The sequence below is a fragment of the Jannaschia aquimarina genome, from assembly GCF_000877395.1.
Classification (GTDB): domain Bacteria; phylum Pseudomonadota; class Alphaproteobacteria; order Rhodobacterales; family Rhodobacteraceae; genus Jannaschia; species Jannaschia aquimarina.
On sequence record NZ_JYFE01000074.1, the window covers coordinates 109424 to 153892 of the forward strand.

The 44469-nt window shown below is 66.9% G+C and carries 49 protein-coding genes, 1 tRNA gene and 1 pseudogene; 22 read left to right on the forward strand and 29 right to left on the reverse strand.

The genetic code is table 11. From position 1 onward, the window contains the following. The first annotated feature begins 114 nt into the window (after positions 1–114). The 3 genes from ileS to jaqu_RS18890 are packed head-to-tail and all read left to right on the forward strand — an operon-like array spanning position 115 to position 3742. On the forward strand, positions 115–3066 hold the full coding sequence (gene ileS / locus jaqu_RS18880) for an isoleucine--tRNA ligase (RefSeq protein ID WP_043920561.1): 2952 nt from the start codon (positions 115–117) through the stop codon (positions 3064–3066). Continuing rightward, positions 3063–3518 carry a macro domain-containing protein gene (locus jaqu_RS18885; RefSeq protein ID WP_043920562.1) on the forward strand — a complete coding sequence of 152 codons (456 nt, stop codon included), beginning with the start codon at positions 3063–3065 and terminating at the stop codon, positions 3516–3518. The genes ileS and jaqu_RS18885 overlap by 4 nt, the downstream gene beginning before the upstream one ends. Beyond that, a complete protein-coding gene (locus jaqu_RS18890; protein ID WP_043920563.1) occupies positions 3506–3742 on the forward strand; it encodes a DUF3253 domain-containing protein in 237 nt (78 codons plus the stop codon). Before jaqu_RS18885 ends, jaqu_RS18890 begins: the two co-directional genes overlap by 13 nt. Positions 3743–3788: 46 nt before the next feature. Here the strand turns inward: jaqu_RS18890 and jaqu_RS18895 are convergent, their stop codons facing one another. The 9 genes from jaqu_RS18895 to coxB all read right to left on the reverse strand — a co-directional run bounded on the left by jaqu_RS18895 (position 3789) and on the right by coxB (position 11271). Further along, positions 3789–4367 (reverse strand): GNAT family N-acetyltransferase, encoded by a 579-nt coding sequence (locus jaqu_RS18895; RefSeq protein ID WP_043920564.1) that lies wholly within the window; start codon positions 4365–4367, stop codon positions 3789–3791. Further along, on the reverse strand, positions 4367–5626 hold the full coding sequence (locus jaqu_RS18900) for a M16 family metallopeptidase (protein WP_043920565.1): 1260 nt from the start codon (positions 5624–5626) through the stop codon (positions 4367–4369). The genes jaqu_RS18895 and jaqu_RS18900 overlap by 1 nt, the downstream gene beginning before the upstream one ends. Beyond that, complete coding sequence (gene thrC / locus jaqu_RS18905) at positions 5623–7020, reverse strand: threonine synthase (RefSeq protein ID WP_043920566.1); 1398 nt, start codon at positions 7018–7020, stop codon at positions 5623–5625. Before thrC ends, jaqu_RS18900 begins: the two co-directional genes overlap by 4 nt. An 11-nt stretch (positions 7021–7031) precedes the next feature. After that, positions 7032–7691: an SURF1 family protein gene (locus jaqu_RS18910; RefSeq protein WP_043920567.1), complete on the reverse strand. Its 660-nt coding sequence runs from the start codon at positions 7689–7691 to the stop codon at positions 7032–7034. A gap of 99 nt (positions 7692–7790) precedes the next feature. After that, positions 7791–8594 carry a cytochrome c oxidase subunit 3 gene (locus jaqu_RS18915; protein WP_043920568.1) on the reverse strand — a complete coding sequence of 268 codons (804 nt, stop codon included), beginning with the start codon at positions 8592–8594 and terminating at the stop codon, positions 7791–7793. 12 nt (positions 8595–8606) lie between these two features. Beyond that, positions 8607–9200, reverse strand: a complete 594-nt coding sequence (locus tag jaqu_RS18920) for a cytochrome c oxidase assembly protein (protein WP_084630051.1) — start codon at positions 9198–9200, stop codon at positions 8607–8609. After that, positions 9197–9391, reverse strand: coding sequence for a hypothetical protein (locus jaqu_RS18925; protein ID WP_236687902.1), 195 nt, complete (start codon positions 9389–9391; stop codon positions 9197–9199). The genes jaqu_RS18920 and jaqu_RS18925 overlap by 4 nt, the downstream gene beginning before the upstream one ends. After that, the gene (gene cyoE / locus jaqu_RS18930; protein ID WP_043920570.1) at positions 9391–10341 is read right to left on the reverse strand and encodes a heme o synthase; all 951 of its coding nucleotides are present in this window, start codon (positions 10339–10341) and stop codon (positions 9391–9393) included. The genes jaqu_RS18925 and cyoE overlap by 1 nt, the downstream gene beginning before the upstream one ends. 12 nt (positions 10342–10353) lie before the next feature. Further along, positions 10354–11271 (reverse strand): cytochrome c oxidase subunit II, encoded by a 918-nt coding sequence (gene coxB / locus jaqu_RS18935; protein WP_043920571.1) that lies wholly within the window; start codon positions 11269–11271, stop codon positions 10354–10356. A gap of 354 nt (positions 11272–11625) precedes the next feature. On the opposite strand from coxB, the gene jaqu_RS18940 reads away from it, so the two are divergent. From jaqu_RS18940 to jaqu_RS18960, 5 genes are all read left to right on the forward strand, one after another. After that, a complete protein-coding gene (locus jaqu_RS18940) occupies positions 11626–11841 on the forward strand; it encodes a hypothetical protein (protein WP_043920572.1) in 216 nt (71 codons plus the stop codon). Positions 11842–11942: 101 nt separating this feature from the next. Next, a complete protein-coding gene (locus jaqu_RS18945; protein WP_043920573.1) occupies positions 11943–13364 on the forward strand; it encodes a TldD/PmbA family protein in 1422 nt (473 codons plus the stop codon). Positions 13365–13443: 79 nt separating this feature from the next. Beyond that, the gene (gene dprA / locus jaqu_RS18950) at positions 13444–14622 is read left to right on the forward strand and encodes a DNA-processing protein DprA (RefSeq protein ID WP_043920574.1); all 1179 of its coding nucleotides are present in this window, start codon (positions 13444–13446) and stop codon (positions 14620–14622) included. A 477-nt stretch (positions 14623–15099) separates the two neighbouring features. Then, the gene (locus tag jaqu_RS18955) at positions 15100–16008 is read left to right on the forward strand and encodes an EamA family transporter (RefSeq protein ID WP_043920575.1); all 909 of its coding nucleotides are present in this window, start codon (positions 15100–15102) and stop codon (positions 16006–16008) included. Continuing rightward, complete coding sequence (locus jaqu_RS18960) at positions 16005–16871, forward strand: MBL fold metallo-hydrolase (RefSeq protein ID WP_043920576.1); 867 nt, start codon at positions 16005–16007, stop codon at positions 16869–16871. Before jaqu_RS18955 ends, jaqu_RS18960 begins: the two co-directional genes overlap by 4 nt. Here jaqu_RS18960 and jaqu_RS18965 read toward each other — a convergent pair. The 8 genes from jaqu_RS18965 to jaqu_RS19000 all read right to left on the reverse strand — a co-directional run bounded on the left by jaqu_RS18965 (position 16860) and on the right by jaqu_RS19000 (position 24498). Beyond that, the gene (locus jaqu_RS18965; protein WP_043920577.1) at positions 16860–17453 is read right to left on the reverse strand and encodes a nucleoside/nucleotide kinase family protein; all 594 of its coding nucleotides are present in this window, start codon (positions 17451–17453) and stop codon (positions 16860–16862) included. The two genes, jaqu_RS18960 and jaqu_RS18965, sit on opposite strands and share 12 nt — an antisense overlap. After that, on the reverse strand, positions 17450–18217 hold the full coding sequence (locus jaqu_RS18970; protein ID WP_043920578.1) for an ATP-binding cassette domain-containing protein: 768 nt from the start codon (positions 18215–18217) through the stop codon (positions 17450–17452). Before jaqu_RS18970 ends, jaqu_RS18965 begins: the two co-directional genes overlap by 4 nt. Further along, positions 18214–19362 (reverse strand): ABC transporter permease, encoded by a 1149-nt coding sequence (locus jaqu_RS18975; RefSeq protein WP_043920625.1) that lies wholly within the window; start codon positions 19360–19362, stop codon positions 18214–18216. The genes jaqu_RS18970 and jaqu_RS18975 overlap by 4 nt, the downstream gene beginning before the upstream one ends. A 180-nt stretch (positions 19363–19542) precedes the next feature. After that, positions 19543–20574 carry a sugar ABC transporter substrate-binding protein gene (locus tag jaqu_RS18980; RefSeq protein ID WP_043920579.1) on the reverse strand — a complete coding sequence of 344 codons (1032 nt, stop codon included), beginning with the start codon at positions 20572–20574 and terminating at the stop codon, positions 19543–19545. Between the two features lie 67 nt (positions 20575–20641). Then, a complete protein-coding gene (locus jaqu_RS18985) occupies positions 20642–21337 on the reverse strand; it encodes a D-lyxose/D-mannose family sugar isomerase (protein ID WP_043920580.1) in 696 nt (231 codons plus the stop codon). Between the two features lie 12 nt (positions 21338–21349). Beyond that, positions 21350–23032: a chloride channel protein gene (locus jaqu_RS18990; RefSeq protein WP_392387225.1), complete on the reverse strand. Its 1683-nt coding sequence runs from the start codon at positions 23030–23032 to the stop codon at positions 21350–21352. Positions 23033–23131: 99 nt separating this feature from the next. After that, positions 23132–23836 carry a GNAT family N-acetyltransferase gene (locus jaqu_RS18995; RefSeq protein WP_043920582.1) on the reverse strand — a complete coding sequence of 235 codons (705 nt, stop codon included), beginning with the start codon at positions 23834–23836 and terminating at the stop codon, positions 23132–23134. Positions 23837–23862: 26 nt separating this feature from the next. Continuing rightward, positions 23863–24498, reverse strand: coding sequence for a DUF3047 domain-containing protein (locus jaqu_RS19000; RefSeq protein ID WP_043920583.1), 636 nt, complete (start codon positions 24496–24498; stop codon positions 23863–23865). Between the two features lie 203 nt (positions 24499–24701). On the opposite strand from jaqu_RS19000, the gene jaqu_RS19005 reads away from it, so the two are divergent. Genes jaqu_RS19005 through jaqu_RS19025 form a run of 5 tightly spaced genes read left to right on the forward strand, consistent with a single transcriptional unit; the run spans position 24702 to position 27738 of the window. Beyond that, the gene (locus jaqu_RS19005; RefSeq protein WP_043920584.1) at positions 24702–25208 is read left to right on the forward strand and encodes a type III secretion system chaperone family protein; all 507 of its coding nucleotides are present in this window, start codon (positions 24702–24704) and stop codon (positions 25206–25208) included. Then, on the forward strand, positions 25195–25989 hold the full coding sequence (proC, locus tag jaqu_RS19010) for a pyrroline-5-carboxylate reductase (RefSeq protein ID WP_043920585.1): 795 nt from the start codon (positions 25195–25197) through the stop codon (positions 25987–25989). Before jaqu_RS19005 ends, proC begins: the two co-directional genes overlap by 14 nt. Further along, positions 25986–26318 (forward strand): tRNA-binding protein, encoded by a 333-nt coding sequence (locus jaqu_RS19015; RefSeq protein ID WP_043920586.1) that lies wholly within the window; start codon positions 25986–25988, stop codon positions 26316–26318. The genes proC and jaqu_RS19015 overlap by 4 nt, the downstream gene beginning before the upstream one ends. Further along, a complete protein-coding gene (locus jaqu_RS19020) occupies positions 26315–27256 on the forward strand; it encodes a 2-hydroxyacid dehydrogenase (protein WP_043920587.1) in 942 nt (313 codons plus the stop codon). Before jaqu_RS19015 ends, jaqu_RS19020 begins: the two co-directional genes overlap by 4 nt. Then, positions 27253–27738 (forward strand): methylated-DNA--[protein]-cysteine S-methyltransferase, encoded by a 486-nt coding sequence (locus jaqu_RS19025; RefSeq protein ID WP_043920588.1) that lies wholly within the window; start codon positions 27253–27255, stop codon positions 27736–27738. Before jaqu_RS19020 ends, jaqu_RS19025 begins: the two co-directional genes overlap by 4 nt. Here the strand turns inward: jaqu_RS19025 and jaqu_RS19030 are convergent. The 10 genes from jaqu_RS19030 to jaqu_RS19075 form a co-directional block, all read right to left on the reverse strand. Next, complete coding sequence (locus jaqu_RS19030; RefSeq protein ID WP_201774383.1) at positions 27686–28159, reverse strand: PPC domain-containing DNA-binding protein; 474 nt, start codon at positions 28157–28159, stop codon at positions 27686–27688. The two genes, jaqu_RS19025 and jaqu_RS19030, sit on opposite strands and share 53 nt — an antisense overlap. Positions 28160–28165: 6 nt before the next feature. After that, the gene (locus jaqu_RS19035; RefSeq protein ID WP_043920590.1) at positions 28166–29623 is read right to left on the reverse strand and encodes an NAD-dependent succinate-semialdehyde dehydrogenase; all 1458 of its coding nucleotides are present in this window, start codon (positions 29621–29623) and stop codon (positions 28166–28168) included. 4 nt (positions 29624–29627) lie between these two features. Next, complete coding sequence (locus tag jaqu_RS19040; protein ID WP_043920591.1) at positions 29628–30581, reverse strand: aldose epimerase family protein; 954 nt, start codon at positions 30579–30581, stop codon at positions 29628–29630. Between the two features lie 60 nt (positions 30582–30641). Continuing rightward, complete coding sequence (locus jaqu_RS19045) at positions 30642–32453, reverse strand: M3 family oligoendopeptidase (protein ID WP_043920592.1); 1812 nt, start codon at positions 32451–32453, stop codon at positions 30642–30644. Positions 32454–32517: 64 nt separating this feature from the next. Continuing rightward, positions 32518–33501 (reverse strand): Gfo/Idh/MocA family protein, encoded by a 984-nt coding sequence (locus tag jaqu_RS19050; protein ID WP_043920593.1) that lies wholly within the window; start codon positions 33499–33501, stop codon positions 32518–32520. Between the two features lie 175 nt (positions 33502–33676). After that, positions 33677–34708, reverse strand: a complete 1032-nt coding sequence (locus tag jaqu_RS19055; protein WP_043920594.1) for a sodium:calcium antiporter — start codon at positions 34706–34708, stop codon at positions 33677–33679. 61 nt (positions 34709–34769) lie between these two features. After that, positions 34770–35039 carry a DksA/TraR family C4-type zinc finger protein gene (locus tag jaqu_RS19060; protein WP_043920595.1) on the reverse strand — a complete coding sequence of 90 codons (270 nt, stop codon included), beginning with the start codon at positions 35037–35039 and terminating at the stop codon, positions 34770–34772. Positions 35040–35076: 37 nt separating this feature from the next. After that, positions 35077–35445: a DUF1428 domain-containing protein gene (locus jaqu_RS19065; RefSeq protein ID WP_043920596.1), complete on the reverse strand. Its 369-nt coding sequence runs from the start codon at positions 35443–35445 to the stop codon at positions 35077–35079. A 248-nt stretch (positions 35446–35693) separates the two neighbouring features. Next, on the reverse strand, positions 35694–36590 hold the full coding sequence (gene rpoH, locus jaqu_RS19070) for an RNA polymerase sigma factor RpoH (protein ID WP_043920597.1): 897 nt from the start codon (positions 36588–36590) through the stop codon (positions 35694–35696). A gap of 242 nt (positions 36591–36832) precedes the next feature. Beyond that, positions 36833–37828, reverse strand: a complete 996-nt coding sequence (locus tag jaqu_RS19075; protein WP_043920598.1) for an RluA family pseudouridine synthase — start codon at positions 37826–37828, stop codon at positions 36833–36835. Here jaqu_RS19075 and jaqu_RS19080 point away from each other — a divergent pair. Next, a complete protein-coding gene (locus jaqu_RS19080) occupies positions 37818–38114 on the forward strand; it encodes a DUF6476 family protein (RefSeq protein WP_052501079.1) in 297 nt (98 codons plus the stop codon). The genes jaqu_RS19075 and jaqu_RS19080 overlap by 11 nt on opposite strands. Positions 38115–38171: 57 nt before the next feature. Next, positions 38172–39758 (forward strand): mechanosensitive ion channel family protein, encoded by a 1587-nt coding sequence (locus jaqu_RS19085; protein ID WP_052501077.1) that lies wholly within the window; start codon positions 38172–38174, stop codon positions 39756–39758. Between the two features lie 7 nt (positions 39759–39765). Here jaqu_RS19085 and jaqu_RS19090 read toward each other — a convergent pair. Together jaqu_RS19090 and jaqu_RS19095 are read right to left on the reverse strand one after the other, a co-directional pair. Next, positions 39766–39842: transfer RNA gene (locus jaqu_RS19090), tRNA-His, on the reverse strand. Positions 39843–40051: 209 nt separating this feature from the next. Continuing rightward, entirely contained in the window at positions 40052–40567 is a 516-nt protein-coding gene (locus jaqu_RS19095) for a GNAT family N-acetyltransferase (RefSeq protein WP_043920600.1), read from the reverse strand. Between the two features lie 47 nt (positions 40568–40614). Here jaqu_RS19095 and jaqu_RS19100 point away from each other — a divergent pair, with 47 nt between their 5' ends. The 7 genes and pseudogenes from jaqu_RS19100 to jaqu_RS19130 form a co-directional block, all read left to right on the forward strand. Next, a complete protein-coding gene (locus jaqu_RS19100; RefSeq protein ID WP_043920601.1) occupies positions 40615–40800 on the forward strand; it encodes a DUF6324 family protein in 186 nt (61 codons plus the stop codon). Between the two features lie 351 nt (positions 40801–41151). Continuing rightward, positions 41152–41784 (forward strand): hypothetical protein, encoded by a 633-nt coding sequence (locus jaqu_RS19105; RefSeq protein WP_043920602.1) that lies wholly within the window; start codon positions 41152–41154, stop codon positions 41782–41784. After that, the gene (gene ybgC / locus jaqu_RS19110) at positions 41781–42176 is read left to right on the forward strand and encodes a tol-pal system-associated acyl-CoA thioesterase (RefSeq protein ID WP_043920603.1); all 396 of its coding nucleotides are present in this window, start codon (positions 41781–41783) and stop codon (positions 42174–42176) included. Before jaqu_RS19105 ends, ybgC begins: the two co-directional genes overlap by 4 nt. A gap of 24 nt (positions 42177–42200) precedes the next feature. Then, complete coding sequence (locus jaqu_RS19115) at positions 42201–42809, forward strand: type VI secretion system-associated protein TagO (protein ID WP_043920604.1); 609 nt, start codon at positions 42201–42203, stop codon at positions 42807–42809. Positions 42810–43057: 248 nt separating this feature from the next. After that, the gene (gene tolQ / locus jaqu_RS19120; RefSeq protein WP_043920605.1) at positions 43058–43756 is read left to right on the forward strand and encodes a protein TolQ; all 699 of its coding nucleotides are present in this window, start codon (positions 43058–43060) and stop codon (positions 43754–43756) included. Continuing rightward, complete coding sequence (gene tolR, locus jaqu_RS19125; RefSeq protein ID WP_043920606.1) at positions 43756–44241, forward strand: protein TolR; 486 nt, start codon at positions 43756–43758, stop codon at positions 44239–44241. The genes tolQ and tolR overlap by 1 nt, the downstream gene beginning before the upstream one ends. Position 44242: 1 nt before the next feature. After that, positions 44243–44469, forward strand: a pseudogene (locus tag jaqu_RS19130) (hypothetical protein); the annotation flags it as partial.

The following is a 44469-nucleotide window of genomic DNA, read 5'->3' on the forward strand; positions in this document are numbered from 1 at the left end:
ACATATCGCGAATTCTCCGCCCGGCGCCCTGACGGTTCCGTCGGGGTGGCCGGGCCACAAGGCGCCGGAGATCCGCGCCGACCGCATCGCCAGCATCTCGACGAAAGACGCGCCATGACCACCGACGCTCCCGACAATGCTCCTGACTACAAGGACACGCTCAACCTGCCGCAGACGGACTTCCCGATGCGTGCCGGCCTGCCCAAGCGCGAACCCGCCTGGCTGGCCCGCTGGCAAGAGATGGGCATCTACGACCGCCTCCGCGAGAAGGAGGGGCGGGAGCGGTTCGTCCTCCATGACGGGCCGCCCTATGCGAACGGCAATCTCCATATCGGCCACGCGCTGAACAAGACGCTGAAGGACATCGTGGTCCGCAGCCACCAGATGATGGGCTACGACAGTCCCTACGTCCCCGGCTGGGACTGCCACGGCCTGCCCATCGAGTGGAAGATCGAGGAGAAGTACCGCAAGAAGGGCCGCGACAAGGACGCCGTCGACGTGGTCGAGTTCCGCCGGGAATGCCGGGAATTCGCCGATCACTGGGTCGGCGTGCAGCGGGACGAGTTCCAGCGGCTGGGCATCACCGGCAACTGGGCCGATCCCTACCTGACCATGGCGCATCACGCCGAGGCGGTGATCGCGGGGGAGTTCCTCAAGTTCGTCGAGAACGGGCTGGTCTATCAGGGCTCGAAGCCGGTGATGTGGTCGCCGGTCGAGAAGACCGCGCTGGCCGAGGCCGAGGTCGAGTACCACGACCGGCAGGTGGACGCGGTGTGGGTGGCTTTCAACATTGTCCGGCCGGTTGGAACCGCGAATGATAACGGCGTGGTGTACGAGGACATTCGTTGGACAGGTAACGCTAAGGTTGTCATCTGGACAACCACGCCCTGGACCCTTCCTTCGAACCACGCGATCTGCTTCGGCCCCGACATCAAATATGGAATCTACGAGGTTACCGGTACGCCTGACGAATGCTGGGTCAACGTTGGAGACGTCTTCGTCATCGCTGACAAGCTGGCAAGCGATGCGCTAAGTGCTATGCGGCTTGATACGGACATGTGGCGTTACCGTTCGGATGTTCCGCAAGAGCAACTCGCACAGATTGTATGCGCCCACCCCCTGCGCGGGGCCGAGGGCGCAGACGGCGAGTGGGACTTCGACGTGCCCCTCCTCCCCGGCGACCACGTCACCGACGACGCCGGCACGGGCTTCGTCCACACCGCGCCCAGCCACGGGGACGACGACTACCAGATCGGGCTCAAGCACGGCCTGCCCATGACCCACAATGTCGAGGTGGACGGGTCCTTCCGCGAGGGTCTGCCCTTCTTCGGCGGGCAATACATCCTCAGCCGCGACGGCAAGAAGCCCGGCGGCGCCAACAAGGCCGTCATCGACAAGCTGGTCGAGATGGGCGCCCTGCTCGCCCGCAAGCGGATCACGATCAGCGACGCCCATTCCTGGCGTTCCAAGGCGCCGGTGATCCGCCTGAACCGCCCGCAATGGTTCGCCGCCATCGACCGCGAGGTCGGCGACGGGCAGGACACCTATGGCGACACGATCCGGAAGCGTGCGCTGACCTCGATCGACAAGCTGGTGGAATGGACGCCCAAGACCGGGCGCAACCGTCTCTATTCCATGATCGAGGCGCGGCCCGACTGGGTTCTGTCGCGTCAGCGCGCCTGGGGCGTCCCGCTCGCCATGTTCACCAAGGCGGGCGCCAAGCCGGACGATCCGGACTTCATCCTGAACGACCCGGCCGTGAACGCCCGCATCCTCGACGCCTTCGAGGCCGAGGGCGCGGATGCCTGGTATCAGCCCGGCGCCAAGGCCCGCTTCCTCGGCAACGATCACGATCCCGACGCCTATGAGCAGGTGTTCGACATCCTCGACGTCTGGTTCGACTCGGGCTCCACCCACGCCTTCGTCCTGCGCGACCGCGAGGACGGGACCGAGGACGGCATCGCCGACGTCTATCTGGAGGGCACCGACCAGCATCGCGGCTGGTTCCATTCCTCGATGCTGCAGGGCTGCGGCACCAAGGGACGCGCGCCCTACAAGGCCGTCGTCACCCACGGCTTCACGATGGACGAGAAGGGCATGAAGATGTCCAAGTCCATCGGCAACACCATCGCGCCGCAGGATATCGTGGGCCAGTACGGGGCCGACATCCTGCGCCTGTGGGTCGCGCAGGTGGACTATACCGCCGATCACCGCATCGGGCCCGAGATCCTGAAGGGCGTGGCCGACAGCTACCGCCGCCTGCGGAACACGCTGCGCTTCATCCTCGGCAACGTCGCCCATCTCGACGGGGTCGAACCCGCCGATCCGCTGGAGATGCCGGAGCTTGAACGATGGGTCCTGCACCGCCTGTCCGAACTGGACGAGGTCGTCCGGGACGGCTACCGGCGGTTCGACTTCTCCGGCGTGTGGACCGCGATCTTCCAGTTCGCGACCGTGGACCTGTCGGCGTTCTACTTCGACATCCGCAAGGACGCGCTCTATTGCGATGGCGACAGCCTGCGCCGCCGCTCGGCCCTGACGGTGCTGGACATCCTGCACCGCCGCCTCACGGCGTGGCTTGCGCCGATCCTGCCCTTCACCATGGAGGAAGTCTGGCTGGAACGCTTCCCCGGCGACGGCAGCTCGATCCACCTCGAGGACTTCCCCGAGCCGCGGCCCGGCTGGCGCGACGGGGCGCTGGCCGAAAAGTGGGCGAAGGTGCGTGCCGTGCGCCGGGTCGTGACCGGCGCGCTGGAAGTGGCGCGGCGGGACAAGGTGATCGGCGCCTCGCTGGAGGCGGCCCCCATCGTCCATATCGACGGCACCACCAAGGCGCTGCTGGACGACCTGCCCTTCGACGACATCTGCATCGTGTCCGGCATCACGGTGACCGATGCCCCCGCCCCCGACGACGCGTTCCGGGGCGAAGGGTCGGACGGCGTGGCCGTGGTCTTCGCCCATGCCGAGGGCGGCAAGTGCCTGCGCTGCTGGAAGGTGCTGCCCGATGTGGGCCATCACGGCCATGACGGCGTCTGCGGGCGCTGCGACGGGGCATTGGGGGGATGAAGGTGCGGGAGGGCGACCTCCTGCATCTCGCCGAAGACGGCGCGTTCGACGTGATCGTCCATGGTTGTAATTGTTTTCACACGATGGGGGCCGGGATCGCGCGGGCGATCGCCGCGCGCTTTCCCGCCGCATTGGAGGCCGACCGCGCCACACCACATGCCGCCCGCTCGAAGCTGGGGACCTATAGCCATGCCGACGTCACGGTAGCGGCCGGACCGCTGACGATCGTGAATGCCTATACCCAGTACCGCTGGGGCGGTCGGGGTCGACAGGCGGATTACGAGGCCATCGACGGCGCGTTCGCAGCGATCGCGCGGGACTTCGCGACCCGGCGGATCGGCTACCCCCTGATCGGCGCGGGGCTCGCGGGCGGCGATTGGGACGTGATCGAGGGCATCATCCGGCGACGGCTGGACGGCCTCGACCACACGCTCGTCCGATGGACGGGCTGACCGACGCCCGGATCGCCGCTGTGATCCGCACGCTCGCCGACCAGCGGGCCGGGCGGAGCTTCTGCCCATCCGAGGCCGCCCGCGCCCTGACCGACGACTGGCGTCCGGTGATGCCGGACGTGCGCCGGGTCGCCGCGGGGCTGGCCGACATCAAAGCCACCCAGAAGGGTCAGGAGGTCGATCCGCTGACCGCGCGGGGACCGATCCGATTGGCGCGGCGCTAGGGACCGGGCCCGCGAGCCGTCCGTCCCGTCCGGGTGAACGTGCGCCCTACCCGACCCGCCCGCGACGATCGGAGCGCAGCATCGCGTAGAGCACGTGGTTCCGCCACCGCCCTGCAATCTGGAGATAGGCCTGGGCCACTCCTTCGTACTTGAAGCCGCATCGCTCCAAGAGGGCGCGGCTGGCGACGTTCTCTTCGAGGCAGGCGGCTTCGAGCCGCGACAGGTCCAGCCGCCGGAAGGCGTGATGCGTCAGCGCCTCGATCGCCTCGCGCATGTAACCGTGACGGGCATGGGGCTCTCCGATCCAGTAGCCCAGCGTACCCTGCTGCGCGGGTCCGCGCCGGATGTTGTCCAGCGTGATCGCGCCGAGCAGGTCGCCCCCGTCCTTCTGCGTCAGGAACAGCGCCAGTGCGTTGCCCTGCACCTGGCTGCGCTGTGCCCAGTAGACGCGGTTGGTGAATGCCTTGCGGCTGAGATGATCGTGGGCCCAGGCGGGTTCCCATGGCTGCAGGAACGCAGCCGATCCTTCGCGCAAGGCGACCCAGGCCCGGTAATCGCCATGCTGGGGGAGACGCAGGATCATCCGATCCGTCTCGATCCTCGGACGACGAAAGCGGCCGAGCATCACGCCGCCAGCCTCTCCCGCAGGGCGCCAACGGTGGGGGCCGCCTCGACCGGTCCATAGAGCGCGAGCGCCGGCTCCGTCCCCAGAAGCGCACCGGCATGGTCCCGCAGAACGCGGGCGTCGACGGCGTCGATCTTCTCGATCATTTCCGCAAGGGGCGGCACCCGGTCCCAGATGGCGACGACGCGGGCCAGACGCTCGGCCCGGCTGGACGGGCTTTCCAAGCCCATCAACATGCCGGCCTTCATCTGCGCCCGGGCACGCGCGACTTCCACCTCGGTCATGTCGTCGGCGGCGCGGCGCAACTCGTCCACCACCAGCGCGCCAAGCCCGGCCACATCCTCGGCGCCCGTGCCCGCATAGACGGTCAGGAGGCCGGTATCGGAATAGGCGCCCACCTGCGCAAAGATCGTGTAGCAGAGGCCGCGCTTCTCGCGCGCTTCCTGAAACAGCCGGGAGGACATGCCGCCGCCCATCGCGCCGGCGAAGACCTGCGCGGCGTAGATGCCGTCTTCGCGATAGCCCGGTTGCGCGAAGCCCAGGGCGAGATGCGCCTGTTCCAGATCCTTGACCGTGCGGTGCTCTCCCCCAACGAAGCGGGCCGGGTCGGGCGCCGGAACGGGGCGTGGGGTCAGATGGCCCAACAGATCTTCGGCCATGCGGCAGATATCGTCGTGATCCACCGCGCCCGCCGCCGACAGGATCATCGAATGGGGCGCGTAGTGGCGCGCGGTGAAGGCCTGGAAATCGGCGCGCTGGAACGCGCGGACCCGATCCGACGGACCCAGGATCGTGCGGCCCATGGGTTGCTCCGGGTAGGCCGCTTCCTGGAGCCAGTCGAAGATGATGTCATCGGGCGTGTCGAGCGCCTGTCCGATTTCCTGAAGGATGACGCCCCGCTCGGTCTCGATCTCGCCCTCGTCGAAGGCCGGGTTGAGCACGATGTCCGAGATGAGGTCCAGCGCCAGCGGCACGTCGTCCCGCAGCACGCGGGCGTAATAGGCTGTCACCTCGCGGGAGGTATAGGCGTTGATGTAGCCGCCCACATCCTCGATCTCTTCGGCGATCCGCAGTGCGCTGCGCCGGGCCGTCCCCTTGAAGGCCATGTGTTCGAGGAAATGCGCGATGCCGTTCTGCTCGACGCTCTCGTGCCGGCCACCTGCACCGACCCAGATCCCGATGGAGGCGGATTCGAGACCCGGCATGGCCTCGGTCACGACGCGGACGCCGTTGGGCAGGCGGTGAAGGCGTGGCGTCATGCGGCCCGTGCCCCCGCCCGTTTCTCGTCGATGAGTGCTTCGACCGCCGCCAAATCGTTCTCGACGCGGGTGATGCGTTCCCTGCGGTCCATCAGATCTTCCATGCGGGCGGGCAATGGCGGGCGGATGCCGGTGGCGGCCTCTACCGCATCCGGGAACTTGGCGGGATGAGCGGTGGCCAGCGTCACCATGGGCGCCTCGCCCATCGCCTCTTCCGCGACCTTCACGCCCACGGCGGAATGGGGGCAGAGCAACTCTCCGGTCGTCTCCAGCGTCCGGCGGATCGCGGCACTGGTCTCGTCCTCCGACGCACGGCCGGACTGGTAGGTTTCACGCAGAGCCTGAAGCGCGCCCTGGCTTATGGCGAAGCCGCCCGCCTTCAACTCGTCCATGAGCTGCGCCACGGCCGCACCGTCCCCGTCATAGGCAAGATGCAGCGCCCGTTCGAAATTGGAGCTGACCTGAATGTCCATCGACGGAGAGATCGACGGCGCCACCTCTCCGACCCGGTAGTCGCCGCTCGTCAGGGCGCGGTGCAGGATATCGTTCTGGTTCGTCGCCACGATCAGGCGCCCGATGGGCAGGCCCATCCGCTTGGCGATGTGGCCCGCGAAGATGTCTCCGAAATTGCCGGTGGGCACGCAGAAATCGACCGTCCGGTGCGGCGCGCCCAACGCGGTGGCGGCCGTGAAGTAGTAGACGACCTGCGCGAGCACGCGGGCGAAGTTGATCGAGTTCACCCCCGCCAACCCCACCCGGTCCCGGAAGGCGAAGTCGTTGAACATGTCCTTCACGCGCGCCTGGCAATCGTCGAAATGCCCCGTCAGTGCGAGCGCGTGGACATTTGCCGCCTCGGGCGTGGTCATCTGACGGCGCTGCACTTCGGAGACGCGACCGTGCGGATAGAGGATGAACACGTCGACCGCATCGAGCCCGGCGAAGGCCTCGATCGCGGCGGACCCGGTATCGCCGGACGTCGCGCCGACGATCGTCACCTTGTCGCCACGGCGGGTCAGGACATGCTCGAACATGCGGCCGATGAGCTGCATGGCGAAGTCCTTGAACGCCAGCGTCGGGCCGTGGAACAGCTCCAGCAGGTGATGGTTCGGACCAAGCTGCACCAGGGGCGCGCGGGCGGCGTGGCCGAAGCCCGCATAGGCGTCGCGAACGAGGCCGGCCAATGTCGCCTCGTCGAACGTATCCGCCACGAACGGCGCCATCACCCGGACCGCGACTTCTTCATAGGGACGCCCCGCGAGCGCGGCGATCTCGTCCGCCGACAGGGTCGGGACCGTCTCGGGCACGTAAAGGCCGCCGTCGCGGGCGAGCCCGGTCAGCATCGTGTCCTCGAAGCCCAAGGCGGGGGCCTGGCCCCTTGTCGAGATATAGCGCATCTGGGTCCCTCTCACCCGGTCCGGCGGGTCATACGCCAGAGGTAGAAGGCTGTCATCCCCGCCCAGACCAATGCGAGGCCGAACCATTGGATCGCGTAGCCCAGATGGTTGTTCGGGATCCCGGCAGTGCCGACCGGCAGCGGCGTGGGCTGAACGGCAGGTGACACTTCGCGCGCGACGACCAGGATCGGATCCGCGAGCAGGACCTCCGACAGAAGCCCGACGTCGCGGGCAAACCACTGGTCCCCATCGGGAGCCGGCGTCGAAGAGTTCGTTTCGTCTGGCCAATCCAGGTTGCCGGTGATTTCGAGCGGTCCGTCGGGCAGGGTCACGACTGCGCCCGCCCCCACGAAGCCGAAATCGACCATTACGCGCCGTCCTTCGGTCAGGACCGGGGCGACGATCCGCTCTCCCGCGCCGCCACCGCGCCACGTCCCGAAGACCCTTACCGGATATCCCTCCACAGAGCCGGTCAACGTGACGGCAAGGTAGGCATCCTCCTGCGGGTCGGGTGCCTCGGGCAACGGGACAGGGTCGGCGGCGATCCGCGCCTCGATCTCGGCGATCAGGCCCTCTTTCCAGTCGAGGCGCTGCACCTGCCAGACGCCGAACGACGCAAGGACGGCGGTGCCAAGTACCCCGAACAGCAGCGGAACGATCATCCTGCGCATCTCATGCCCCCGAAATGGAGAACGGCGCGGGTGTCCCCGCGCCGCGCCAAACGGCCTCGATGCGGGCCTGCGACCCGCATCAAGGCGAGTTGCGACCGCTTACCCGCCCCAGATGTAGACGGCGGCGAAGAGGAACAGCCAGACGACATCGACGAAGTGCCAGTACCAGGCCGCCGCTTCGAAGCCGACATGCTTCTCGGCGGTGAAGTGACCGGCCTGGAGCCGGAACAGGCACACGGCGAGGAAGATCGTGCCGATGATGACATGCGCGCCGTGGAAACCCGTCGCCATGAAGAAGTTCGCGCCGTAGATGTTGCCCGAGAAGCCGAAGGCGGCGTGGCTGTACTCGTAGGCCTGGAACAGCGTGAAGATGAAGCCCAGCGCAACGGTGAGGATCAGGCCCCACTTGACGTCCTGACGGTTGTTTTCATGGACGAGGGCGTGGTGTGCCCATGTCAGCGTCGCTCCCGACAGAAGCAGGATCAGCGTGTTGATCAGGGGCAGGTGCCACGGATCGAAGGTCTCGATCCCGGCTGGGGGCCAGACGCCATCCACTGCCGGGGAAGCCGGGCCCATCGGGTAGAGCGCGTGCTTGAAGAACGACCAGAACCATGCCGCGAAGAACATGACCTCGGACATGATGAAGAAGATGAAGCCGTATTTCAGGCCGATCCGGACCACCGGCGTGTGATCCCCCGCGTTGGATTCGCGGATGACGTCCGCCCACCAGGCGAACATGACGCCGATGACGCCCACGAAGCCGGCGGCGAAGAGCCAGGGACCGGACCCCTTCATCCACAGGACCGCGCCGATCAGCATGAAGAAGCCTGCCACCGAGCCCAGGAAAGGCCAGATGCTTGGCGGCAGGATATGGTAGTCGTGGTTCTTGGCGCCGGAAGCCATGGATCGTCCCTCTCAATTCGTCTGGTTCGTGGCAGGCGCGTCCAGCGCCGCGTAGTCTTCGGGCATGTCGGTCACGTGGAACGTGTAGGACAACGTGATCTCGGGCATGTGCATCGTCTCGGGGTCGTCCACGATCTCGGGGTCGACATAGAAGGTCACCGGCATCGAGATCGTCTGGCCCGGCTCCAACACCTGAAGCTCGAAGCAGAAGCAGTCGATCTTGACGAAATGCGGGCCCGCCGGAAATGGCGCCACATTGTAGCTGGCCGATCCGGCGACGGGTTCGTCGGTCGGGTTATGCGCCTCGTAGAAGGCGAGGTAGGTCTTGCCGATCTGGACTTCCATAGAGGTCTGCTCGGGACGGAACTGCCACGGCATCCCGCGTTCGCGCGAGGCATCGAAACGAACGGTGACGGTCTGGTCCAGGATGGTGTCCGACCCCGCATCGGCCTGCTGGGTCGTGCCGCCATAGCCGGTGACGCGGCAGAAAAGATCGTAAAGCGGCACGGACGCATAGCCCAGCGACCCCATCGCGACGACCGTGGCGAGTGTCGAGGCCACGACACGGCCATTGTCGGAAAGCGAACGGTACCAGCTGCGGATCATTGCGATGCTCCTTCCGTCTGACCTTCGATCATCTGCGGGCGCAGGACGTGGTCGAACCCTTCCTGCAGGCCGCCCGTGCGCACCTTGACCACCGTCACCGCGAAGACGACCGCGATGAAGCCGATCAGCACCACGAGCAGACCCAGATTTCGGCCCCGGCGGCGGACATGCATCTCGCTGTCGCGGTGCATCACCATCCCCCCAATCCGAAGGACAGCAGACCCGCCTCGACGGCGAGGACCGCGAAATGCGCGAGCATGTAGACCAGCGACCACTTGAACAGCGCCTTCTCGGCGGCGTGCCCATCGGCCTCGGATGCGGCATCGTCGCGGCGCCACACCACGATGGCCCGCTGCATCCAGACCGCGTTCAGCACCAGCGCCACGGCCAGCGTGAGCGGACCGCCCACCGGGCTAAGCGCCAGGAACAGCGAAGCGGGAACCGTCAGCACCGCCCAGAGCAGCGCCTGACGCCGCGTCTCATCCCGCCCGCGCGTGACCGTCAGCATCGGGATCCCCGCGCGGTGGTAGTCGAGCTTGACGAAGAGCGCGAGGGCCCAGAAATGCGTCGGCTGCCATGCGAAGAGCAGCGCGAACATCGCCACCGCCTCCCAACCCAGACCGCCTGTCGCGGCGGCCCAGCCGATCACGGGAGGCAGGGCGCCCGCCGCGCCGCCGACGACCGTGTTCCAATGCGTCGTCCGCTTGAGCCAGATCGAGTAGATGACCGCGTAAAAGAAGATCGTGAAGGCCAGCAGGCCCGCCGCGACCCAATTCGCCACAAGGCCCAGCATCACCACCGAGATCCCGGACAGGCCGAGCCCCAGCGCAAGTGCATCGTCCCGCGCCACACGACCGTCCGGGATCGGGCGGCCGGATGTCCGCTTCATCACCGCGTCGATGTCGTGATCCACCCACATGTTCAGCGCGCCGGAGGCTCCTGCCCCCAAGGCGATGAACAGGATCGAGACCGCTGCCAGAACGGGGTGCATCGCGCCAGGCGCGACCACCAGTCCGACGAAAGCCGTGAAGACGCAGAGCGACATCAGCCGCGGCTTCAGAAGCGCGACGTAGTCGCCGAAGGCGGGCTCCGTCTCCGGAACCGCGCTGTCGGGGATGCTATGCAGGCTGAGGTCGGTCATGGCGCCTGCGGCTTACCAGACGATCATGTCGCCGGTCTTCATCGCCTCGACCCAAGCGTCGTACTTTTCCTGCGAGACGACCTTGACCGTGATCGGCATGTAGGCGTGGGCGATGCCGCAGAGTTCGGAACACTGGCCGAAATAGACGCCTTCCTGCTCGGCGCGGAACCAGAGCTGCGCGAGGCGGCCGGGGATCCCGTCCTGCTTCACGCCGAAGGACGGAATCGTCCATGAGTGGATGACGTCGCCGGCCGTGACCTGCATCACCACCGTGGCGCCGACGGGCACGACGACCGAGGTGTCGGTGGCGAGGCGGAAAAGATCGTCCGAGTAGCCCGCCGCTTGAAGCTGCGCGCTGGTCGAGGGCGACATGGCGTTGTCGACGAATTCGAGCTCCTCCTGCTCTTCGGTCAGGAGGTCGACAGTCGCCGCGCCCGGCGCACCGATCATGTAGGACGTGAACTCCTCGATCCCTTCCTCGGGATACTCGTAGGCCCAGTACCACTGGTAGCCGGTCACCTTCACGACCACGTCGCCTTCGGGGATCCGCTGCTGGTCGAAGAGCACGGGCAGGGAGAAGCCGCCAATCACCACGAGGATGAAGATCGGCACCACCGTCCACGTCACTTCCAGCGGGGAATTGTGCGTGAATTGCGCGGGATTGGAATTGGCCTTCCGGCTGTAGCGCACGATGCACCACAGCAAGAGGCCCATCACGAAGATCGTGATGAAGGTGATGATCACCAGCAGGAAGCCGTCGAGCCATTGCAGCTCTGCTGCGAGCGAGGTCGCGGCGGGCTGGAAGCCCGTGCCGCCCGCTTGCGGCGCCCCAATCACGGGCAGGTCGCCCAGGATCTCTGCGCCGGTCTGCTGCGCGAGGGCCGGGGCGGCGAAAGCCGCGGCGGCGGCGGAAAGGAGAAGCTTCTTCATCGCGTCATCCGTCTGGTCGGTCTGTCCGGGTCGCTGGCCCTAGACCACAAGGAGAGGCCGGTATGCAAGGGGATGCCACCGGGGTCGGGACCCCATGCCGCACCTCCCACGGTCCGGGTGGTCGCAGGCCTCCGCAATGAAACTGTATCGTCATCCGCTCCGAAGGCCGGACATCCGTCTTCCGTCTTGACCGAAGAAGGTCCGATGCGGTCACTCGCATGCGGTTTCTCACGTTACCGGATGAGCGATCTTGACCCCGAACTCACGGATCTGCGGACGGATGACCGCTGTCCTCGCTGCCGAAATACCAGGGCGAATCCAGGGAAGCCCGTTTCGCTGCGCGGAGCCGATCCGATGACGCGGATCGCGGGACACGGCGTCATCGTCATTCTTCTGACGCTGGTGACGCAGGTCGGCGGGCTGGCCTGGCTCATGGCGCGCGACCCCCGCGTCGGAAAAGTCTTCCTCCACCCGCATCTCGTGGCGCGCCTGGATGCGGCGGATCCCAAGATCCGCTTCCAGGGATGCCGGGCCGCACGGCACGACGACAATATCCATTTGCAGCTCTGACTTCTCGTCGATTGGACCCACCTTCCAAAGGAGTTGCCGCCCAGACCATTCACCTCGCCCGCCTGCTGCCCTATCTCTCGATCAACCCCATCGGAGATCCCATGACCGACGCCCCCTTCCGCCCCTTCGACACCCATCTCGACCGCGAGGCTGCACTTGGCGTTCTGCGCGGCGCGACCGACGGCGCCGATGACGGCGAGTTGTTCCTCGAACGCCGCCGCTCCGAGGCGCTGGTCTACGATGACGGACGGGTGAGGACGGCCTCCTACGATGCGTCCGAAGGGTTCGGCCTGCGCGCGGTGAAGGGCGAGGCAGCGGGATACGCGCATTCGACCGAGGTCTCCGAGCAGGCGCTGACGCGCGCGGCCGAAACGGCGCGGCTGGCCGTGGGCGACGGGGGTGGGACATGGGCCGATGCGCCGCAGCCGACCAACCGGCGCCTCTATGGCGACGCGGACCCGATCGCCGGCGCGCCCTTCGCCGTGAAAGTCGAAACACTGCGCGAGATCGACGCCTTCCTGCGCGATCTGGATCCGCGTGTTGTGCAGGTCACGGCGTCCCTTGCCGCGTCCCTGCAGGAGGTGACCATTCTGAGACCGGAAGGAACCGAAGTCTCGGATATCCGCCCAATGGTCCGGCTCAATGTCTCCGTCATCGTGGAGCGGGACGGGCGGCGCGAATCGGGCAGCGCGGGGGGTGGCGGACGGATCCCTTTGACCGGCCTGCTGGAGCGGTCGCATTGGGAAGGGACGGCGCGCGAAGCCTTGCGGGTCGCGACGGTGAACCTCGATGCCGTGCCCGCCCCGGCGGGCGTCATGGATGTGGTCCTCGGCCCCGGCTGGCCCGGCATCCTGCTGCATGAAGCCGTGGGGCACGGGCTGGAAGGTGACTTCAACCGCAAGGGCCAGAGCGCCTTCGCCGGTCTGATGGGCCAGCGCGTCGCGGCCCCCGGCGTCACGGTGCTGGACGACGGCACGATCCCCGACCGGCGCGGCAGCATCACCGTGGACGACGAAGGCACCCCCTCGGGCAAGACGACGCTGATCGAAGACGGGATCCTGGTCGGCTACATGCAGGACCGTCAGTCGGCCCGGCTGACCGGAGTGACCCCGACCGGCAACGGTCGCCGAGAGAACCACGCCCACGCCCCGATGACGCGGATGACGAATACCTACATGCTGGGCGGCGACGCGGAGCCGGGCGCCATCCTCGCCGACCTCAAGGACGGCATCTACGCCGTGGGCTTCGGCGGCGGGCAGGTGGACATCACTAATGGCAAGTTCGTCTTCAGTTGCACCGAGGCCTACCGCGTGAAGGACGGCGTCGTCGGCGCACCGGTCAAGGGCGCGACCCTGATTGGGGACGGGGCGACGGCCATGACCAAGGTTCGCGCGATCGGCAACGACATGGCGCTCGATCCCGGCATGGGGAACTGCGGCAAGCAGGGACAGTGGGTGCCCGTGGGCGTAGGCCAGCCGACCCTGATGATCGGCGGTCTGACAGTGGGCGGCAGCGCGGCCTGACGTCGCCTGCATGGCTCTGCGCCCGTGGGACCCGCCGGCGTTAACCGGATCGCAACACTTCCACGCAAGACGTCGCGGGATGGAGTATCCCGAGCCGATCCGCGAACTTCTGCCAGAGGGGTTGGCCGAAACCCCGCTGCCGCTCTTCGACGCGCCACCGAGCCAGGAAGAGATGTTCGCCCGGCTGCGCCTCGCCCGGTCCAGGCGCGTCGGGCCGGTGACCTATCGCCGCCTGATCGTCGAACACGGCTCGGCCACAGTGGCCCTGCGGGCTCTGCCCGAAATCGCGCGCGAGGCTGGTATCGACGATGAGGTGGTCGCCCCCGAAGGCGCCATCCGGGCCGAGATCCGGGCCGCGAAGAAGGCCGGCGCGCGCATGATGGCGCTGGGTATGCCGGGCTATCCCGCGCCGCTTGACGATCTGGCGGGCGCGCCGCCCATCCTCTGGGCGCAGGGCAACGGTGAGTTGCTCGCACATCCTGCGGTCGCCGTTGTCGGCACGCGGAACGCCTCGTCCCTGGCGCTGCGCATGGCCCGCGCGCTGGGTCGCGACCTGGCGGAGGCGGGCGTGACGGTCGTTTCCGGGCTGGCCCGCGGCGTCGATGCGGCGGCGCATCAGACGGCGTTGCCACGGACCGTCGCCGTCCATGCCGGCGGGCTGGATCGCCCCTACCCGCCCGAGAATGCTTCCCTTGCCGCCCGGATCGCCACCGAAGGGTGCGCCCTCTCTGAACGGCCTTTTGGTCTGTCACCGCAAGCCCGCGACTTTCCGCGCCGCAACCGCATCGTGTCGGGTCTCGCGCAGGTGGTGGTGGTGGTGGAGGCCGCGGCCCGGTCCGGCAGCATGATCACTGCACGCGATGCCCTCGATCAGGGGCGCGAGGTCATGGCCGTCCCCGGTCATCCGATGGACGGGCGGGCGTCGGGCTGCAACTTGCTGCTGCGCGACGGGGCGTCCCTGGCGCGTGGCGCGGACGACGTGCTGGCCGTACTGGAGACGCTTCGCTCGGATCGGCCGGAACCTGAGCCCGCTGCCGCACCGCCCTCGACGCAAGACGGGCCGCGTCCGGCGTCCCGCGGCGACGACGACCTCAGAGAGCGCGTCCTCTCCCTCCTGTCGCCCATTCCGGTGGCCGAGGATCAGGTCTGCCGCGATGCCGGAGCCAGCACGGCCGCCTTGTCCCCGCTCCTATCGGAACTGGAATTGGAGGGCTTGATCGCAAGACGACCGGGCGGAGGGCTGGTCCGGATCGTCTGATCCGCGCGGGCCGGACTGGCACACGGCGCTTTCGGGGCAGGCTCCCAAGTCGGTCGGACCGTCCGGTGGTCGTCGGCCGATCCGGCTGCCCGTCCGCTTTACAGCGGAGCATCGCGCGGATGGGGGCCGCTATCGCCCCCTCTCGCTTTTCAGAGCCCGTTGACCTGCCGCACTCCCACGCGACCCGACCGGGCGGCGACGGCGTGTGCCCGGCCCTCTCGCTGCCACCACTCACTTTCATCGTCCTCCGGGACATCGCGGGGCGGCCCCGAAACCGGCGGATGAGGGAGGCGATCGCCTCCGCCAAGGCGTCACCTCATCTTGAACGAAACGGACGGAACCGTAAGCCCCACAAGACCAGCCGAAAGGACAGTGCCCGTTTGACTCGCCCGACCTGCTTGGACAGAAGACCGGGGCAGTCTCCGAAGGACGTCCCCTGACCCGCTCCCCCCTCTCAAGTCCGGTCCCGCAACTCTGATGGAGACGTGGGTTGCGATCACCATCGGCGCAGCGTTCCTGCAGAATGTCCGCTCCACCCTCCAGAAGCACCTCAAGGGCCGGATGGGCACCACGGGCGCGACCTTCGTGCGCTTCGGCTACGGCGTGCCCTTTGCCGCGATCTATGCCGCGATCCTGTTCACCGCGACGGGCGGCAGCGTGCCGGACGTCCCTGCCGCGTTCCTGCCCTGGCTGGCCCTTGGCGCCGTGACGCAGATCGGAGGGACGTTCCTGCTGGTGCATCTCTTCTCGTTCCGGAACTTCACCGTCGGGAATGCGTATTCCCGGACCGAGACGGCCCAGACCGCGATCTTCACCTTTCTCCTTTTCGGGGTCGGCTTCTCCTGGACGGCGATCGCGTCGATCCTGATTTCCGTCGCGGGCGTCATGGCGATCTCTGTCGCGCGGACGGCGGTGACGCCGCGCGCGCTGATCACATCGCTCGTCACGCCCGTGGCGCTGATGGGCATGGGGGCCGGCACGCTCTTTGGGTTGGCATCGGTCGGCTACCAGACGGCGGCGCGCAGCGTTCAGGCGGAGTCGTTCCTCGCGCAGGCGGTCGTGACCTTGTTGGCCGCGATCACGCTCCAGACGGTCCTGATGCTGGGATGGATGATCGCCCGGAATCGGGCGGAACTGGTCCGCGTCGGGCAAGCCTGGCGTCCGGGCCTCGCCGTCGGCTTCGTGGGCGCGACGGCGACGTTTGGCTGGTTCGCCGCCTTCACCTTGCAGCAGGCCGCGCTGGTGAAGGTCGTGGCACAGATAGAGATGCTCTTCGCCTTCGCCTCGTCCGTGTTCTTCTTCCGCGAGTCGATCAACAGACTCGAGGTCGTCGGCTGCGCGCTGATCGTGATCGGCGTGATCGTACTTCTGCTGGGGGGTGGATGATGGAGAACTGGGTGGCCCTGCTCGGCGTGAAGGGTGGGCCCGCGATCCGTCCCGGATCCTCTATGCCGACGTCGATCCTGGTGAAACTGGGCGGCCGCACGATCCTGGTGGATGCGGGTCTCGGCGCTGCCCGAGCGGTTTGCGCACAGGGGGTCGCTCTGGGTGATCTCGACCTTATCGTGATCACGCACCTGCATTCAGATCATTACCTGGAGCTCGGCCCGCTGATGCATACGGCCTGGACCGGGGGGCTGACCCGACCGATCCCGGTGATCGGCCCGGCGGGCCTGCAGGACTATTGGCGGCATTTCCTTGCGTCCATGTCCTTCGACGTCGACCTGCGCATCGCCGACGAGGGGCGTGTGCCCCTGGCCCCTGTGGCCGACATACACGAGATCGAGGCCGGTCCGATCTGGTCGGAGGGCGTGCGGATCGAGGCGATCCGCAACCACCACCCGCCCATCGCCGAAAGCTTCGCCCTGCGGATCTGCGGCGCGGAACGGACGGTCGTCCTGTCCGGAGACACGGCGCCCTTCGATGGATGGGCCGCGTTCTGCGAGGGAGCGGACCTCCTGGTTCACGAAGCCATGTTGTCGGGCGGCGTCGACCTGTTGATCGAGCGGCTGTCCCACGCCGACCCGCGCCTGCGCGACCACATCCTGCGGTCCCATACGGAGGCCGGCGAGGTCGGCCGCCTTGCGCACCGCGCGGGTGTGAAGGCGCTCGCGCTCAACCATTTCGTCCCCGACGGACTGCCGGGAACGGGACCGGAGGCGTGGACCGAAGCTGTTCGGGCGCATTGGGACGGCCCGCTTTTCCTGGGGAGGGACGGTCTGCGGATCGACCTCGACTCAATCGGCTGAGCCGATCACGAGATCCGCGGGCCGCGAACCCTCCAGCACGAGCCGGGCATTCGGCAGGTCGTTGCCGTCGATTTTCGACGCGCGGGCCTCGGCCGAGAGTCCGGACCAGCGCCGCTCCAGCCGGGCACGCAGGATGTCTTCGGGGACCTTCAGCATGACCGAGAGGTCCCAGTTCAGATCCCGCCAACCCGGCGCATCGAGCAGCAACCAGTTCCCCTCGACCACGACGTGCCGTGCCGAGCCGGGGATACGCACAGCCCCCGCGATCGCGATCTCGCGGCCGCGGTCGAAGAGGGGGGCGATCACCTCTTGCCCGCTGCGCAGAGCGGCCATCAGCCTGGCGAACCCTTCGACGTCGAAGGTCTCGGGCGCGCCCTTGCGGGGCAACAGGCCAGCAGGTTCCAGAAGCCGGTCATCCAGATGAAAGCCGTCCATGGCGACCAGCGCGCCCTCGCCGCCCAACTCCGCCACGACCTCTTCGGCCAGGGTGGACTTGCCCGAAGCGGGCGGCCCCACGATCGCCGTCAACGTCCGCGTGCCGGGCAACGCCCGGATCCGGTCTGCCAGGTCTGACGGGGTCACGCGGCCTCCGGCTCCTTGGCGCCGGTCATGAAAGCCACGGCGTCGGACATCGTGTAGTCCTTCGGGTCGATGACCGTCAGCCGCTTGCCGAGCCGGTGGATGTGGATGCGGTCCGCCACTTCGAAGACGTGCGGCATGTTGTGCGAGATAAGGATGATCGGGATCCCCCGCGAGCGCACGTCCTGTATCAGGTCCAGCACCCGCCGGCTTTCCTTGACGCCCAGCGCGGCCGTCGGCTCGTCCAGGATGATGACCTTCGATCCGAAAGCGGCCGCGCGCGCCACCGCGACGCCTTGGCGCTGGCCGCCCGACAGGGTCTCGACCGGCTGGTCGATGTTCTGGATCGTCATCAATCCCAGCTCGCTGAGCTTGGCGCGGCTGAACTCGCGCATCCTGCCCTTGTCCAGACGACGGAACCACTTGCCGCGCCAGCCCGGTTTGCGCAATTCGCGTCCCATGAACATGTTGTCCGCGATCGACAGGGCGGGCGACATCGCAAGCGTCTGATAGACCGTCTCGATCCCGTGTTCGCGGGCATCGTTCGGCGAAGAGAACCGGACGTCTCTCCCCTCGAGCCGGATCTTCCCCGCATCGGGCTGGACCGCACCCGACAGCGCCTTGATCAGGGTCGACTTGCCCGCCCCGTTATCGCCGATGACGGCGAGGACCTCGCCGGGATAGAGCTCGAACTCGCACCGGTCGAGCGCGACCACCTTCCCGTAGCGTTTGGTCAGGCCGGTGGCCGAGAGGATCGGTTCGGTCATGCGCTCACCTTTCTGATCCACTGGTCGACGGCGACGGCCCCGATGATCAGCATGCCGATCAGCAGGTAGGTCCATTGGGCATTCGCGCCCGCCATCCGCAGGCCAAGCTCGAAGACGCCGACGATCAGCGCACCGAAGAACGCGCCCCAGATGGACCCCCTGCCCCCGAAGAGCGAGATCCCCCCGATCACCACGGCGGTGATCGACTGGATATTGCCTACCACCCCGGTCGAGGCCGAAGGCGAGACCGATCCGAAACGCCCGATCATAATCCAGCCCGCGATGGCGCAGATCGCGCCCGCCAGGATGTAGACGCTCATCAGTGTGCGCTTGACATTGACCCCGGCCAATTCCGCCGCCTCCGGGTCGTCGCCCACCGCGTAGACATGGCGCCCCCATGCGGTCGAGCGGAGCGCGTAGGCCAGGATCGCGACCAGCGCGATCATCACGAGGACGCCGTAGGTGATGTTCGTGGCCCACAGGAAGTCGAGGACGGCGCTGTCGGTCTCGGCCGGTCGTCGCCGCTCCCATTCGATGCCGCGGCTGGCCTCGATCCAGTTGACGAGCTGCTCGTTGGGCTTCGCGCCGAGCCATTGGAGCATCGGCGCCTCGTCCTGGATCGCGCGCGAACGGATCGTCTCGTTGCGGGAATAGAGGTAGTTCGTCGCCAGCACGATCTGCCACATGCCCAGCGTCACGATGAAGGGCGGCAGCTTGACCCGGCTGACCAGCCACCCCGATATCGCGCCGATGGCCGAGCCGACGGCCAGACCGGCCATGATGCCGACCGTCGGCGGCAGGCCGTAGCGAAAGGTCACCTGACCGATGACCACCGACGAGAAGACGGCGATGGCCCCGACGCTCAGGTCGATGCCGGCGGTCAGAATGATCAGCGACTGCGCCGCCGCGAGGACGCCGACAATCTGCACCTGCTGCATGATCAGGGGCAACTGCTCGGGGAAGCGCGCGCCCAGATACCAGGTGAACCCGATGATCGCGGCAGTCAGCACGATCAGCGGAACGAGCGCGGGCGTCACGTGAAGGGTGTGCTGGATCCGCCCGAGGATGCCGCGGTTCTCCTCGAAGGCGGCAACGGCCTCTTCGCGGCGGTCGCGAACCGTGCTTTCGTGATCGGCGCTCGTCATGGCGTCCCCTTCCATGCGCGGGCCGGGGCGGAGGTCCGCCCCGGCGAGTGTCGGATCAGCCTTGCCGCAGGACCAGGGATCCCGGGCGCTCGGCAAGACCAACGTGCCGGGCTCTCATCTTGATCTCCCCGATCGGTCCAACGGACCGACCGCCGGGGCCCTCGGCCCCGGACGGGGAAATCACCCCCAGCACAGCTCCTGGCCTTCCTCGACCGAGATGCTCTCCACCCCTTCGGCGGGCTGATCGGTCACGAGGGCCACGCCCGTGTCGAAGAAGTTCTTGCCTTCCGTCGGTGCGGGAAGCGTGCCGTCCTTCGCGAACTGGGCGATGGCCTCGATGCCGAGCGACGCCATCAGTAGCGGATATTGCTGCGATGTCGCGCCGATCACCCCGTCGGCCACGTTCTGGACGCCCGGACAGCCACCATCGACCGAGACGATCATGACGTCGTTCTCGCGGCCCACGGCGACCAGCGCCTCGTAGGCGCCCGCGGCTGCGGGTTCGTTGATCGTGTAGACCACGTTGATGTCCGGATCCTGCGCAAGGCAGTTTTCCATCGCGGTGCGGCCGCCTTCCTCGTTGCCCGCCGTCACCTCGTTGCAGATGATGCGCGCATCGTCCTCGTCGCCCCAGCGGTTGGGATCGCCGAGTTCGATACCGAAGCCCTGCAGGAAGCCCTGGTCGCGCAGGACGCCGACCGTCGGCTGGCTGATGGCGAGATCCAGCATGGCGATCTTGGCGTCCGCCGCCGCATCGCCCAGTGTCGCGGCCGCCCACTGGCCGATCAGTTCTCCGGCGACGAAGTTGTCGGTCGCGAAGGTCATGTCGGCTGCGTCGATGGGGTTGAGCGGCGTATCGAGCGCGATCACCAGAATGCCGGCATCACGCGCCTGCTGCACCGGATCGACGATCGCGGCCGTGTCGGAGGCCGTGATCAGGATGCCCGACGCGCCATTCGCGATGCACGTCTCGATGGCGCGGACCTGGCTTTCATGGTCGCCGTCGATCTGGCCGGCATAGGAGGTCAGCTCGACCCCCAGCTCCGCGGCCTTCTCTTCTGCGCCTTCGCGCATCTTCACGAAGAACGGGTTCGTGTCGGTCTTGGTGATCAGGCACGCGCTGGTGCCTTCGGGTGCGGCATGAGCATCGGCCCAGGCCGTCCCGGTCATGGCGACGACAGCCATCGCGGTGCCGCAAAGCAGCTTCTTCATGGTCTTCCTCCCTTTGCCCGCGATTTGGCGCGGGTCCCGGTCAGAAGACCTTCGGGCGTCCCTTACGTCAACCCGATGCGGCGAGCCACGTCGCGTAGTCGCTGACAAGCAGATGGGTCGGGGGCTCGTCCTCTTCGATGTCGGCAAAGCGGCCGATGGGTTCGCGGAACACGTTGTCGGTTTCGTCGTCGTTCACGGTGCTGACCTCGCCGATCAGCACATCGCCCCCTTCGCCCCAGAAGGCGTGCCAATCGCCCGGCATCAGCGTCACGCTCTCGCCCGGCGCAAGGCGCAACTTCTCTCCCGGCGCGAAGTCCCGAGCGATCCCGTCGCACATGACGCGTCCGCCCCGGTCTTCGGCAAAGCCGCCCGACTCGTCGGAGCCGTAGAGTTCCACCACCAGCGTCGCGCCACCGCGGTTGATGATGTCCTCTGCCTTGATGACATGCGTATGCATCGGGCTGAGCTGATCCTGGCGCGAGATCAGCAGCTTCTCGGCGTAGCACATCCCTCCGCCGCGGCGCAGATCCTCCAGCCGACCGTTGCGGAGAGTGAACAGGAACAGGCCCATCTCGTCGAACCGCCCCGCACCGTAATCGGTGATATCCCATCCGCAGCGCGCGTCGATCACCGCACGCGCGGTGTCCGCCCGCGCCCTGAACTCATCCGGAGACCAACCCGCGAATGGGGGCAGGACAAAGCCGTGGCGGCGGATCATCTCGTCCGCCTCGGCCATGATCCGGTTGATGCGAGAGCGTTTCATTCGATCCTCCGATCAGGCATGTTCCTCTGCGGCCGTCTCCGCCAGCGCACGATTGAAGACCCGCAGCGCGTCGACGTAAAGCACGACGCCGACGATTTCGGGCGGACCTTCGTCTTTCAGCCGGACGACGGCAAGGAAGTCGGAATTCGACCTCTCGAAAAGAGGGATCGCCTTTTCCAGCGTGTCGGACGGATCGACGAACAGCGCCTCGTTGACCGCGCGGCGGATCCGATCCTCCTTCGGGGCCTTCGGATGCTCGGGCGCCTTGAGGACCGACGACACGCGGATCGTCGCCAGAAGGTAGCGCTGCGGCCCTGCGGCCAGATGGATGCCGCGGCGCTTGAGTTGCTCGAGAAAGAAGCTGCGGGCGACCAGCCGGCTCGACAGGGCAGTCGCCGAACCGACGGCAACCATCACCGCGATCCCGGTCTGCCAGTCTCCGGTCATCTCGAACACGATCAACGTGGTGGAGATCGGCGCCCCCAGCACGGCGGCGGCGACGGCCCCCATTCCCGCCAGCGCGTAGACCGTCTCGGATCCGGACATGTCGGGAAAGATCCCCGTCGCGAGCAGACCGAAGGCCAGACCCGTCAGAGCGCCGATCATCAGCGCGGGCGAGAAGATGCCCCCGCCCATCCGTCCGCCCATCGTGACCGCCACGGCAAAGACCTTGATCGCCGCGAATACCATGGCCTCGTGCAGGATCAGGTTGCCGGACAGGGCCGCCGACGTGGTCTCGTATCCCACGCCGATGATGTGCGGGAAGAAGATCGCCAGCGCGCCAAGCATCAGGCCCGATACGGCCGGGCGCGCCATCGCGGGGATCACGAACCGGCGCTGGACGGCGGTCCCGAAATCCTCGGCGACGAAGACCGAGCGCATCAGGACGACCGCGACCAGCCCGCTCGTCAGGCCCAGGATCGCGAAGGCCGGGAGCTCGGCATAGAAGGCCATCGTTCCGTCCGCTGGCAGACGGAACTCGGTCACGTCGCCGAAATGGATCCTGCTGACGACCGAGCCCGAGACGGCAGCGATCGTGATCGGGGCGAAGGCATGCACGGCGAAGTGGCGCAGCACGACCTCCAGCGCAAAGAGAGCCCCCGCCAGGGGCGCGTTGAAGCTGGCTGCCACGCCCGCCGCGACAGCGCAGCCCAGCAACTCGCGGCCGGTGACGCCGTCGGCATTGATCTTGTTCGACACCCAGCCCGCGATCAGCCCGACCATGTGGACGACCGGTCCCTCCCGCCCGGTCGAGCCGCCGGTAGACAGCGTCGTCAGTGAGGCGAAGATCGAGGCGAGGCCCGCCCGCCTCTCGACCCGGCCTTCGCGCAGGGCGGCGCCCTCGATCACCTCTGCAACGCCGCGCACACGGCCATCGGGCGTGAAGCGCGTCAGGATGAACCCGACCAGCAGGCCGCCCGCGGCGGGCAGGAGCAGGATCCACCACCACGGCAGGTTGACGACGAAGCTGTGCAGCATCCTCGGATCATCCGTTCCGTAGAGGAACGTCTGCAGGGTCGAAATCGAGAGCATGAAGCCGACGGCCAGATAACCGGAGGCGATCCCGATCCCGAGTGCGATGAACCAGAACTGAAGCTGGCTCGGCCCCTTGTCGCGGATCACGTCCCACGTCGCGCGCAAGCGCGCGGGGAGAAGGCCCGGCGGGCGATCCGTCTGTGCGGGACGATCTGTCACCCGGGCGATGCTAGGCGCGCAAACGGTCCGGAACAAGCGAGCCCGCTCGCCAACCGCTACCGAACCGTAACAGGCCGCAAGAGGCGGGATCCGGGCCGATCAGACCTTCGGCATTCCCTCCGCCGTCGATCCGCGATCCAAGTTCCGGACGATCTGTGCGATCATGTCAGACAATGCACGTCTCTGGCGCCCGTGCGGATCGAAATTGCCGGGGTCGAGCCACGCCTCGAAGGCCGGGCGGAGGAACGGCCATTCCCGGTCGAGGATCGAGAACCAGGCGGTATCCCGGTTCCTGCCTTTCACGACCATGTGCTGGCGGAACACCCCCTCGAATGCGAACCCGTATCGAAGCGCCGCCCGCCGCGAAGGTGCATTCATGGCGTTGCACTTCCATTCGAGCCGCCGGAACCCGCCGTCGAAGGCCGTCTTTGCGAAAAGAAAGACCGCCTCGGTCGCCGCAGGCGTGCGTTGCAGGGCAGGCGCGAAACACAGATGTCCGATCTCGATCACGCCGTTCGCCCGATCCAGCCGGAGAAGGGACCCGACCCCGCTCCACCCATCGGCGGATCCGATGGCATAGAACACCGGATCCGAGGAGGCCGCCTGCCGCTCTATGTGTTCCCGGTACTCGGACAGAGCGCCGAACGGACCATCGGGCAGCCACTGCCAGATCTCGTCATGTCCCGCCATCCGAGACCACAGATCCTCTGCATGATCGGGGCGCAGCTTCTCGAGCCGTGCGTGATGGCCCGCCAAATGCGCGGGCGGCATCCAGGAACGGGGCGGGGTCCAGTCGAGGCTCATGTCCCACGGCTAGGAAACGCGTCTGATCAACGCAAGTCCGGCGCCGTCAGAGCCGCGCGGATCCGGCCGTCGGTATCGTCGGAATCCGCCGAGACCCCAATTCCGACCAGAACACCCGGCGCGCCGCCGAAGGCACGGGCGTAATCCGCCGCGAGGTCGACATTCTCCCGATGCTGCCCGGTCCCCGCATTACGCAGGACGATCGTCCGCATCCCCGCCAGATATGGGCTCTGCTGCATCGTTCCCCGCGCGTCGTCGTCGCCCCAGACATAGACCAGAACGCGCGTGTTCTCGTCTCGCAGCAGGCGGGTGGCCCGGCTCGGGTCCGCACGGGCCGCGGTCTGCGGATCGGTCCAGGCGAAGTAGAGGGCGAGGTTGCGATCGTCCCCGCCCTTCCGGCGCAAGTCGGTTGCGCCGACGCCTTCGGCAACGGACCACGACCACGACGCACGGGTCGCGCCGCGCATCCGCTCGGGAACCGCCCGCCAGAGCAGGCTGACAGTCCCGTCCGACGTGACCTGAAGATCGCCGCCCCGCTGGACGTAGTTGTTGGACGACAGTCTGAGGAAGCCCTGCTCCCGCCAGGAGCCGTCGAAAGCGAGAGATTGGGCGGCGGCGGGCGCGGCCAGCAACGTGGCGAGCAGAAGGATGAGGTGTCTCATACGATGCACCTAGCCCCCTCGGCCGATCCGGTCACCTGACATGCACGTGAGGATGCGGCGATGGCCGAAAGCTGGGGATAAGGCCGATCTTTCGCTTTACAGGCGCATATCCGCGCCCCACCATATGCTGTAGGGGCCAGTGAGAGGCGACATAGAATTCGTCCACAGGCCCACCCCTAGCGAGGCCGGAGGGCCCAGTGCATATGCTGCATCAGCGCGATCAGTTCTCGGAAACGGGCGACCTGCATCCCATCGATCTGGTCGAGACCGTGGCCGAAACCCACGAATGGGATTTCGACCGCGTCGGCGAAGATCAGATCGCCATGGTGGTCGAGGGCCAGTGGCGCAGCTACTCGGTCACGCTTGCCTGGTCCGAAACCGAAGAGACGTTGCGCCTGATCTGCTGCTTCGAGATGGAGCCGCCGGGTGAGAGCCTTCCCTCCCTCTACGAGTTGCTGAACCTCGTGAACGACGAGTGCTGGGCCGGCAGCTTCACCTTCTGGCGTGACCAGAAGCTGATGGTCTATCGCTACGGACTGGTCCTGTCCGGTGGCGCCTGCGCCCAGGTCGAGCAGATCAACACCCTTGTCGCCGAGGCCGTACTTGCAGGAGAGCGGTTCTATCCCGCCTTCCAGCTTGCCTGCTGGGGCGGCCGCACCCCCGAAGAAGCGATGCAAATCGTCATCGCCGAGGCCTATGGCCACGCCTGACCTGTCTGAAGTGTCCGCGCGCGGGCTGGTCCTGCTCGGATGCGGCAAGATGGGATCGGCGCTACTGGCCGGATGGCTGGACGCGGGGCTGGATCCTCAGGCGGTCCGTGTCGTCGAGCCCGCCCCGTCCGAATGGCTGCGCGGCACAGGCGTGCGGCTGGACGGTCCGATGCCCGATGCGCCCGCGGTCGCATTGATCGCGGTGAAACCGCAGATGATGGCCGACGCCCTGCCCGCCCTGCGGGACCTCGACGCGCTGTTCATCTCGATCGCCGCAGGGACGCCGATTTCCGCCTTCGAGACCGCGCTTGGTGGTCGCATCATCCGGGCCATGCCGAACACCCCCGCCGCGGTGGGGGCCGGGATCACGGCGATGATCGGGAACAAGGCGGCCACCGGCGCCGATCTGGACCTGGCCGAGATGCTCCTGTCGTCGGTGGGTGAAGTGGTCCGGCTGGAAAGCGAGGAGCAGATGGATGCGGTCACGGGCCTGTCGGGCTCCGGCCCGGCCTACGTGTTCCACGTGATCGAAACGCTGGCCTCTGCGGGCGAGGCGCAGGGATTGTCGCCGGAACTCTCGCTCCGCCTCGCACGTGCGACGGTCTTCGGCGCGGGAAAGCTGGCCATGTCCGGCGAGGATCCGGGCCAATTGCGCATCAACGTCACCTCCCCGAACGGCACGACGCAAGCGGGGCTCGAGGTCCTGATGGCAGACCTCCCGGACCTCATGGCCCGGACCGTCGCCGCCGCCGCCGACCGATCCCGCGAGTTGCGGGGATGACCATTTCGTTCGAGGATTTCCTGAAGGTCGATATCCGCGTCGGGACCGTCCTGCGGGCCGAACCCTTCCCCGAAGCGCGCAAACCCGCGATCAAGCTCTGGATCGACTTCGGTGCGCTGGGCGAGCGGAAGACATCCGCCCAGTTGACGACGCATTACACGCCCGAGACGCTGACCGGGAAACAGGTCATGGCCGTCGTGAACTTCCCCCCGCGCCAGATCGGGCCCTTCATGTCCGAAGTCCTGGTCCTCGGCCTGTCCGATGCGAAGGGCGGGATCGTGCTGCTGGCGCCGGATCAGACGGTGCCGAACGGCGGGAGGATGCATTGAAGCTGTTCGTGTCCCGTGCCCTGCCCGACAGCGTGATGGAGGCGGCGGCCGAACACTTCGAAGTGACCTGCCGCGAGACGACGCAGCCGATGGATCTGGATGAATGCCGGGCCGCCCTTGCCGAGGCTGACGTCATCCTGCCGACGCTTGGCGACGCGTTCGGGGCCGATGCGTTTCCCGGCGAGATCCGGGCGCGCGGACTGGCCAATTTCGGGGTCGGCTACAACCACATAGATGTGGGCGCGGCCCGGGCGGCGGGGCTGGTGGTGACCAATACGCCCGGCGCCGTGACCGATGCCACCGCCGACATCGCGCTGACGCTGATCCTGATGACCGCCCGCCGGGCCGGCGAAGGAGAGCGTGTGGTCCGCTCCGGCCGCTGGGGCGGCTGGCATCCGACACAGATGCTGGGCCTGCACGTCACCGGAAAGACGGTCGGCATCGTCGGGATGGGCCGGATCGGCCAAGCCATTGCACATCGCTGCAGGGCGGGCTTCGGGATGGAGGTCGTGTTCTACAATCGCTCGGACAAGCGGATCGACGGCGCGCGCCAGCTTGGGAGCGTGTCCGAGGTCTGCGCTGCCGCCGATGTCGTCGTGATGGCCGTCGCGGCGACGCCCGAGACGCGTCACCTGATTGATGCCGATGCCCTGTCGGCGATGCGGCCCCATGCGATCCTCGTGAACATCGCGCGCGGCGACGTCATCGACGAAGGGGCCCTGATCGACGCGTTGCGGGACCGCCGCATCGCCGGAGCCGGGCTCGACGTCTACGAAAACGAGCCGGTCGTGCCCGACACCCTCATGACGTTGGAAAACGCCGTTCTGCTGCCCCATCTCGGGACGGCGGCGCTGGAGGTCCGCGAAGCGATGGGCCGCATGGCGCTCGACAATGCCATCGCCATCGCAGAGGGCCGTACGCCACCGAACCCGGTGTGATCACCTTCGCCCCGATCGAAACGGTGATCGGACCGGTTCTGATTGCCGGCCGCGACGGTGAGATCACGCATCTTCGGCTTCCGGGCGATGACGGCCCGCCGCGCGCCGATGCGGACTGGCTGGAGGCGCCGGCGATCTGGAAGGACGCCGAAGATCGGGTTCACGCCATCCTCGCCGGATCTGACAGGGATGTCCCGCCGCTCGCGCCGGAAGGCTCCCAGTTTCAGCTTCGCATCTGGAAGGCGCTACGCGCCATCCCACGTGGCGAAACACGCAGCTACGCGCAGATCGCCCGTGCCGTCGGTCGACCCGGCGGAACGCAGGCCGTCGGGCAGGCCAACGGTCGCAATCCGATCCCGCTGCTGATCCCCTGCCACCGGGTCATTGCCGCGGACGGAAGTCTGGGCGGCTTCTCCGGCAGCCTTACGATCAAGCGTCGCCTTCTGGAGATGGAGGGGGCGTGGCAGCCTCGGCTGATTTGATGCCTTTGGGCTCGACGCTGAGTTCGCGATAGCCCGACAGGCCGCAGCGCGCCCGCGAGAAGGACAGATCGTCCAGCGCCACGACCACGATCTCCGCCGTCGTGTAGATCGTCGCACCTGAGACGAGATGGCCGCCGATCACGCGGCCCGCCCCGTCGGCGATGCAGAGATGCAGGTGATGCCCCTCTGGGTCGACCGTCCCGACCAGCGAGACGATCTCGAACCGACCTTCGTGCAAGACGGCATCGTCCCGATCTGCGTAGCGCAGGGTCGCACGGGTGAGGCTGCCGACACAGGTGACGAGCGTCAGGGCGTCGGCCCCGATATCGCGCCGGGCGGCGTGGAGCCTGTCGAGCAGGTCGTCGCCCGGCTTCAGTCGGAATGCCGCAAAGGTCCCGCGCGACATGCCGGGCTGCGCCACGCCCGGTCAGATCCCGTCGATACAGACGTATTTCGTCTCGAGGTAATCCTCGAGGCCCTGGCTGCCGCCCTCCTTGCCGAGGCCGCTTTCCTTGACCCCGCCGAAGGGCGCCTCGACCGTGGTGATGAGGCCCGAATTAATGCCGATCATCCCGTATTGCAGTCCCTCGTTCAGGCGGAAGGCGCGGCCCAGATCCTGGGTGTAGGCATAGCAGGCGAGACCGTAGACCGTTGCGTTGGCCATCTCAATCGCCTCCTCCTCCGTCTCGAAGCGGAAGACGGGGGCGAGCGGGCCGAAGATCTCTTCGGTGGCGAATTTCATCGCCTGCGTGGCGCCCGCGACCACGGTCGGCTGGAAGAAGGTGCCCCCCTTCTCGTGGCGGTCGCCGCCGGTGACGACCTCGGCCCCCTTCTCCTTCGCGTCGGCCACGAATTCCTCGACCTTGGCGACAGCATCCTCGTCGATCATCGGACCTTGTTCGACACCGTCCTCCCGCCCGTCGCCGACCTTCAGCGCTTCGGTCTTCTCCTTGAGCTTCGCGACGAAGGCGTCATGGATGCCTGCTTGCACGTAGATGCGGTTGGCGCAGACGCAGGTCTGGCCCGAATTGCGGAACTTCGAGACCATCGCGCCCTCGACGGCGCGGTCCAGATCGGCGTCATCGAAGACCAGGAACGGGGCGTTGCCGCCCAGCTCCATCGAGACCTTCTTCACCGTGTCCGCCGACTGGCGCATGAGCTCCTTGCCGACCTCGGTGGAGCCGGTGAAGGTCACCTTCCGCGTTTCGAAGGCATCCATCATCGCACCCGCGATCTCTCGCGCCGATCCGGTCAGGATGTTCACGACGCCCTTGGGATAACCGACCTCTTCGGCCAGCGCCCCCCAAGCCAGACCGCTATAGGGCGTCGCGGTCGCGGGCTTGGCGACGACGGTGCAGCCGACCGCCAGGGCCGGGGCGATCTTGCGGGCGAGCATCGAGCTGGGGAAATTCCACGGCGTGATCATGCCGACCACGCCAACGGCGTGCTTCGTCACCAGAATGCGGCGCCCGTTCACGCCGGCGGGAACGATCTCTCCCTTGGCGCGGCGCGCCTCCTCGGCGAACCAGCGGACATATTGCGCGCCGATGGCGATCTCTCCCTTTGCCTCGGCCAGCGGTTTGCCCATCTCGACGGTCAGAAGCTCGGCCAGGCTGGCCTGGTTGTCCATGAGCGCGTCGTGCAGCTTCCAGAGCAGCGCGCACCGGTCCATCAGCGGCATGTCGCGGAACGCGGGAAACGCCGCGCTGGCGTCGGCGATAGCGCGATCGGCCTCGGCGCGGCCCATTCCGGGCACGGTGCCGATCACCTCTCCCGTGGCCTTGTTCGTCACGTCGATGGTCTTGCCGCTATCCGCGCCGATCCATTCGCCGCCGATCAGGCAGGTCTCGCGCATCCATTGGGTGTAGCCGGTCTGGTCGAGCATGGGATCAGCCTTTCGAGAAACTGAAGGTTGTGGTCTGTCGGTAGGTCTCTCCCGGCCGCAGCACGGCCGAAGGGAAATCGTCGTGGTTGGGCGCGTCTGGCCAGATCTGCGGCTCCAGCGCGACGCCGGCATGGGCCCCGTAGCGGCGCCCCCCGAGGCCGGAAACGCCGATATCCAGCTTGGCTCCGTCATAGACCTGAAGGCCGGGTTCCGTCGTCGCCACCCGCATCTCGATCCCGGACGCGTCGGAGCGCAGGGCCGCGATCTCGCGCAGCGGTTCGCGACCGCTCGAGAGACAGAGGTTGTGGTCCAGAAGACCCTCTCCGGCCAAGGCACGGCCCTGCCGGAAGTCGAAGCAGGTGCCGTCGACGGACGCCACCCCGGTAGGAATCAGATCTTCGTCAACCGCAACGTAGCGATCAGCCGCGACCGTGAGGCGGTGGCGCGAAACGTCTCCGGTGTCGTCCAGGCGCCAATAGGTATGGTGGGCGAGATTGCAGATGGTCGGCGCTTGCGTCGTGGCCCGATATTCGATCCGCAAGGTGGCGCTCGGCGCGCAGGAGAACAGCGCCTCGATCCGCATCTCGCCGGGAAAGCCCATCTCGCCGTCGCGCAGGGTCAGCCCGAAGCGGATCGCATCGACCTCGTGATCCAGAAGCTCCCAGTCGCGCTTACCGGTCCCGGCCGACCCGCCGTGGAGCGTATGACGGCCGAGAAAGTTGGGATCGGTCCGGAACGTCCTCCCGTCGAGGGTAAAGCGCGCGGCCGCAATCCTGTTGGCGTAGCGCCCGGCTGTCGCACCCATATATCGCGAATGAGCGGGATAATCCGCCGGATCCTCCAGCCCGAGGACGAGCGGCGCGTCGTGCCCGTCCAGCCGCAGATCCCGCAGACTGGCGCCGAAGGACAGAAAGGTCGCCGTCAGCCCGTCACCGGAGATCGTGTGGCACGCAATCATGGCCGTCACCTACACCAGCGTCAGGGAACGCGCCATGTCGCGCATGCACCGCGATGCGGGTCAATCCATCGCTTCAAGTTCGTCGATGAAGCCCTCGATCATGCCAAGGCCCTTGTCCCAGAAGGCGGGATCGCTGGCATCCAGCCCGAACGGGGCAAGCAGATCCTTGTGATGCTTGGAGCCGCCGGCCCGCAGCATGTCGAGATACTTGTCCTGAAAGCCCTCGGGCGTCTCTTCGTAGGCGGCGTAAAGGGCGTTCACGAGGCTGTCCCCGAACGCATACGCATAGACGTAGAAGGGCGAATGGACGAAATGGGGGATGTAGCCCCAGAAGCTCTCGAAGCCCTCCATGAACTCGACCGCCGGCCCGAGGCTTTCCGCCTGAACCGACATCCAGAGCGCGCCGATATCGTCGGGGGTCAGTTCGCCTTCGCGACGGGCGGCGTGCAGTTTGCATTCGAAATCGTAGAAGGCGATCTGGCGCACGACCGTGTTGATCATGTCCTCGACCTTGCCCGCCAGCAGAACCTTTCGGGCGTTCTGATCAGGGGCCGCCTTCAGCAGCGCGCGGAAGGTCAACATCTCGCCGAAGACGCTGGCCGTCTCGGCAAGTGTCAGCGGGGTGGAGGACAGCCATTCGCCCTGTTCCGCCGCCAGCACCTGATGCACCCCGTGCCCAAGCTCATGGGCCAGCGTCATGACGTCACGCGGTTTGCCAAGATAGTTCAGCATCACGTAGGGATGCGCGTCCGTAACGGTCGGATGCGCGAAGGCACCGGGCGCCTTGCCGGGTTTCACCGGCGCGTCGATCCAGCCCTTGGTGAAGAACGGCTCCGCCAGTTCGGCCATGCGGGGATCGAAGCCCGCATAAGCCGTCGTGACCGTCTCGACCGCCTCGTCCCACTGGATGCGACGGTCTTCCTCCATCGGCAGGGGCGCGTTGCGGTCCCAGGGGCGCAGCTTGTCGAGGCCCAGCCACTTGGCCTTCAGCGCGTAGTAGCGATGGCTCAGGCGCGGATAGGCGGCGACGACCGCGTCGCGGAGCGCCTGCACGACCTCCGGCTCCACGTGGTTGGCAAGGTGGCGCGCCGATTGCGGCGTGGGCAGCTTGCGCCAGCGATCCTCGATCTCCTTCTCCTTGGCCAAGGTATTATGGATGCGGGCGAAGGTGCGGACATTCGCGGAGAGCACACGCGCCATCTCGCGCGCCGCATCCTCCCGCAGGGACCGATCCTGTTCGGACAAGAGGTTGGCGACGCCCTCGATCCCATAGGTCTCGTCGCGCACGGTGAACTCCAGCGCGGCCATCGTCTCGTCGAAGAGCTTGTTCCAGGCGCTGGCTCCCACGACCGAGGCATCGTGCAGAAAGCGTTCCATCTCGTCGGACAGTTGATGCGGCTTCATCGCACGCAGGCGATCCAGCGTGGGCCGGTAGCGCGCGAGGTCGGCATTCGCCTCGTAGAGCCCGTCGAGGAAAGCATCCTCCAGCCGGTTGAATTCGAGATTAAAGAAGACGAGCGCCGTGGACGCGTTGGTCAGGCGATCCTGCATGTCCGAAATGAACTTGGCGCGCTCGCCGTTCGTCGTCTCCTGGTAGTAGCGGAGCCCGGCATAGGACATGATCCGCCCCGCCACCTGATCGAGACGCTCGTGGCGCTGGATCGCGCGCAGCATCCCGTCCGCGTCGAGCGTATCGAGCTTGCCTTCGTAATCGGCCGCATAGGCTTTCGCCTCCGCTTCGAACCAGTCGAGATCGGCCTTGAGCTGTGGCGCATCGGGGGCCGTGTAGAGATCGCTCAGATCCCATTCCGGCAGGTCGCCGAAGGACTGGCCGCCCGAAGCGTCGGCATCGAAGGTGCGGGGGTCGCGCATATCGGTCTCCTCTGGTTGCCCGAGAGGTATGGCCACGGTCGCGCCGGGGCAACCGCTGAGCGGATCAGATCGCCGGCCGACCTCCGGCGGCGGCATAGGCCATGTCGATCACCCGCTGGGTGCCAAGCGCATCCTCCAGCGTCCAGGTGAACGGGGCCTCGCCCCTGATAGCGGCGGAGAAGGCCTCGACCTGCAAGACGTATTGGTCGACCCCGGGCCATGTCCGCGCGTGGCGGACGCCGTCGGTCCCCCGCCAGTCCACATGCGCGGGGCCGAACCGAGACGGATTGTAGGGCGCCGTCAGCCGCACGAGGCCTTCGGTCCCGTGAAAGCAGATCCATTGGTCCGGCAGCATCCGCATCGAATTGACCCAATGCGCCGTGAAGGCCGGGAACCGTGCCGAGACACGGGCTAGCGTGTCGCAGCCCGCCTCCCACTCGATATCCGCGTGGGTGATTTCCTCTGGATCGGACCGGGTGGCCCATCGCGTCGAGCCATAGGTGTAGACCCCGATATCGGGCAGCGCGCCGCCCCCGGTCTCTGCAGAATTCCGTATGTTCCCCGGATCGGACGAATTGTCGTAGGTGAACACGGCTTCGACATGGCGGAGCCGTCCGACCGTCCGGCCATCCAGCAACTCCCGGACGAAATGCCACTGGGGATGGTGCACGATCATGTAGGCTTCGGCACAGATCAGGCCGGTCCTGTCGCGCAGGGCGATCAGGGGATCGATCTCCTCTGCCCGCATGGCCACGGGTTTCTCGACAAGGACGTGCTTGCCGGCTTCAAGCGCCTTCGCCGCCCATTCGATGTGCAGCGTATGGGGCAGCGGAACGTAGACCGCGTCGATTGCGTCATCGGCCAGAAGGGCGTTGTAGTCGCCATGGATACGCAGGTCTTCCGTGATGCTCCGGAAGGGTTCGGCTTTCTCCGGGGAGCGGGTCGCGAGCGCGGCCAGACGGTTGCCCCGGGCCATGTGGATCGCGGGCGCCATGTCGCGCCGCGCAAATCCGGACGCGCCCAACACGCCCCAGCGGACCTCTGCCATCGCGTCCTCCTCCGTCACAGGATGTTCGCCGCGACGGTAAGCCCATGATCCGAGGCTGTCATCGGCGAGGAAACTGGCCGCGGGGCGGGAACTTGCGAGGGCGGATCCCCCGGGAGCAGCATGGCAACAGCACTACAGGAACGGCGACGGCCAGATCCTGTGCGCCGCGCGCCACTCAACCCGACAGGGCCTGGACCGTCACGGCGGTCCCGTAGACCGCCAGCAGGGCGACGCTCTCGAAGCCGATGCCGGCGGGGCCGTCCCGCTGCCGCCGGATCTGCCCGGCAAGCAGGATCGCGGTCATCAGAAGTCCGGTCGCCAACCAGTAGAGATCCTCCGTCCCCAGCGCGTGGTAGAGCGATCCGTCTCGATAGGCGATGTCCGAGGCCGCCAGGAAAAGGGTGTCGAACATGTTCCCGCCGATCACGCCCCCCACGGCCAATTGAAGCGCCCCCCGGCGAACCGCCGCCAGGGTCGTGACCAGTTCCGGCAACGACGTCAGGACCGCCGTCACCAACGCGCCGACCAGAGAGGACGAAAGACCGGATCGCTGAATGAGAACCCCTGCGGATTGGGCGATCACCCAACCGGACAGGGCAAGGACGAGGGCAAGCCCCGCGAAGATGATCGCCGGGCGGACGGGGCTGCGCTCCGCCTCTTCCGGGTCTTCGGGGGTATCCTCGCGGGTCTCGTCGGTCTGGACCGGACGCCACATCGGCGCTTCGCGCACTTCGCGCGTGACGCGCAGACCATAGACGTACATGCCGATCATGACGGCAGTTATCGGATGAAGGCCGAGGATTGTGATCGGCGGAGCCGCATATCCGACCAGTGGCAAGGTCAGGAGCGTCATCAACAGGACGCCCTGGATCAGATTGGCAGGCTCCGCCGCTGCGTGTTCCAGGTTGGCGCGGCGATGTCCCAGATCGGCAAGTGCCAGAAAGACCGTCTGCGCCGCGATCCCGCCCACGCCGTTCGAAAAGGCGAGCGACGCATCCCCCGAGGCCGCACCCGTCACCGAGACGACGAGGCCCGAAAGGGATGTCGCCGCCCCCAACACCAACCCGCCGACCAGCGCTTCCCCCCACCCTGCGCGGTCGGCGATCTGGTCCGCCAGGGCCGTCATTCGAAGTGAGGCGACCAGCACGACACCGGCAGCGACAATCAGGATGCAGATCAGAACGAGAGTCGAAAAAGATGCGAACACACGGCGCCTTTCGGTTGCACGGCATTAACCGGCTCGCGTCAAAGGCGTTCCATGGATCGGCCTAGCGCAATTGGCTGTCTTTCGAGCCGCGCCTGTTGATCCCCGTCCGCGCGACCGGGCGCGCATCTCGTTCCGACGCACAGTCGAAACACAATTTCACGCCCGGAATGGCCTGGCGCCGGGCTTCCGGGATCTCCTCCTCGCACTCGGCGCAGTGGGTCAGGCTTTCCCCAACCGGTGCCGCGCGGGATTTCATGCGGGCGAGTTCATCCTGGATCGAAGCCTCGATCTGCTCGCCCACTGCGCCGTCGCGTGTCCATCCGCCTGCCATGATCCCTGACCTCCCGTGATTTCAGATCGTCACCCAGTCAGACCCGCTCATTGACCACGGGCGCAAATCCACCCCAGATCATGCGCTTTCCATCGAATGGCATCTCCGACATGCCGGCCATCACCTCTGCGAAGTCGGGTTGCCGCATCCTGTCGTTCGCGGCGGCGTAGGTCTCGCGATCCGGCCACTCGATCCACGAGACAAGGACCGCTTCTCCGTCCTGCCGCTTGACCGCCATCGGAAAGGACGTGACCTCCCCGTCGGGCACGTCATCGCCCCAGCTTTCCGTAATCGAGAGCGCGCCAAGCGGCTTGAAGATCACTTCCCACGCTTCCTTCGCATGAGCGATGAAAGCATCTTTGTTGGCCTCCGGAACGGCGGCGACGCTGGCCATGAAATACGACATTCCGAATTCTCCCGTTTCTGCCGGATCACGTCGACACCAAGTTGGGTCGGTGCCGGATCATATCACGACGTTGCCGCACACGAACAAAGCAAAGCTCGCCGGACGAGGCCCGGGCGTTCGCGCCGCAGAGGAGAGACATATTTCAGCCGGGCATCTTAATCGCATCCTCCTGCGGGGATTCCGACGAAAAGACGGCTCCCGATGGGGAGCCGCCGTTCTCACATGCCAGTCGGTCAGGTCTCGGGACGTCAGGCGGCAACCATGCCTTTCTCGCGGGCCAGTTCCTTGACGCGCTTCTGCAGCTTCTCGAAGGCGCGCACCTCGATCTGACGGATCCGTTCCCGGCTGACGTCGTACTTGCCGGAGAGATCCTCCAGCGTGACGGTCTCTTCGGACAGCCGGCGCTGGGTGAGAATATCCTTCTCGCGATCGTTCAGGACGTCCATCGCCTCGGTCATCAGGTCGATACGCGCTTCGTACTCGTCGCGCTCGGCATAGTCGCCGGCCTGGTCCGCGTCATCGTCCGCCAGCCAGTCCTGCCATTGTGTCGTCGAGTCGCCATCCGAGCCGACCATGACGTTTAACGACGCGTCTCCGCCCGACATGCGCCGGTTCATCGAGGTCACCTCGTCTTCTGTCACGCCCAGATCGTTGGCGATGCGGGCCACGTTTTCAGGGCGCAGGTCGCCCTCCTCCAACGCGCCGATGCGGCTCTTTGCCTTGCGGAGGTTGAAGAACAACTTCTTCTGCGCGCTGGTCGTGCCGAGTTTCACCATCGACCACGATCTCAGGACGTATTCTTGGATCGCGGCACGGATCCACCACATCGCATAGGTCGCGAGACGGAACCCCTTTTCGGGGTCGAACTTCTTGACGGCCTGCATGAGACCCACGTTCGCCTCGCTGATCACTTCGGCCTGCGGCAATCCGTAGCCGCGGTAGCCCATGGCGATCTTGGCGGCGAGACGCAGATGCGACGTGACGAGTTGGTGCGCCGCGTCCGTGTCCTCGTCTTCGACCCACCGCTTGGCGAGCATGTATTCCTGTTCAGGTTCCAGCATGGGGAACTTGCGGATTTCCTGAAGATAACGGTTCAGCCCCTGCTCGGGCGAGGGGGCCGGAAGGTTGGCGTAGCTGGCAGCCATGATGTCACTCCCTCATGTTAATAGGCTTAACACCCTTTAAGTCGGATATGGGTGCAGCCCGGTCGTTTACAAGACGTCGCACGCGCTTGATCGGAGCGACGTCGCTTGACTTCACATTACACTAGCCGATCCAGAGAGACATCTCCCGAGTGTAGCCAATCCTATGTGCTCGTTCGCACCGAAAACGGCGCTAGGCGCTCAACGTTCCGCCCTGCGACACGATGACTCTCTCTGCCACCGGTCTACCGCAACGCGGTCAGGAGGTCCGCCATGTCCTCCGGCATCTCTGACTCGAAGCGAAGCGTCTCGCCGTTGGCCGGATGCACGAAACCGAGCACCGCCGCGTGGAGCGCCTGTCGCGAGAACGACGCGGCTGCCCCCGCGCCCGGCTGATCCTTCGGCATCTTCCTGCGGCCTCCGTAGACAGGATCACCCAGAAGACCGTGGCCGACATAGGCCATGTGGACGCGGATCTGGTGTGTCCGGCCGGTCTCCAGCCGGCACTCGACCAGAGCGGCCGCACCCAGATCCTCGACCATCCGCACACGCGTGATGGCATGCCGCCCGTGGTCCCAGACGACAGCCTGGCGCTGACGATCCGTCGGATGGCGCGCGAGGTTCGTCGCGATGCGAAGCGACGCACCTTCCCACGACACCCCCCGCAATCCGCGCAGACGCGGATCCGCCGGATCGGGCACACCGTGGCAGATCGCTCGGTAGACCCGCTCGGCCGTGTGGGCTTCGAATTGGGCGGCGAGGCCGTGATGCGCGGCATCCGTCTTGGCCACGACCAAAAGGCCCGACGTATCCTTGTCGATTCGATGCACGATCCCCGGCCGCGCCCGCCCGCCGACCCCGGACAGGTCGTCTCCAAGATGGTGCATCAGCGCGTTGACCAGCGTGCCGTACGGCGTCCCCGGCGCAGGATGAACGACCATCCCGGCCGGTTTGTCGACGATCAGCACGTCCGCATCCTCATGGACGATCCGGAGAGGGATCTCCTCGGGCGCGATGTCGACGGCTTCCGGCGGCGGTAGGTCGATCTCGACGGCATCCCCCTCGAAGACCGTCCCCTTCGCGGACGCGATGGCTCCGTTCACCCGGACCGCGCCGTCCCCGAGCAGGCGAACCAGGCGAGAGCGCGACAGATGTGCGCCCTCTGGCGCGTCCCGCGCGATGGCCTTATCCAGACGCGGCGGCGGATCGGCCGCGATGCGGAAGGTGATCGTGTCCGACATCCAGCCCCCCGAACTGCCCGAGCCTGCCAACCTGCGGTTCCTGCGCCGCCTCGTGACGACACTGACGGCAGTGATGATCGTCGGGCTGATAACCGTGGTGACCCTGCTTGTCATCCGTCTCCAGGCGCCCACGGTGACCGTGCCCGATGCGCTTGTCTTGCCGGACGGCGCGTCTCCCCTGGCCGTGACCCGCACCCCGTCCCTCTGGATCGTGACCACGACCGACGGGCGCGTCTTCGCCTTCGCGCCGGACGGAACCGATCTCCGCGAGATCGCGATGGATTGATCCTGGCTCCACCTGCACTCCCGCCCCATCGTTGCCGGCCCCACCACGAGACTTCCGATGTTCCGCATTATCTCCCTCGTCTGCCTGCTTGCGTTCGCGAACCCGGTCTTCGCACAGGAGGAACCGGCCGCGCCCGAGCCGGAACTGACCGATCCGTTCGACAGGCTTACTCCGCGCAGCACCGTGGACGGGCTCATCGCGGCCTTCGCCGAGAGCGACACGGAGGCGGTCCAACCCTTTCTTGATCTCTCCGACATCCCCGAAAGCCGCCGCAATATCGAGGGCCGGAGGCTCGCCACCCGCCTTCAGGAAGCGCTCGACCGCGGCGGCGTCCTTCTTCCGGGCTTCCGCCTCTCGTCGTCTCCCGAGGGCGATACGGCGGATGGCTTGCCCCCCGATCAGGATCTCTTCGCCCAGGTCATGATCGGCGGAACCGATGCGGATCTGACCCTGCTCCGCAGTCCTTCGGAGGACGGCACGCCCGTCTGGCGGGTCTCCCCGGCCTCTCTGGCCGTGATCGCAGAGCTTGGTCCGCTCGGCGCAGCCGCCATCTACGAGACGTTCTTCCCGGAGCGCCTGCGGGAGTGGCAGATCGCCGGCGCGTCGGCTGCCTCGTGGCTCGCGGCGCTGGTCCTGGGCGCGGTCGCGGTTGTGCTCGCCGCGACGCTTGTCTGGACGCTCTTCGCCCTCGTCCTGTTGGTCTTCCGGCCAATGCGCGACAGCGCCGCGGCCCGCCTCGTGCGTCCTATGCGGCTCCCCATGGCGCTCGTCATCGCGGCACCGCTCGCCCTCGCCTTGTCTCTACTCGTCGGCATTCCCGTTGTCGTCCGGGCGGCCTTCGGCCCAATTGTCGAGACCGCCATCTGGCTGGCAGTGACCTGGATGCTGCTGCGCCTCGTCCATGCCGTAGGCCAGGAACTGCTCGAAAGTATGACGCGGCGCGGCAGGCTGGGTGCGGTGTCCGTGATCGCGCTCGGACGACGGATCGCGATTGCCATCGTCGTCCTGATCGCTGCCGCCCTCATCGCGTCCAGTTTCGGGCTCAACCTGGCCGGTTGGCTCGCAGCGTTCGGCATCGGCGGCATCGCCATCGCGCTCGGCGCGCAGAAGACCATCGAGCATCTGGTCGGCGGGGTCAGCATCATCGCGGACCAGCCCATCCGCGTCGGCGATTTCTGCCGGATCGACACCCTGCTGGGCACGATCGAGGATATCGGCCTCCGCTCAACACGGATCCGCACGCTGGACCGGACGCTCGTGACGATCCCGAACGGCGATCTTTCCTCGGCCCGGATCGAGAACTACGCGAACCGCGACCGCTTCCTGTGGAAAACGCTCATCGGCCTGCGCTACGAGACCACGCCCGATCAGATGCGCGGCATCCTCCGTCAGCTCGAATTGATGCTCCTGTCCGACGACCGGATCGCCGAAAACCCGCGGGCACGCTTCGTGGCCTTCGGCGCCTCGTCGCTTGATATCGAGATCTTCGCCCACATCCTCGCGAAGGATTATCCCGCGAGCCTCGAGATCCGCGAAGAGATGAACCTGACGGTCATGGACATCGTCGAGAAGGGCGGATCGGGCTTCGCCTTCCCGTCACAGACGGTCTATTTCACCCGCGACGAAGGCCTGCCGGATACCTGAAAGGGGATGGTACCGCCTCCCCGGCTTGAACGGGGGACCTCTGGATCCACAATCCAGCGCTCTAACCAACTGAGCTAAGGCGGCACGCCGGGGCGATGTAGCGAAGCGCGTCCCGCGGCGCAAGAGAGGCGCGGCCGCATTCGCCGTCGATCCCGGAGGGCCTGAGCGATGGCATTCGATCTGATCGAGAGGCCACGGACCGTCCTGCGCTTGCTCGAACAGAAAGATACACCCGTCATCGTCGGCCTGTTTGCAGACGGGTAACTGCGCCGCCTGAGCCGGTCCGGGCGGCCTCAGGTCCTGCTCTCTGCCGATGCCCCGACCTCGCCGCGAAGACCGATCTCCCAATTCTGCTCGACCGTCGGCTGGCCCCAGGCCACAACGGGCTTCTGATCGACCAGGCGGAAGCCGTTCCGCGCATAGAGCCGCCCTGCCGCGCGGTGGCTCTCGTGGGTCCACAGGACAAGCCGGTCCGCGCCGGTTTCGCGCGCATGGGCCATGCAATGGTCGAGCAGCGCCTGCGCCAAGCCGGTGCCGCGCGCCTCCGGCTCCACCAGGAACATCCGCAGCTTGGCTATGTCCGGCGCGGGGCGCGTGCAGAAGATGCAGCCGAGACGGGCCTGGGCCCGAACGGCGATCCACGCCCGCTCCTGCGGGCCACGCGTCTCGATGAAGTCCGCCAGCAGCCGCAGGACCAGCGCCTCGAACCGGATGTCATAGCCCTCGTCCGACCAGTAGAGCGCGCCATGCCGTGAGGCGACCCATCCGGCATCGCCCGGCTCCAGATCGCGAAAGGCCCACCCCATCATGGCCGGGGACGCTTGCACAGCGACCACCGCGGGTCTAGGCCCCGCCCATGGGCATCAACGACGAATCCGACACCGAGGCGGGCCTTCAGATCGGTCCGACCGACAAGGGCATGGTCCGCATCTACATCGAGAGCGGGAGCGCCGAGATCCCGATGGATTTCGACCCCGACGAGGCCGAAGAGATCGCCGAGGAGATCCGTGCCGCCGCCGCAATGGCCCGCAAGCTCCGCTAAGGGGCTCGATGGTCGGACCGGACGGATTGGTCCGGGGAAAAGATACCATCGTCCGACCGTGGTTGCGTCCGGCCTGGACGGCTTTCGCTCGCTCGGCGTCCCCGCCGGCATATTCCGGCCTCCCACAATTCACGCCGTGATCACGGGCTGACGCTGGACAAGGCCCGGCGACGGGTTGGGGCCCAAAGCGCAAGCTACCGGTCTGGTGCGACGCGCGCTCGGCCGGCCCTTCTGTGACCTGCGAACTCGCCCACATGCGCCGAACCTCGGCGTCCTTCTCCATGCCGCCGGCAAAGCAGCATCAGATGGAGCCGCTTGTCGCCTCGGACGAGCCGTGGCACCCAGCGCCCCATGACGCCGCTCTCCGCAGATTCCGTCGAGGCGCTATTCACACGCTCGGACGGCCAGTACCTCTTCGCCCGCTGGGGGCGTCCTATCGTGCCCGTCATCTTCGGGGTCGAACCGCCAAGCGTCGCCACGCTCAAGGGCGCCATCGAGGCTCTGTGCGTGCTAACAGGCCACAAGATGGCCGAGACGGATCCCGAACTGGGCGCGAACCTGATGATATTCTTCTGCCGCGACTGGTCCGAGCTGCCGGAGGTCCCGAACCTCGACCGGCTCATCCCGGATCTGGATCATCTGATCGCGCGGCTGACCGAGGCACAGGCGAACCAGTACCGCATCTTCCGGTTTGACGAGGCGGGCGCGGTCCGGGCATGTTTCAGCCTGATCCGGATGGATCAGCATCTGTCCGACGTGCCGGCCGAAACGCTCGCGCTGAACCAGATGGTGCAAGCCATGCTGCTTTGGTCCGACACGGCCTTCGCGCAGGCGAGCCCGCTTGCGATGGCGAGCGGCAACGCGGTGCTCCGTCCCGATATCGCGGACCTGATGCGCGCCGCCTACGATCCGGTTCTGCCGGCCCATGCGCAGGATGCCAGCCACGCGCTGCGCCTCGCCGCCCGCCTTGGCCGGACGCAATGACCCATAGCTGGCCGATCCGGGTCTACTACGAGGATGTCGATCTCGCGGGCATCGTCTACTACGCCAACTATTTGCGCTTCATCGAACGGGCCCGGTCCGAGATGGTCCGCGAGGCGGGGATCGACCAGGTCGCGATGCGCGAGGCGGGCACCGTCTTCGCCGTCGCCAAGGTCGAGGCGGATTACCTGCGGCCCGCCCGCTACGACGACCGGCTCGATGTCCTGACGGAGACCGTATCGGCAGGTCCCGTGCGGCTGGTCATGGATCAAGAGGTGCGTCGCGGTGAGGAGCTTCTGTTCCGGGCCCGCGTCAAGGTGGTCTGCATGGATCTCGATGGGCGCCCGAAACGCCTGCCCGAGGCCGTGCGAAACCTCGCTTCAACGGAACCTTAACACCCCGCGGGGCAGGGTCTGGATATGCGATTCCTGATCCTCCTCCTCATGCTGGTGGCCGATCCGGCCATGGCGACCGATTGCATGTCCGTGACCGATCCCGGCGACCGTCTGTCCTGCTGGGACAGATCCGCGCGCCTCGCATCGGCCACCACGACCCGCGGCGCCTATACCGCGTGGCGCACGGAAATCGATCTGTCGGATCTGGATGGAACCCACGACGTCTTTCTGTCGGTACCATCCGCCGCACCCCTTCGCTGCGGGGCCGGGCGGGCGACGCTGTTCCTGCGCTGCCTGGGCGATCGCACGGCGGCCTTCATCTGGCACGGCTGCGATGCCGCCAAGCTTGTTCCGGATACCCGGGCCGTCACGCTGCGCGTCGATGACGGGCCGATCCGCCATGCCCGGTGGCAAGTCGGCGGCGACAGCGCGACACTCGGTCTGTGGGAATACCGCCCGGCGCGACGATTGATCGAGGCGATCCAGAACGGCCGCGTGCTTCATGTGGCGTTCCGCGATCATATCGACCGCACGCACGAGATGTCGTTTCCGGTCGCAGGGCTGCGTGAGGCGGGGGCTCCTCTCCGCATTGCGTGCGGGTGGTCGGACGTGCTGCCCCCAGGGGACGACTGAAAGCGCCACACCCGCGCGTCCGACCAGCCGGCGATCATGATCGATGCGCCAGCCTCACGCGCCGATTTCCGCCGGATACGGCCAGCCATGGTGCCGCATGGGCCGTTGCCGGAAGGACTCCGTTTCGCCGGGTTTCAACCTCGTGAACGCCACACCCCTCGCACGAGGGGTTCCGATCTGCTATCTGCCTTCCATGGACGCGGGCGCCGAACGACCCGCGTACGCGAAACATTAGGGCGGGCAGTCCAATGGAAACCGAGGTTCTGGCAGCCGCTTCCGGCGCCGAATATTCGATGTGGTCGCTATTCTGGCGGGCCACGTTCATCGTAAAGGCCGTCATGATCATGCTCTTCGTGGCATCGGTGATGGTCTGGGCCGTGTGGCTTCAGAAAGTGGTGCAGTTCCGGGCCGCCCGACGCCGAGCGGCCGCCTTCGACCGGGCCTTCTGGTCGGGCGACCCGCTCGACGAGCTCTACGACAAGATCGGAGAGACGCCGCGCAGCGCATCCGAACGGATCTTCTCGGCCGCCATGAGCGAGTGGAACCGTTCGCACCGCGACGATGGCGGTCTGATCGCGGGAGCGCAGGCGCGCATCGACCGCACGATGGATGTCGCCATCGCCAAGGAGCGCGACCGCCTGACCTCCGGCCTGACCTTCCTCGCCACCGTCGGCAGCGTCGGCCCGTTCGTCGGACTGTTCGGAACGGTCTGGGGCATCATGCATGCCTTCCAGGAAATCGCGATCCAGCAGAACACCAACCTCGCGGTCGTCGCCCCCGGCATCGCCGAGGCGCTGCTGGCCACCGGTCTCGGCCTGCTGGCCGCGATCCCGGCGGTCATCTTCTATAACAAGCTGACCCGCGACGCGGACCGCATCACCGGCAATTACGAGGCCTTCGCCGACGAATTCGCGACCATCCTGTCGCGCCAACTGGACGCGGCCTGATGGGCGCGCGGACCATGCCCTCGGCCGGTGGCGGAGGCGGAGGCCGCCGCCGTCGCAGCGCCCGCCTCTCGCAGCCCATGTCCGAGATCAACGTGACGCCGTTCGTCGACGTCATGCTGGTGCTCCTGATCATCTTCATGGTCGCGGCGCCGCTGCTCACATCGGGCGTCCCGGTGCAGCTGCCGGAAACGGCCGCCGCTCCTCTCCCACAGGAACAGGAGGAGCCGCTGACGATCTCCGTCGGTGCGGACGGCACCACCTCGATCGGCTCGACCATCGTGGCGCGCGAGGAACTGGTGACGCGCCTGCGCGCGATTTCGGCAGAACGCGACAGCCCGCGGGTCTTCCTACGTGCGGACGGCTCCGTCCCGTACGAACAGGTGATGATCGTCATGGGCGCGCTGAATGCGGGCGGCTTCCGCGATATCGGTCTGGTCACCGATGGCGGCGGGCCGACGCTCGACGCTCCGGAAGGCGACGGCTGACATGCGGATGCGGACGGCGGTCGCGGCGTCTGGCACGGCGCATGGGGGTCTCATCCTCTATGCGCTCGTGGCGGGAATGCTCGTGATCGAGGACGAGCCGCCGTCGATGCCGCCCATCGGCGTCCAGATCGTCAGCGACACCGAGTTCGCCGCGTTGGTCTCCGAAGCGCCTAGCGTCGCGCCCGCACCGGAAACCCCGACCGCGCCCACCGCCCCCGAACCGACCAC

Excerpts from the sequence above, each read along its gene's own strand:
- jaqu_RS19065 (WP_043920596.1), bottom strand. The coding sequence starts at position 35,445 with ATGTCGTATTTCATGGCCAGCGTCGCCGCCGTTCCGGAGGCCAACAAA.
- jaqu_RS18955 (WP_043920575.1), top strand. The coding sequence starts at position 15,100 with ATGGAGACGTGGGTTGCGATCACCATCGGCGCAGCGTTCCTGCAGAAT.
- jaqu_RS19100 (WP_043920601.1), top strand. The coding sequence starts at position 40,615 with ATGGGCATCAACGACGAATCCGACACCGAGGCGGGCCTTCAGATCGGT.
- jaqu_RS19115 (WP_043920604.1), top strand. The coding sequence starts at position 42,201 with ATGCGATTCCTGATCCTCCTCCTCATGCTGGTGGCCGATCCGGCCATG.
- dprA (WP_043920574.1), top strand. The coding sequence starts at position 13,444 with ATGGAGTATCCCGAGCCGATCCGCGAACTTCTGCCAGAGGGGTTGGCC.
- jaqu_RS18895 (WP_043920564.1), bottom strand. The coding sequence starts at position 4,367 with ATGCTCGGCCGCTTTCGTCGTCCGAGGATCGAGACGGATCGGATGATC.
- jaqu_RS19095 (WP_043920600.1), bottom strand. The coding sequence starts at position 40,567 with ATGATGGGGTGGGCCTTTCGCGATCTGGAGCCGGGCGATGCCGGATGG.
- coxB (WP_043920571.1), bottom strand. The coding sequence starts at position 11,271 with ATGAAGAAGCTTCTCCTTTCCGCCGCCGCCGCGGCTTTCGCCGCCCCG.
- jaqu_RS18985 (WP_043920580.1), bottom strand. The coding sequence starts at position 21,337 with ATGAAACGCTCTCGCATCAACCGGATCATGGCCGAGGCGGACGAGATG.
- jaqu_RS18940 (WP_043920572.1), top strand. The coding sequence starts at position 11,626 with ATGACGCGGATCGCGGGACACGGCGTCATCGTCATTCTTCTGACGCTG.
- tolR (WP_043920606.1), top strand. The coding sequence starts at position 43,756 with ATGGGCGCGCGGACCATGCCCTCGGCCGGTGGCGGAGGCGGAGGCCGC.
- jaqu_RS18980 (WP_043920579.1), bottom strand. The coding sequence starts at position 20,574 with ATGAAGAAGCTGCTTTGCGGCACCGCGATGGCTGTCGTCGCCATGACC.
- jaqu_RS18890 (WP_043920563.1), top strand. The coding sequence starts at position 3,506 with ATGGACGGGCTGACCGACGCCCGGATCGCCGCTGTGATCCGCACGCTC.
- rpoH (WP_043920597.1), bottom strand. The coding sequence starts at position 36,590 with ATGGCTGCCAGCTACGCCAACCTTCCGGCCCCCTCGCCCGAGCAGGGG.
- jaqu_RS18885 (WP_043920562.1), top strand. The coding sequence starts at position 3,063 with ATGAAGGTGCGGGAGGGCGACCTCCTGCATCTCGCCGAAGACGGCGCG.
- jaqu_RS18960 (WP_043920576.1), top strand. The coding sequence starts at position 16,005 with ATGATGGAGAACTGGGTGGCCCTGCTCGGCGTGAAGGGTGGGCCCGCG.
- jaqu_RS19075 (WP_043920598.1), bottom strand. The coding sequence starts at position 37,828 with ATGTCGGACACGATCACCTTCCGCATCGCGGCCGATCCGCCGCCGCGT.
- jaqu_RS18900 (WP_043920565.1), bottom strand. The coding sequence starts at position 5,626 with ATGACGCCACGCCTTCACCGCCTGCCCAACGGCGTCCGCGTCGTGACC.
- jaqu_RS19045 (WP_043920592.1), bottom strand. The coding sequence starts at position 32,453 with ATGCGCGACCCCCGCACCTTCGATGCCGACGCTTCGGGCGGCCAGTCC.
- jaqu_RS19005 (WP_043920584.1), top strand. The coding sequence starts at position 24,702 with ATGCTGCATCAGCGCGATCAGTTCTCGGAAACGGGCGACCTGCATCCC.
- jaqu_RS18915 (WP_043920568.1), bottom strand. The coding sequence starts at position 8,594 with ATGGCTTCCGGCGCCAAGAACCACGACTACCATATCCTGCCGCCAAGC.
- jaqu_RS19105 (WP_043920602.1), top strand. The coding sequence starts at position 41,152 with ATGACGCCGCTCTCCGCAGATTCCGTCGAGGCGCTATTCACACGCTCG.
- jaqu_RS18920 (WP_084630051.1), bottom strand. The coding sequence starts at position 9,200 with ATGATCCGCAGCTGGTACCGTTCGCTTTCCGACAATGGCCGTGTCGTG.
- jaqu_RS19050 (WP_043920593.1), bottom strand. The coding sequence starts at position 33,501 with ATGGCAGAGGTCCGCTGGGGCGTGTTGGGCGCGTCCGGATTTGCGCGG.
- jaqu_RS18995 (WP_043920582.1), bottom strand. The coding sequence starts at position 23,836 with ATGAGCCTCGACTGGACCCCGCCCCGTTCCTGGATGCCGCCCGCGCAT.
- jaqu_RS19040 (WP_043920591.1), bottom strand. The coding sequence starts at position 30,581 with ATGATTGCGTGCCACACGATCTCCGGTGACGGGCTGACGGCGACCTTT.
- jaqu_RS19015 (WP_043920586.1), top strand. The coding sequence starts at position 25,986 with ATGACCATTTCGTTCGAGGATTTCCTGAAGGTCGATATCCGCGTCGGG.
- jaqu_RS18975 (WP_043920625.1), bottom strand. The coding sequence starts at position 19,362 with ATGACGAGCGCCGATCACGAAAGCACGGTTCGCGACCGCCGCGAAGAG.
- jaqu_RS19085 (WP_052501077.1), top strand. The coding sequence starts at position 38,172 with ATGTTCCGCATTATCTCCCTCGTCTGCCTGCTTGCGTTCGCGAACCCG.
- jaqu_RS19000 (WP_043920583.1), bottom strand. The coding sequence starts at position 24,498 with ATGAGACACCTCATCCTTCTGCTCGCCACGTTGCTGGCCGCGCCCGCC.
- cyoE (WP_043920570.1), bottom strand. The coding sequence starts at position 10,341 with ATGACCGACCTCAGCCTGCATAGCATCCCCGACAGCGCGGTTCCGGAG.
- jaqu_RS18970 (WP_043920578.1), bottom strand. The coding sequence starts at position 18,217 with ATGACCGAACCGATCCTCTCGGCCACCGGCCTGACCAAACGCTACGGG.
- ileS (WP_043920561.1), top strand. The coding sequence starts at position 115 with ATGACCACCGACGCTCCCGACAATGCTCCTGACTACAAGGACACGCTC.
- jaqu_RS18910 (WP_043920567.1), bottom strand. The coding sequence starts at position 7,691 with ATGCGCAGGATGATCGTTCCGCTGCTGTTCGGGGTACTTGGCACCGCC.
- proC (WP_043920585.1), top strand. The coding sequence starts at position 25,195 with ATGGCCACGCCTGACCTGTCTGAAGTGTCCGCGCGCGGGCTGGTCCTG.
- jaqu_RS18925 (WP_236687902.1), bottom strand. The coding sequence starts at position 9,391 with ATGCACCGCGACAGCGAGATGCATGTCCGCCGCCGGGGCCGAAATCTG.
- ybgC (WP_043920603.1), top strand. The coding sequence starts at position 41,781 with ATGACCCATAGCTGGCCGATCCGGGTCTACTACGAGGATGTCGATCTC.
- jaqu_RS19035 (WP_043920590.1), bottom strand. The coding sequence starts at position 29,623 with ATGCTCGACCAGACCGGCTACACCCAATGGATGCGCGAGACCTGCCTG.
- thrC (WP_043920566.1), bottom strand. The coding sequence starts at position 7,020 with ATGCGCTATATCTCGACAAGGGGCCAGGCCCCCGCCTTGGGCTTCGAG.
- jaqu_RS18945 (WP_043920573.1), top strand. The coding sequence starts at position 11,943 with ATGACCGACGCCCCCTTCCGCCCCTTCGACACCCATCTCGACCGCGAG.
- jaqu_RS19060 (WP_043920595.1), bottom strand. The coding sequence starts at position 35,039 with ATGGCAGGCGGATGGACACGCGACGGCGCAGTGGGCGAGCAGATCGAG.
- tolQ (WP_043920605.1), top strand. The coding sequence starts at position 43,058 with ATGGAAACCGAGGTTCTGGCAGCCGCTTCCGGCGCCGAATATTCGATG.